Below are 57,671 nucleotides of genomic sequence, written 5' to 3'. Positions count from 1 at the left end.
GATGAAAGAATTCTATAATTCTTTCCCTTTTTATTTTTAAAAAACGGAGGAGATTATCCTCTCAACTTAGCATAATCATTTATAAAAAACCAGCAATTATACTGAATACAATTATTATTGCCATAACGCCGGACAATGCATTTACAAATTTTTTTACTAACTGTTCTTTAAATTTATAAGACAAGAGTGTTTCAAGCATATGCCCGCCATCTAATGGTTTAAGTGGAAGTAGATTAAACAATCCGATTCCAAGATTTAAGATAAACACCCAATTAAATAATTCAAATAGCTCAAATAATATCCAAGGTATCGGTCCTAAACTATCATTTAATAACACATAATGCTTAGCTGCTTGAATTCCAAAAAATCCAACAGAATCGTTATTTGGATTTTTACTTAACACTACAGAATAACTGCCTTGATTCGTTTGAACCGTTACATTATCCCCGGGTTTAAAAGATTTAACAATATTGACATATGATTCAGAATCATTAATTTTATGATTATCAATAGCTTGTAAAATCATACCCTCTTTTAGTATTCCCTCAGAAGGAGAATCAGAAACAATCCTATCGATAGAAATCCCATCTTCTGCAAAGTAATGTGGAATACCAATTGATATTAAAGATATTAACATCAAAGCAACTACTGCTAAAGTAATATTAGCAACTGAGCCTGCAGCATATATTCTTAATTTTGAGGCATTTTTAGAATTTTTTAAACTTTTTTCATCAGGTTCGACAAATGCCCCTGGAAGAATAAAAAACAACAATAAACCCATAGACTTGATTGGGATTTTTTCACAAACAGACTGGATACCATGAGAAAATTCATGAATTATAACAACAGTTGCCAGACCAATCAAACCATAAATAAATGGAACATAAATCTGAGAACCTGGAATGTCAACACCAGGAATTAAAATCGAAACAGAAGGAGTTTCAAAAATAGATGGTATGGACGAGATTATAGATCCGGTAACAAGAATCATAGCACCAAATGCTACAACAATCCCAACATTCATATACCATTTCCAAAATGTTGGTGAAAAATTAGAAATTTTGGATATTAATCCCTTAAGTTTTTGAGTCTTCCACATTATAATAGGAAAATTTAACTCAAACCCATGGTTTGATAATTTATCATGAAATATTGTGACTAACATCCAGATGATAACAAAAGCTATCAAATAATAGTAAATACCATTCATTAAAAGCACCTTTGGATTACCAAAGCAGTGAATCAAAGAAAACTACATCAACTATATCATCCTTTTGATATCCTTCATCATTTTCATCAATTATGATATAGCTATTCGCCTCAACCATTGACCTAATAATACCCGAACCCCTATTCAAGACATGTTTTGCACATTCATCATCTGCAACTGCACGTATAAAATCTGTTCTACCAAGCTGAGAAGGTACTTTCAGCTCAGATACTCTTTTTTGAAGATGGAATTCAAAAGGTCTGCCCTGCATTTCAAATAAGTATTTTCTCACAACCATATCAAATTGACTCATGGATGCTACTGGTTGTCCGGAAAGTGTAAATATCATTTTTCCATTAACAATACCCGCACCTACAGGTTTACCCGGCCTTACAGCTACACCATGGAATAATATTTCCCCTAAGTCAGCTAATGCATCTAAAACAACATCTCCTTTACTGATTGCTGTTCCACCAGTAGTTATAATTACATCAAACTCCAAAGAAGCTTCCAAAATAGCTTCCCTTACTTCGCCAAAAGTATCTCCAGCATGAGTAATTTCAGCAATAGCACCTGAATCTTCAACCATTGCTTTTGTAGTGAATTGGTTTGAATTAATAATTTTAGCTTTATCAATCTCTTCTTTTGTAGGTTCTACCAATTCATTACCAGTGATAATAATTTTAACCCTAGGTTTTTTAAATACTTTAACTGTATCATATCCTGCAGAAGCTATTAAACCCATTTCCTGATATCTTATAAAAGTATTTTTACACAATACTTTTTGACCTTTTTCGATATCTTCAGATTTTGGACTTATATTTTCACCAGGAGTTACTTGAGAATAAATTGTTAAATCATCCTCATCAGAAGTAGTATATTCCTTCATTAAAACAGCATTAGCTCCGTCAGGAATTGGAGCACCAGTAGCAATAATAATAGCTTCATTACTATTAACTATTTTAGATGAAAAATCCCCAGCGCCTATTGCATCAATGATTTTAAATTTTTTAGGGGCAGATTGTGATGCTCCAAACGTATTTTCAGCAATTACCGCATATCCATCCATTGAAGATTTATCAAAAGGTGGTGAATCATGAAATGCCATAATATCTTCAGCTAAAACCCTTTTATGTGCTTCAGAAATTGGTACCTCTTCAACTTCAGTGAACTTTTGATTATCCTTGACAAGTTTTATAGCATTTGCTAGAGAATCTAATTTAGATAAAAACATTATAACACCTCAGAATCAGTTAAGCCATATATTGTTCAATAACACCATGATATGCATCATCTAAATCTTCAAACTTAAATTCATGACCATTAATGAATAATGAAGTCCCTTTTACTTCACCAATGACATTTGCTTCAACATCAATTTTAGATAAAATATCATCAACTGCATCAGCTTTTACAGTTAAAAGATATCTAGCATGACTTTCAGAGTAAAGCAATTGAATTTTATCTAACTCATCATCTCTTAAAGTCACTTCACAGCCAAGTCCGGATTTAATAACCATTTCAGATAAAGCTACTGCAAGTCCTCCAGCAGACACATCGTGTACTGCAGTAATGTTTTTATCTTTATCCTTACCTATCAAATCTAAAACAGTTTTACCATTTGCAACTTCTTCTTCAATTCTGATTTTTGGAGCAGTTCCTTTTTCAATATTATGAACAGTTCTATGATATTCAGAACCAGATAATTCATCATAGGTTTTGCCTATTAAAATGATTTTATCTCCTTCATTTTTGAAGTCCAATGTTCTTATATTTTCAATATCCTCAACACCAATTACACCCACAGCAGGTGTTGGATTAATTTTAACACCTTCAGTTTCATTGTAGAAGCTTACGTTTCCACTAATAACTGGAGCATCAAATTTTTCAGCAACCAAACTCATTCCTTCAATAGCTGTTTTAAATTGCCATAAAATTTCTGGAGTTTCAGGATTTCCGAAATTTAAACAGTCAACAACAGCGTATGGAGTTGCACCCATTGAAATTACATTTCTAATAGCTTCTGCAACACAACCTGCCGCCCCATCAAATGGAGATAATTTAGTATGAATTGTATTTGAATCGGTAGTGAGTGCAATTGCAGTGTTTTCATCAATTCTTAAAACTGCTGCATCATCACCAGGTTTTACAACAGTTCTTACCTGAACCTCATGATCATACTGTTTGTAAACCCATTCCTTTGAAGCAATGTTTGAACTGGATAATAATGCCGGGAGTGATTTAAGTATTGAAGGCTCTTTAACATCAATTTTTTCAGTATCTGCAGATATTTCTACAATAGGTCTATTGATTGAAGGTGGATCTGCTAAAAGAATAGTTGGTAAGTTAGCAATTTCGTTCCCTTCATCCGAAATAATCATGTTGTTTCCTTCAATTACTTCTCCAACAATGGAAGATGAAATTTCATGTTTATCACAGATTTGACAAGCAAGTTCTACATCATTAGGACCAATAACAAATACCATCCTCTCTTGTGATTCAGAAAGCATGATTTCATATGGAGTCATTCCTGTTTCCCTTAATGGAATTGAACGTAAATCTACTAATGCACCATTACTGGATGAATCTACAAGTTCAGAAATACAGCAGGTAAGACCACCACCACCTAAATCTTTCACACCACTAACATTGATTTTTTCCAAGATTTCTAATGATGCCTCTAAAACTCTTTTTTTAGTAAACGGATCTGCCACCTGTACAGCAGGCCTATCTTCTGTTTCAGAATCCGAAGTTAATTCTTCAGATGCAAATGTAACCCCGTGAATTCCATCACGACCAGTTGTTCCTCCCATTAAAAGAAATACATCACCAATATTCGGTGCTTGAGCACGAACAATCTTATCTTTTTCAACAAGTCCTACACACATTACATTTACAAGAGGATTTGTCCTAAATGATTCATCGAATTCGATTTCACCGGCAACAGTTGGAATTCCTACACGATTCCCATAATCAGAAATTCCTTTAACAACATGTTCAAATAAATATCTTGATTTATCATCTTCCAATGGTCCAAATCTAAGTGAATCCAAAAGTGCTATTGGCATTGCACCCATAGATATTATATCTCTTAGAATACCTCCAATTCCAGTTCCTGCACCCCCATAAGGTTCAATAGCTGAAGGGTGATTGTGAGATTCCATTCCTACAGCCAGGGCATATTTATCAGTAATAGATACAAGTCCCGCATCATCTCCGGGACCTAAAATAATATTTTTTCCTTCGGTCGGAAAAGCTCTTAAAAATGGTCTGCTACTTTTGTAAGAACAGTGTTCTGAAAACATTACATCAAGCATTCCCTCTTCCAATTCATTCATTTTCCTACCAAGGATTCCTTCAATATATTCAATTTCAGAATCAGCTAAAGTCATGTTAAAACACCTTAATTTTTAATTGAAATAATTACTTTTTCTCCTTCAATATCCCATTCTTTGGTATAGTCTTTAGAATATTTACTACATTCTTCACTAGTGGATATGATTAAACTTTTAGCTCTAACTTCATGAGAAATAACTTCAGATTGAGGTACAATTAATTCTTTAAATTCATCTGAAGTTTCAACATCAACATTAATATTTGCCTCAACATCCAAATCTAAATCTTTTCTCATGTCCTGAATTCTTCTTATTAATTCACGGGCCATAGCTTCTTGTTTAATTTCTAAAGTAACATTAGTATTTACAAAGACATTTCCACCTTCAAATTCTGACGAAACAAAATCATCTGGAAGTTCTGAATCGAATAATACATCTCCATTTGATAATTCATGACCTTCTACAGTAATACTTCCATTTGCTTCAATATCCTCTTTTATTTGATTTCCATCACTCTCTTTTAATGCTTTCATTACTTTACCCATGTCTCCTTTAAGTCTTGGACCTAAAGTTTTGAGGTTAGGTTTAGCATTAAATGATAATTTTTCGAATTCACTAGCACAAAGTACATCTTTTGTATTTGACTGGTCTTTAATAATATCAGTTAATTCTTCAATAGCTTTTAAGATATTTTCATCTTGAGATACAACAGTAATATCTGAAACCGGCCATCTGAGTTTGTATTGTGCAATATCACGAGCTCTAATAGATGCATCAATTACATTACGGACAACATCCATTTTTGATTCGAGTTCTGTGTCAATTGCATCATCATCGTATCCCCAATCATTCATGTGAATACTTTCAAGTGCATCAGGATTAACACCTTTTACTAGGTTTTCATAAATCTCTTCAGATACATGAGGAGCTATTGGACATAATACTGAAATTAATTTGACAAGTGCTGTGTATAAACTATAATAAGCACCTAATTTATCAGGATCATCACTCTCAACCCAAGTTCTTCCACGAATAAGTCTTACATACCAACGGCTTAAATCTTCCAGAATAAAGTTATTGATTTTTCTTGTTGCCTTATGGAAGAATAATTTATCCAAATCCTCAGTTACTTCTTTGACTAAAGTATTCGCTTTAGAGATAATCCATTTATCTTCAGCTCTTAGAATCATGTCTTTTTCAGTTAATCCAATAGGGTTAAAGTTATCTAATGACATGTAAGTAGTTGAAAATACATAAACATTCCATAAGATGTTAAACATTTTATTAATGTTTAAAAGTTCATCCCAAACAAATTTTAAATCATCCCATGGTTTTGAAGCCCATAACAGGTAAAATCTTAAAACATCAGCCCCATATTTTTCAATTACTTCTTCAGGAGATACTACATTACCTAATGATTTAGACATTTTATTTCCGTGTTCATCCAATACAAATCCATGCATTAATACTTTTTTATATGGGCTTTTACCCATGGAAATTACTCCAGTACCTAATTGGGAGTAGAACCATCCTCTGGTTTGATCATGTCCTTCAGTTATAAAGTCATAAGGATACCATTCTTCGAATTTTTCTTTTTCTTCTGGATAGTAAAGTGAAGCCCAGCCAGCTACACCTGAATCAATCCATACATCCAACACATCAGGAATTCTCTTAATAACTTTTCCACATTTATCACATTTTACTTCAACTTCATCGACATACGGCCTATGTATAAGTTCAGCATCAGAAACATTAATATCATTTAATGATTCTTCTTTTAATTCATTAAGAGAACCAATTACTTTTAATTCCCCACAGTCAGGACATTCCCATATAGGAATTGGAATACCCCAGTACCTTTGTCTTGAAATTGTCCAGTCCCGAGCATTATCTACCCAATCGTAGAATCGACCTTCACCAGCCCATTTTGGTACCCATTCAACACGACCAATTTCATCTAACATTTTTTGTTTGATATCAGTTACTTTTAAAAACCATTGTTTAGTAGCACGATAGATAATAGGAGTTTTACATCTCCAACATACACCATATCTGTGTTCAATTGTTTCTGATTTGTACATTAATCCTTTATCTTCCAAATCTTTGATGATTTGTGAATTTTCATCCTTAGTAAATTTAGCATTATATTTTCCTGCTTCTTCAGTGAAACATCCATCTTCACCTACCGGACAAAAAATAGGAATATTATTAGCTTGACCTACTTCAAAATCATCTGGACCATGCCCAGGTGCAGTATGTACTAATCCAGTACCTTCACCTAGTTCAACATGATTGCCTTCCAGAACAGTGTGAACAGCATCAATTTCGTCAAATTTATCATGTATAGGAACTTCATCAGCTAAAATATAGTCATAACTCATGCCAATCAAGTCTTCACCCTTAACTGTTTTAATAATTTCATACATGATTTCTTTTTCTTCGATAATTTGATTTTCACCATCTTCAGAATCATCAGAAATTTCAGTTCTATGAATTTTAACTTGTTTACCTAATACTTCCTCAATTAGGTTTTCAGCTAAAATGTAAGTTTCACCATCTTTTGAAACATAAACATAATCAAATTCCGGATTTGCACAAATTGCCATATTTGCAGGTAAAGTCCATGGAGTAGTTGTCCAAACGAGAAAATAAGTATTTTCTTCTCCCCTTACAGGGAATTTAATATAAATAGAAGGATCAGCTTTTTCTTCATATTCAATTTCAGCAGCTGCAAGTGCAGTTCCGCAATGAGGACACCAACTGATTACTCTTTGGTCATTTACAAGTAAATCTTGTTCATTTGCCCTTTTAAGTGTCCACCAAGAAGATTCCATATATTTAGGATCAAGTGTCATGTATGGATTATCCCAATCCATCCAAACACCTAATTGATCGAATTCTTGTTCCATTGCTATTTTATTTTCAATTGCAAATTCCCTACATTTGTCAACAAAAGCAGCTATTCCAATATCCTCTTCAATTTCTTGTTTGCTTTGAATGCCCATTAAATGTTCTACTTTATTTTCAATAGGAAGACCATGCATATCCCATCCTGCTTGGCGTCTTAAGCCAAATCCATTCATTGATTTGAATCTAAGGTACGAATCTTTAATAACTTTGTTCCAGGCTGTACCTAAGTGGATTTTACCACTACAGTAAGGTGGTCCATCTAAAAATGAGTACTTAGGACCTTTTTCTCTAAGTTCATTAACTTTTTTAAAAGTATCTTCTTCTTTCCAGAATTTTTGTACTTTCTTTTCTATTTTATCATGCTCATATGATTTTTCTGCCTCATGTATTGGCATTGTAACTCCTCAAAAATAATAGTTTATAATATATGTCTTTTTGTTTTAGCTAATAAATAAATGTTATTGCAATTTTTAAATATTTTAAAAATTGAAAAGGTTTTAAAGAAAATCAAATAAAAAAAAGCAAAAAAGATTTTCAAAATATTATTGAAGTAAATATAATGAGTTATTATCTAACACTAACAGCAGCAAAATATAAAATCAAAAAAGGTATTTGATTTTTAAAAAAATAACTTGATATAAAATAAAAACCAAATCAAATATATGGGATTTTATAGAAAATACAATACAATTATTAGAACTATAGATAATTTTGTAAAATTATACAAAGTTGCTAAGAAAGATTCTGAAAAATCTAAAGATGATAAAAAATGATAATTGAATACTTAAGTGATTTTAACTGTCCATATTCCTATATTGGATTAAATCGTATCATGAGTGTTTGTAATCATCTTAATTTAGATGTTATATGGGAAATGAAATCTTTCGAACTTGAACCTGAACTAAACAATATCCCTACATGTAGCATCGATAGATATGCAATTAGAAATAGATTATCAATTAAAGATGCAGAAAATGAAATTGAAGAAATAGAAAAAATAGCTCAAGATGAAGGATTAAATATAAATTACAAAAACATGCAACTTTCAAGTTCAAAAGATGCCCATAGACTTGTTAAATATGTAGAACGTAATTATCCTACATTAACTCAAGAGATTGTTTTAAAAATATTTGAATCCAATTTTATTAAAAATGAGAATATTTCAGATTACAATGTTCTGATAAAAATTGCTATTTCCTGTAAATTAAATGAAAAAGAGATATATGAATTTCTAAAAAAAGAAACTTATTCAATTGAAGTTGATCTTGATATGGATGAAGCTATTTCAAATGGAATAAACACAATTCCATATTATTTCATAAATTACAACGATGAAAGATTAATAATACCCGGAGTTTTTGAAAAAGAGGATTTTAAAACTGCACTAGAAGATTTAGTTAATGGTGAAATGAAAAATAAAACATTTATCTAAATAAATATTGATTTAAATTTGTTAAAAACTTAAATAATTGATTAAATTAAAATTAATTAATGATATACAATAATGAACAAATTAATATAAAAATAACATATGCTAATAACTTTTACAAACGTTTTAAAGGATTAATGCTGAAAAAAGATTTTGATGACGGATTATTATTTACAAATCTTAAAGATTCAAGCATCCACACATTTTTTATGAGATTTGAAATTGATGTTTATTTTTTAAATGAAAAGAAATATATTTTTGAAAAGACAAGTTTAAAACCTTGGAAATTCTATAAACCTAAAAAACAAGCAAAATATATCCTAGAAACAAGAAAAAATAAGTTAAAATTAAAAATAGGGGATCGTTTAGATTTTATCTAAGATTTCGTGTGGATTTTCAAATATTTGAATATTATCAATACTTGATAACTTACAGGTATTTTCAATATCAATATCCCTCATATAGATTGTTATGATTTTGCCTTCAGAAATTGCATCATACGGACATGTGTTCCTGCACAAACCGCAACCAATACATTTTGTTAAATCTATTTCTTCATGTGGAAGAATTGCACCTTGTTCACAGGCAATAGATGCAAAACAATCATCACAACTTTGACATTTAGATAATTCCATTTTAGATGGAAGAACTGTATCAATCGGACCTGGGTGAATATCAACAGGCACCATATATACTGGAACAGCACCTTTACCAGATTGAGCAACAGCATTTGTTACTAAAGTATCTGCTATCCCATAAACGATTTTTGAAACCGTATTTGCTGTAGCCGGTGAAACAATTAATAAATCATACTTTCCAAGAGAAAGACGACCAGTTATTGGATATGAAAATTTTTGATCAGAATCAGTTGCAAGTTCACGGTATTTTCCACCAGTTAAGCTTTTAACTCTTTCATAAAGCCCATACATTTTAAGAACTTCTTCCGCAGCACCAGATAAAAATATGGTAACCTCATGATCATTTGCAAGTTTTTCAGCCACTTGTACTGATTCTTTAAGTAAATGACCGGCCCCAGTAAATGCAAATCCTATTCTCATTTTAATCTCTATAATCTGTGATATTGGTAAGCATCTCTATCAGAGAATGCATAGTCGAGTTTAGTGTATTGATTCATGAATTCAGCTACTTCATCAGCAATATTTTCTTTATCAACAGCAACACGTTTTATAAACTCAGCAACTTCATCCATTTCTTTTTCTTTTAATCCCCTCCTAGTAATTTCTTGAGTACCTATCCTGATACCAGATGGATCATCAGAATTATCCCTATTATCTCCAGGTAAAAGATTTTTGTTTAAGATAACATTATTATCAGCTAATTCACGTGCAATATCAGATGCTGATCTAATATTAGTTAAATTTACTGCAATTTGATGGGATTGGGTGAACCCTTGTTCTTCACATAATACATCAAATCCTCTTTCATACATTGCTTGACCTAATGCTTGAGCATTTTTGATGATTTGTTTTGCATAATCTTCACCAAATTCCAACATTTCAGCAGTAGCAATACCTAAACCAAGTAAGTGGTGTAAATGGTGGTTGCTTACTACACCAGGGAAAACTGCATTATCAATAATTTCTGCATTTTCTTCATGTGAGAGAATAATTCCTCCTTGAGGACCAGGGAATGTTTTGTGAGTACTTCCCATCATTAAATCAGCTCCTTCTTTAAGAGGTTGTTGGAATTGCCCTCCTGCAATTAAGCCTAATACATGAGCTCCATCATACATGATTTTTGCTCCAACTTCATCAGCAGCTTCACGTGCCTCTTTAATTGGATGAGGGAACAAGAATAAACTTCCACCGAATAAAATAATTTTTGGTTTCTCTTCAATGATTTTTTTGTTCATTGCATCAATATCAATATTCATGATATCTTTATCTAATGGGTGGAATACAGTTTTTAATCCACGAATACCCGCAGCACTTACATCTGCATGAGAGATATGGCCTCCAGACGGTACTTCTAAAGCCATAACTTTTTCACCAGGATTTGAAAATCCAAAAAATGCTGCAAGATTTGCAGTTACACCAGAAACAGGTTGAACATTAGCATAATCACAGTCATATACTTTACATGAAAGTTTTTTGGTTCTGTCTTCAATTAAATCTACGTACTGGCATCCTTCATAAAATCTTTCAAAAGCTTGTCCTTCAGCATATCTGTGAGCAAAATCAGTAGCTAATGCTTCAGTTACTTCCACACTAGTAACGTTTTCAGAAGCAATGAGATTTACACTATTTCTCATGTATTCAGTATGTTCTTTTGCAATTTTTTCAAAATTTAAAATTTCATCATGATAATTAGTCATTTACTACACCTAATATCCAATTAAATAATTATAATTTAATTTTTGTAAATCATTTAATATAATATTTATGAAAATTAATCTTAAAACAATGATATTATATTAATTAACAAAAAATCAAACAAAAAAGAATAAAAATAACTTAAAAAAATGCATTAACAGAAAAAAATAAAAAAACTTAACCTCAGGAGAGGTTTAAATTTTCATTTAATTTTTAATATATTTTCTCAACTCATCAATTTTATCAGTTTTTTCCCATGGAAGACCATCAATACCAAAATGGCCATATTTAGCAGTTTGTTTATAAGTAATGTCTCTTAAACCTAATGTTTCAATAATTCCATCTGGAGTTAATTTGAAGTTTTCACGTACTATTTTCTCAAAAGTTAAATCTCCAATATTTGCTCCAGTTCCAAAGGTATCCACCATTACGGAAGTTGGTTCTGCAACTCCAATTGCATAAGATAATTGAATTTCACATTTAGAAGCAAGTCCGCTTGCTACGATATTTTTGGCAATATATCTCGCCATGTAACATGCACTTCTATCAACTTTAGTGCAGTCTTTACCTGAAAATGCTCCTCCACCATGACGAGCATATCCTCCATAAGTATCAACAATGATTTTACGACCTGTTAATCCTGCATCTCCATGAGGACCACCAATTTCAAATTTTCCAGTTGGATTGATATGTTCTTTAGTATTTTCAGTCATTAATTCCTCTGGAATAACTGCTTTAAATAGCTTTTCACGAATATCCTCTTTTAATTGTTCTTGATTATCAGACATTGATTCATCATGCTGAGTTGACAATACCACTGCATCGAGTGAAACAACATTCCCCTCTTTATCATAATTTACAGATACTTGGGCTTTACCGTCAGGTCTTAAATATGGAATTTCTCCAGTTTCTCTAAGTTCTGTTAATTTATTAGTTAATTTACGAGCAAGATCAATTGGATACGGCATTAATGATTCAGTTTCATTAGTTGCAAAACCAAACATCATACCCTGATCACCTGCTCCGGTTTCATCATCTCCACGATCAACTCCCTGATTAATATCTGCAGATTGTTCATGAAGTTTGTTTAAAATCTCACAACTATGCCCATCAAATTTTAAATCAGAATTATCATAACCGATTTCAATAATTGTATTCCTTATAATATCTTCAATTTCATTCTCAGATAAATGACCTGCAGATGTTATTTCTCCAAATACCATACAAAAATCAGTTGTTAAACAGGTTTCACATGCAACATGGGAATTTTTATCTTTTGCCATATATGCATCCAATATTGCATCAGAAACAATGTCTGCAATTTTATCAGGATGTCCCTGAGTTACAGATTCAGATGTAAAAGTCCTAAATATCTCATTCATAGTATCACCAATAATCCATGATAAATTCTCATTATAATAATTAAATTTTTGCGAATGTATCAATATTTTAAACTAGTCTATATTAAATATATCTTAAATATTATATATAAATTGTTAAAAATTATGATAAAATGAGAAATTTTTAAATTAATAGAATTTATTAATTTATGAAAAAAAGTTAAATTATGAATCAGACAAAAAATAAAAAAGAAATAGAGATATAATCTCTAAATCTATTTACCTATGTCTTCAAGAGCAGCACTGATTTGTGCCATAATTTGCTCTGTTTTGAAGTGTTGTTGGTTCATTGCACCAGATGGACATGCACCTACACAAGTACCACATCCTTTACATAATGCGGAGTTAATTTGTGCAAATTCTTTTCCACCTACACCAGTTGCGATAGCAATAGCGCCGTATGGACATAATTCAACACATACTTGGCAAGCACCACAAATAGCTTCATCGTTAGATGCAATAATAGGTTCGATTTCTACTTCTCCTTGTGCCATTGGAATTGCTGCTCTTGATGCTGCAGCAGAACCTTGTGCTACGGAGTCAGGAATATCTTTAGGACCTTGTGCTACACCAGCAATGTAAACACCATCAGTTAATGTGTCAACTGGCCTGAGTTTTGGGTGAGCTTCCATGTAAAATCCATCTGCAGATTTGGAAACACCTAATGTTTGTCTGAGTTCATCAGATCCTTCAGCATGTTCGAGACCTACACTTAATACAACTAAATCATAAGTGTATTCAGTTACTTTACCAAGTAAAGTATCTTCTGCTCTGATAGTTAATGTTAAATCATCATTTTCGAAGATTTGTGCTGGTTTACCTCTGATAAATTCAATTCCATATTTTTCTTGAGAAGTTTTGTAGAACTCTTCGTATCCTTTACCGAATGCACGAATATCCATGTAGTAACAAGTTACTTCAGTATCAGGTTCGTGGTCAATACATAATTGAGCATTTTTCATAGAGTACATACAACATACTCTGGAACAGTAAGGTTTACCAATTGTTTCATCTCTTGAACCAACACAGTGGATAAATGCTACACGTTTAGGTTCAATACCATCGGAAGGTTTGATTACATGTCCACCAGTAGGACCGGATGCATTAATCATCCTTTCGATTTCCATAGCAGTAATTACGTTAGTGTAACGACCGTAACCGTATTGGTAAATTCCAGATGGATCAAATGGATCGTAACCGATAGCTGCTACAATAGTACCAACTTCTAATTCGATTTCAGTAGCTTCTTGATTGTGATCTATTGCATCAGGTCCACAAGCTTGAGTACATAACATACATTCAATACAGTAATCTTTATCAATAGTTGCACATAATGGTACAGCTTGAGGGAATGGGATGTATGCAGCTTTTACCATACCTACACCTTCATCGTAGTAGTTAGGTATTTCGATAGGACAAGCTTCAACACAAGCTCCACATCCGGTACAGAGATCTTCATCTACGTATCTTGCTTTTTTCTCTACTTTTACAGTAAAGTTTCCAATGTATCCATCAACTTCTTTAACTTCTGCGTATGAAATTAATTCTATGTTTTCGTGTTTTGCACAGTCTACCATTTTAGGTGCTAAAATACACATTGAACAGTCAAGAGTAGGGAAAGTTTTATCTAATTGTCCCATTCTTCCACCAATGGTTGGGTTTCTTTCTACCATGTATGTTTTGAATCCCATATCACCTAAATCTAATGCAGTTTGAATACCACATACTCCTCCACCGATAACTAACGCTTTGTTATCTACAGCTACTTTAGTAGCTTCTAATGGTTCGAGCAATCTTGCTTTTGCAACAGCCATACGTACTAAATCTTTAGCTTTTTCAGTAGCTGCTTCAGGTTCGTTCATGTGTACCCAAGAGTCTTGTTCTCTTAAATTAGCAAATTCAAATAAAAATTTGTTTAATCCAGCTTCTTCAACACATCTACGGAAGGTAGGTTCGTGAAGACGAGGAGAACATGCTGCAACAACAACTCTGTTTAAGTTTTTCTCTTTAATGTCTTCTTGAATCATAGCTTGACCTGGGTCAGAACACATGTATTTGTAGTCAGTTGAATGAACTACATTTGGTAATGTTTTAGCGTATTCTGCAACATTAGGACAGTCTACAACTCCACCAACGTTTACACCACAGTGACAGACGTAAACACCAATCCTTAATTCTTCATTATTATCTCTTTTTTCTTCTGCCATATAATTCACCTTGTACAAGTCGTGAAAAATATCTAATATATATAAAAAATTGCAATTTTTTAAAAATAGACTATAAAAATTTTACATAGTATTAGATATACTTATGTAGTAAATACACACTTATAAACATTTCTATAAAATACTTTGAGTAAACTTTATATAGTATTAAATAAAATAAATGAAAAAATAATATCAAATTAGAATTAACAAGCAAATAAGAATATTTAGTTGAAAAAAAGATAAAATATAACTTATTTTAAAAAATAAAATAGAATGAGTTAAAAAAAAATTCAATTTTTAGCTATAATAATGATATGATAACCGGTAGTGTAATCAAAGAGATTACAGTATTGATCAGTATACAATCTGACGTCAATTCATAATCTAATTTATATGTAATCGCAAGCAATAATGACATCATTCCAGAAGGCATTGCCGCTTCAATAATTGAAACATTATACTGTAAATCAACTAGTCCTAATTTTGTTGCAAGTAAAAATGCAACTAATGGGAAAAACGCTAACTTCATAATTGAAGTAAAAATAATCATGGATTTACTTCTAGCTAATGCTGAAAAATCAATAGATAAACCTAAAGTAATCATGATTAAAGGAATAGCACCCTGACCTAAATAATTAACAGTATATTCACAAACATCACCAATTGGAATATTCAATAAATTGAAAATCAAACCTAAAATAACTGCCCATAATGGTGGAAAAATAGCAATTTTCCTAATAGCTGTCTTAACTGTTCCTCCGAATCTTAAAATTAAAACAAAAGACAATAATAAAAACATGGATAATGTTGCAATATCACAAAATATTGCTCTTAAAAACCCAGTTTGACCATAAATTCCTAAAGTAACTGGATAACCCATAAAAGCAGTATTAGCAATCATTACAGTAACTAATACACTCCATACCTGTTTATCATCAAGATTTAATCTTTTTAAAATAAAATATGAGATAACTCCTGTGACAATTGATGAAGCCAAAATAACAAAAGGCAATAGGCTTAATTTTGGAAGTGATGATAAATCTGCATTGTAAATTGCATGAAATATCATACATGGCATTAAAATATACATTACTATTTTATTAAATGGATCCATATCTTTCTTAGATAAAAAATCAATTCTTTTAAGAAAATAACCTAATCCAATCATTATTATAATTGAAAAAATAGTAATAGCTATAGCATCCATAAAAATAATTAAATTTTATAGTATTTAAAAGTAGTTAATGAAATAAAAAAATAGAAAAAAATGAAAAAAATTTAAAAAAAATGAAGTATATTAATTACTTATTAATAATTAACTAACAATACCTTCACTAGTAATTTTAAATACACATTCACCTTCAGGCAAGTGAGGTGAATCAACTAAACGTGCAATTCTTTTACCAGCCAATCCTTTTTTAAGCCAAATTCTATAAGTAGAAGCATGTCCTAAAACATGACCACCAATAGCTTTTGTAGGACTTCCAAAGAATGAATCAGGTTTAGCTTGAACTTGATTAGTAATAAATACAGCAACATTATAAGTATTAGCAATTTGTTGAAGTGAATGTAAATGTTGATTTAATTTTTGCTGTCTTACTGCTAAAGACTCTCTTCCAACATATTCTGCTCTGAAATGGGCCATTAATGAATCAACAATGACTAATTTAACATTTTTACCACTTTGAATTAAATCATTAATTTTATCAACCATTAAAATTTGGTGAGAAGAGTTGAATGCACGAGCAACATGAATTCTTCCTAAAACCTCTTCAACATCTAATTCAAAACCTTCAGCTATTTGTCTAATCCTTTCTGGACGGAAAGTATTTTCAGTATCAACAAATACACATTCACCATCAAGACCACCTAATTCTTCAGGTAATTGAACAGTTACAGCTAATTCATGAGAAATTTGACTTTTACCAGATCCAAATTCACCAAATACTTCAGTAATAGATTGAGTTTCAATCCCTCCACCAATTAAATCGTTGAATTCTTGGCTACCTACAGTAATATGACCAACATCTTTTCTTCTTTCATCAACTTCTAATGCAGTTTCAAAATCTATATTTTCAGACCTACGAGCAGCTTCAATAACTTTTTCAGCAACACCTTCACCAATTTCTGCTTTTACGGATAGTTCTTTTGCAGTAGCAGTTGCTAATCTCATCATGTCAGCAAATCCTGCATCTCTTAATTTTTCTGCTGTTTTTTCTCCAACACCTGGTAAATCACTTAATTCAACCATAATTCTCATTCCTTTTCTTTATTTAAATATACTTTGATAAAATTTTCTTAGGATTTAACCTATTCTCTTCGCTGTACTCATCAAAACTAACATTAGCTATAATTTCAATAGTTTGACCATTTAAGTCTTCAAGTTTATCTTCAATTCCATAACCATCTTCAATAATATTGATAATTTCTTCTTTATTCATTCCAATTAATTCTTCAGCTAACTTATCAAAGAAAGTGACTTTAATTGAACCGGTATCATCTTCAATTCTTAAAGGAACCATGAGAAGATATCTAGGTTCATCAAATACATGACCACAATTGTCACAAATATATTCATCTTCACTTTCTTCTATATTATTTCCACAAGAAGGACATTTTTTACGAATAACTCTATCTGATTCAATATCACTAATAGTACCAGTTACACAAACATTAACATCATCTTCTGTTAATGCTTCAATAGGTTTAGGAACATAAATTGCTTCCATTAATTCATCTTGAGTAGGTAATTTTTCTATTTCACTTTCACTAGGTTCTAAAATGGCAGTACTTCGATTTACAATAGCTTCAATACGATTATCCCTATCTAAGTCAAAACGTGGATTTTGCAATTTAATTGGTTGACCAATTTCAAACTCTCTTTTTGCATCATCATCCCATAAAACAACCCTCATAGAACCGGTTTCATCTGCAAGCTCAATATTTCTAACAGAACCAGTATCACCATTGTCTCTTTCAAAGTTACGAATATCATTTAATTCAATTACTCTACCGATTATAATAATGTCTTGATCATCTTCATCGATTTCTTCGATTTTTTTGTAGTCATATAATGCTTTTTCTAATGTGGATAATTCTGGAATAAACATTGATGAAGCCTGTTCTTCTGATAATTTAATAAGACGAGCCCCACTACCAATATTTAAATCAACGCTATACATACCAAGTCTAGTTCTTGCATTTTCAATTTGATATGCATCACCTACTATATATTCTTCTTCAGCACGTTCATTCCATAAAGACAATCTGACTTTACCAGATTCATCAGCAAAAATTATTGAACGTACAATACCAACACTTCCATCATCTCTTTGGAATTCATTGACATCATCTACTGAAAGAATTCTACCGCGTACATCAATTTCAATACCATCATCATCAATGGTGTAAATTTCTCCAATTGGGGTTGGTCTTAATTCTTCTCTTAATGTATTTAATTCATCCAGTTCTTCAGTAGATAAATTTTCAGGATTAATAGTAATTTGAGTGTTAAAATTAGTATTCATTGAATATTGACTTTGTGTATATTCATCATATCTTACATTACCACCAATTATTTTAATAATGTCTCCCTTATTAATTGGTAGAGTTGTGTCATCACCCCATAAAGTTACTCTTATCTCACCTGTGATATCTCTAACATCAAAATTTCTTAGTCTTCCTTCACTACCATCACTTTTTCTTAAAAATGTTTTAATATCTTGGAGTCTTGAAACAATGCCTTTAATAGAAACATCTTGCGCTTCAAATACATCACCAATAGGAGTGAACTCCTGCTTAACTTCAGGAACATCAAATTCCCCTTTAATGATTCTTCCATCCCAATGAGTTAAGGACAGTTCACTTCCACCATCCCTGTTAATTCTCTCACGAGCTTGAGCTTGGATGATTTTAACTGAATCACCATCTTCAAGACCTAAATCATTAATAAGTTCAACATTTTTATTCCATAGAGTATAAGTAATTTTACCAGAATAATCTTGTAATTCAATAGATGCAACCTTACCTTCTTTACCATTCTTTTCATAAGTTCTAATTGTTGGAATTCTAATAATTCTTGCAATTATGTTAACTTTAGTGTCTGGTTTAATATCTGCAATATCAGTAATGTCTTCTTTATATTCTGGGAATTTTGAAGTATCCTCCTCTAAATGAACAAGAATAGATCTTGGTCTTAAATTAGCTTCAAGGCCCGAATAACCTTCTTTAATATCCACACCTTTAATTTGAATAATATCCCCTTCATTAACATTTTTAAGAAGTTTAATATTTTGAGTCCAAAAAACAGCCCTAAGTGAACCGGAATTATCCTTTAACTCAACATTGCAAACTTCTCCACTTTGTCCTTTACGTGTTTTAAAAGATCTTGGGTTTGAAATAGATATTACTCTACCAGACACAGTTACATCTTTACTGTTTTCTTCAAGATCACTAATAGCTTTATCAGAAAATTCTGGTGATTGGGAGACTGATTCTACTTCCTCAGTTATAAATTCACCAACTACCATATCAGCAAATGTAACATCATTCATGAATGAGGCATGCTCATTTTTTTCTGCATGAACTTTCATTTTAGCTAAAAATTCTTCTTCAGAAATTTTATCTTTAACCTTATTATATTTTTCCAAAATTTCTTCAGTCATTGTGAATCCAGTCCCATCACTAGATTCAAAAGATAATTGGTTAGTATCTTCTTCTTTTTGAGCAATTGTATTTTCAATTCCATGATTCTGTAAAACCATATGTGCAATATCCAAATCATCAAAAAATGTTACATCTGCATTATTTTCACGAATTTCTGCCATTTCAGCTTGAAATTCATCTTCAGAAAGCTGATCTTTGATTTTTTCATATAATTTTAAAATTTTTTCTTGCATACCAAACCCCTCATTGAAAGTTAATTATTAGTTTGTAATTAGAATGTATATAAATTATTAGAGAGAGCATTTGAAAAGTAATCTATATACTAAAATTAAAAAAAATTTAATATAAATATTTCTTAAGTATGATTATGTTAAAATATGAAAAATAATTAATATGCATTAGGGTTTTTCTTTAATGCGGTTTTAATCATTATTGCTAAATCTAAACCCATGTGCCAATTTTCTACATATTCAATATCATATTCAATACGTTTTTTAATAGAAGTGTCTCCACGACAACCATGAATTTGAGCCCAGCCAGTTAATCCAGGTTTAACTTGATGTTTAACCATATATTTTGGAACAGTTTCTTTAAATTGATCAACAAAATATGGTCTTTCAGGTCTAGGACCTACAACACTCATATCCCCTTTCAACACATTGAAAAATTGAGGTAATTCATCAATACTAGTTTTTCTTATAAATTGTCCTACTTTAGTTTTTCTAGGGTCATCTTTTGTTGTCCATTCAGCTTTTTCTTCACTGGGATCCTGAACTTTCATACTACGGAATTTATACATCATGAAGGGTTTACTGTTGTAACCTATTCTTTCCTGTTTAAATATAATTGGACCATTAGAAGATAATTTGATTGCAATTGCAGTAACTACCATTATAGGAGATGTAATAATAATTGCAATTATGGAAATAATATAATCAGAAAGATATTTTAAGAACTTATTAAAATCATCATCTAAAGGAACATATCTTATGTTAATAATAGGTATGTCCTCAATCATGTCCACAGAAGGTTGAGCTGGGAAGTACCTAATATAATCAGGAATAATTTCCGCTTTAATTCCAACCCTTTCACAACTCTCCACAAGGTCATTGATTTTATAATAATATTTTAAAGGAATAGCCAAAACAACCCTATCAAATCTGTTTTTATCAAGAATTTTATCAATATCTTCAAATGATCCGATGACACTGCACCCATCTATTTCACGACCTATATGCTCTGAACGCCCTAAAAAGCCACTTACAACAAATCCCAAATATGGGTTTTCACGAATTTTACGAGCAAAGCTAAAAGCTAATTCATTATCCCCAACAATAAGAATATGCTTAATATTACGATTATTAATACGCATTTTCCTTAAAATAGTTCTAATTGTAAATCTTTCAATTATTCCAAAAAATGAAGCAATAATGGCTAATAAAATTAACATTATTCTTGAAAAATCAGGTTGGTTTATAATAAATAAAATAGAAACTAATGTAATAAATGCCAATATATTTACTTTAATAAGTTGTGTTGCTTCTGAAAAAATGTTTTTATAAGTTCTACGCGGTTTATAAAGACCAAATGCAAAATATAAAATTAAATAAACAGGTATAACGGCAAATGTAAAGAATAAAAGATAGTTAAAAAAGCCTAAATGTCCTCCAATTGGACCAAATAGAGTAGTTTTAAATCTTAACCATAAAGAGCATAAAAGAGCCAGTCCAATGACAATAACATCAATCAATACCAATGAAAAATTTAATAATTTTTGATTCTCTTTAATCATATAACTACTCCAAAACCAGTTTCTATTATTTATTTGAAATTAATAATTATTTAATCTTTCTTTTTAAATAAATTTAAAAATAATTTCAAAACACAAAGAATAGCTATTCCAAAATAAACAATCCAGTTTAATAAAAATAAAGAGTCATCAGCATGATGTTTTTTATAATAAATATACATTGCACGATAAAATTCATAAATCAACTTAGATTTTTGTTTTTTACTACTAGCTCCTTTTAAGTGAGTAATTTTTGACTTACCATAATAAGTAATCTTCCAACCAGTTTTTTTAACTCTAAAACAAAAATCAATATCTTCACCATACATGAAGAATGTTTCATCCAATAGACCCGCATCTTTTAGTGCATCAGCCCGCATGAACATGAATGCTCCAGTAAGACAATCAATTTCATAAATTCCATCATCTGGAAGATTATCCAAGTTATAATCATTATCTTTACTGCTGGTTGGAATATGAAATAATCTAAAAAATGAATTTTTCACATTAGGAAAACTCCTTTTACAAGCCTTATCAAGTTCACCGTTTTCTAAAAGAACCCTGCAACCACTGACACCAACATCATTATGTTTTTCCATGTAGTTATAAATATTTTCTAATGTATCTTCCCAAACTATAGTGTCTGAATTTAAAAGAAGAATATATTTGCCATTTGCAATTTTTAAAGCTTGATTGTTACCGGCTGCAAAACCATTATTCTCTTTTGATGCGATGAAATTGACTTTATCACCGAAATATTCTTTTAAGCGAACTAAACTATCATCACCTGATGCATTATCAACCACTAAGATCTCATAGTCAAAGGAATATTCATATTCAAATATAGAATTAATAGTATTTTTTGTTAGCTCAAAGGTTTGATAATTTAAAATTACAATTGAAAGATCCATATAATCATCTTTTTAAAAATTTAATAGTATTTATTATTAATCTAAATTCCAATTTAAAATAATTTTTTGTATTCTTTGATTCAAATTTAACTTTGCTAATTTTACTTTTTGCAGATAATCCTTCACGAATCCCTGACAAATAAGTGGATCCGAATCCTTTTTTATAAAAAAATAAGTATTTAATTAAAAATCCTAAAAATATAAAAATAAAATTTACAATTTTTAAAGGAACTGGTAAATTTTTATAAATTACCCATACATTATTACGTGCAGCTAATTTAACTTTAAATTCATTATATCTGCTTCCTGATGTTGCACTACCAATATGATAAACAATTGCATCAGGACATGACAAATTCCTATAACCATTAATATGGGATCTGATTGCTAAATCCACATCTTCCATATATGCAAAAAAGTTATCATCAAATAGTCCAATTTCATCTAAAATGGACTTATTATACATCGCCGCTCCTGCACAACTAGAAAATATCCTTTTTACTTTATTATATTCATTAGAGTGATGATTTTCACCTATTTTTTTAGTCCAACCAAGCAAATTATATTCATCTCCAACATCATCAATTAGATTTTTATTATTATACTGGAGCATTTTAGCTTGAACAGAAAAAATATCATCACTGGAATTAATTAAATCCACTAATGATTTAATTGAACCTTTTTTAATTTCAGTATCATTATTAATTGAAAAAATAAGATTATTTTGAGATATTTTAATTCCCTGATTAACAGCTGGAGAAAATCCAATATTTTCCTTATTTTCTATTAATACTAAAGGGAAACTAAAGCTATTATTTTTAAGATAGTCCAAACTACCATCATCAGATCCATTATCCACAATAATAACTTCTCCGATATATTGACTATCTTCATTAAGGGATTTTAAAAATGTTTTTAGAAATTTTTCACCATTATAATTTGGTGTTACAACTGAAACTTTCATATTAATCAATCGAATTTTTAACTTTTCTCCATATTTTATAATAAATTTTTGGATTTAATAAAAATAATCTTATTTTAAATTTGAATTTAAAATCACCTTCAAATTTAGACAATTTGGTAAATAAATTTAGTTGGTGCATTTTAGCAATTACATCATCAAAATCATAATTATTATAGAAAAAATAATTCATATTTCCAAATATTGCTTTTGGAATTCTAGAAGTAATTATCAGATTAGCTAAATCAGTTTTTCCCTGATTTTTATAGTATTGAGCTAGGTTTTCAAAAATACCTACAATCTCAAAACGCTTAAATTCAGATGTTCTAATTGCAGATTGCTCGTGTTGAATATAATAATAAGTTACTTCATTACTTATAGATATTCTATCACCAAAACTCAATGCTTTAAGTGCGAATTCTGTATCTTCCCCGTAAATAATATTAGGAGTGAATTTAATATTATTTTTCTTTACAATGTCTGTTTTATACATTAATTGGCAGAAATTAAATGGAATTTCCATATTTAACTCCATTTTAATAAAATCATTGCATGAAATTGAACTTTCTGAAAAATGATAAGGGATAGATAAATCATTCCCTTCTCTTTTAACCAGCTGAATTAAACTAAAATCAGTTTCACCATTATACAATTCTGATAAATGATTTTGAGAAATATAATCATCAGCATCAACAAAAACTAAATAATCACCACAAGCAACTTCAATTCCACGATTTCTCGCACAACTTACACCTGCATTTTCCTGATGAATAATCAGATAAGAAATATCTGAAGCAGATAATTTTTCTTTAACAATTTCTAAACTATTATCTGTTGATCCATCGTCAATAACAATTATTTCAAAATTATCGAAATTTTGATTAATAATTGAACTGAGTGTACTCTCTATATATTCACAGTTATTATATACTGGAACTATGACACTTACATTAATATTGTCCATTTTATCAGCCTTATTTTAATAGAAAATCAACAATTCTTTTAGATGAATCACCATCTATTAAATCAAATTGGGTGTTAAGAAATTCAGAAATCTTACTTTTATCAAATTCATTTTTTTTAATTACATCGATTAATTCTTGTGAAGTATGAACAATTGGACCGGGGACAGTTTTTTTAAAATCATAATAAAAACCACGTTCATTAGACAAATAACTATCTAAATCGTATGTAAAAAAGATTATAGGTTTATTTAAAGTGGCAAATTCAATCATTATAGAGGAATAATCAGTTATTAATATATCACTAATTAACATTAATTCCTGCTCACTTTCATAATCACTTACATCAATGTAGTTACCATTATCCGAAATATCATTTTTATAAAAATTCTCAATTTTTGGATGAAGTCTTAAAGCCAAAATATATTCATCACCTAAATTTTCATTAAATTCCTCCAAATTCAAGTAATTGAATACGTTATTGTATTTTTCTTCATCCCTAAATGTTGGAGCATAGAGAAGTATTTTTTTATTTGATGAAATATTATATTTATTAAGAAAATTTGATTTTAAAGTATTGACATCATGATTTTCAAAATAATAATCAATACGAGGAATACCTAGTGATTTAATCTTATTTAAAGGCATTTGAAAAGCTTCAGAATAATAATCTTTAATATTGACTGAAGTAGTAATCAAATAGTCAGTATTTTTAGAAATTTTCTCAAGGATTTCCCTGTTTTGAATATCAACAGACCCCCCAAATTTTTTAGAAGCCCCTGGAGCATGCCATAATTGAACAATTGTGGTTTCGGGATGAAATTCCATGAAAGCTAATGGAAAAAAGTTATCATTTAAAAATATAAATTTAGAACTTGATAATTTCCTAAAACTACCTATAGAAAGTTTATTCTTGTAAAAATAATGAAATTCAAAGTTCCCTCTATTTTCAAATTCTTTTTGAATATAATCCAAATTACCTTTAAATGATTCCTTTGAATCGACAATAAATGAAACTCTGTTTTTTTTAATAATGGTGTCTTTGAATAATTTAAATAAAGCACCATAAATTCTATGTTTAAAATATCTCATATTAAACTTTAATTTTAATTAATGGAAAAATGTTAACATTCCCGGTAATGACTCAATCATAGCTTGAATACCTAATATAAAAATAGCAAAACCGCCAATGAAATTAATATAACGTGAATATTTCATTGCTAATTTTGTACCAAATGTTCCAATTAAAAGCCAGCAAACAACTGCAATTAAACTTAAGATACTTAAAATAATAGGATCTACATGAGCAGCAACACCCTGAGCTGCTAAAATTAAGTTTTCAATGTTTCCAAAAACTAATAATGCTAAAAATGGTTTTAGTTCTTTCATTTAAACACCTCTAATAGATTCTACCATTGCTTGTAAACCCAAAATAAAAATAGCTAAACCACCAATAAAATCAATGAAATCGACATATTGCATTAACATTGAAGTACCAACTGTACCTATGAATAACCATCCCATAACAAATAAGATACTTACAATCCCTAATTTAACCGGATTGACGCCTGCAACTACACCTTGTGAAGATAATACTAAGTTTTCAATGTTTCCAAAAATTATTAACCCAACAAAAGGCAAATATTGTTCTAACATTTCCATTCCTCCCAATAAATATATTGAATATTTACCGTATACAATAATCATTTTAATTAGATTATAATATATAAAATTATCTTAATTAAACTAAAAATCTTATTTTAAAAATTAAAAATAAATCAATATTATACACTTAAAATATTAATAAATATGAACAGTATTATAAAAAAAATAAAAAATATATGAATGATTATGTAAAAAAACAGAGGTTGATTTCAAGTGTAAAAAATTATCTGCCAGAATACATTTTATTATAATAATCTTTGTATTGACCACTTTTAACCTTACTAGTCCATTCTTGATTGTCCAGATACCATTGAATTGTTTCTTTAATCCCAATTTCAAATGTATATTTAGGAGACCATCCTAATTCCTCTTGAATTTTATTTGAATCAATTGCATAACGCCTATCATGACCCAACCTATCTTTCACAAATTTAATTAAAGATTCATCCTTATTTAATTGATTTAATATTAATTTAACGATTTCAAGGTTCTGTTTTTCGTTATTTCCACCAATATTATAAACTTCACCAAGTTTACCTTCATGCAACACCAAATCAATAGCTCGGCAGTGATCATAAACATGCAGCCAATCCCTAATGTTTTTACCGTCACCATAAACCGGTAATTTTTTATCTTCCAAAGCATTTGAGATCATCAAGGGAATTAATTTCTCAGGGAATTGATAAGGACCATAATTATTAGAACAACGAGTAATATTTATCGGCAAATCAAATGTTTCACTATAAGCACGAGTAATTAAATCTCCACCAGCCTTTGAAGCCGAATAAGGACTATTAGGTTGTAAAGGAGTATTTTCTTTAAAATATCCTGTTTTTCCAAGAGTACCATAAACTTCATCAGTTGAAATTTGTATGTATTTATCAACACCATATTTTTTAGCAGCATTTAATAGAACTTGTGTTCCTAAAACATTTGACTTAATAAATATTTCAGGGTCGGTTATACTCCTATCTACATGACTTTCAGCTGCAAAATTAATAACATAATCACATTGTTGAACTAAATCATCAACGATGTTCTTATCCCTAATATCGCCTTTAACAAATGAATAATTATCATTTTTTTCGATATCTTTTAAATTTTCAAGGTTTCCGCAGTATGTTAAAGCATCCAAGTTAACAATTTCATATTCAGAGTATTTATTAACCATATACCTAACAAAATTACTTCCAATAAATCCTGCTCCACCAGTAACAAGTATTTTTGACATATAATCACTTATATTTAATTTGAGATTCTTTAAAGCCTAACCATTTCTTATCCTTATCAGATAAAATTATCTCATCAATATCATTCAATGGCCAATCAATAGCTATATCTTCATCATCCCATTTAATTCCACTTTCATCTTCACCATGGTAAAATTCTGTACATTTATATACAAATTCGGCTTCATCGGATAATACTAAAAATCCATGAGCAAATTTTGGTGGGATGAATAACTGCTTTTTATTTTTATCAGATAGGATAGTTCCAAACCATTTACCATAAGTGGGGGAATTAGCTCTTAAATCTACTCCAACATCAAATACTTCACCATTGATAACACGAACTAATTTTCCTTGAGGATATTTAACTTGTAGGTGCAAGCCTCTTAAAACTCCTTTTCTTGATTTTGATTGATTATCCTGAACAAAGGTCAAATCATGTCCCGCATCCTTAAAATCTTTTTCATTGTATGTTTCCATAAAATATCCTCTATTATCTTCAAAGATTGCAGGTTCTACTACAAACATTTCCTCAATACCAGTTTCTATAAAATTAAACTTTCCCATAAAATCACATTTTAGCTAAATTAAATAAATATTGACCATAATCTGTTTTTTTAAGTTCCTCAGCTGTCTTTAACAATTGTTTTTTATTAATATATCCTTTGAGATAGGCAATTTCTTCAAGACAAGCAATATATAATCCCTGCCTTTTTTGAATTGTTTCAATAAAATTTGCTGCTTCTAAAAGTCCTTCATGAGTTCCGGTATCAAGCCAAGCCATACCTCTTCCTAAAAGTTCAACTTTAAGTTTTCCACGTTTTAAATACTCCCCATTAACAGAAGTAATCTCAACTTCTCCTCTGTCAGAAGGTTTAACATTTTTTGCTATTTCTATAACATCATTATCATAAAAATAAAGACCCGGAACAATATAATTTGATTTAGGATTTTTTGGTTTTTCCTCAACAGAAAGTACATTCCAATTATCATCAAATTCAACAACACCAAAAGCTTCTGGATTATTTGTGTAATAACCGAATATTATTGCACCTTCATCCAGTTTAGTTGCTCTTTCAAGAATTTCTGTAAATCTATGACCATGAAATATATTGTCTCCTAAAATTAAAGCAACATTATCATTTCCAATGAAATCTTCACCTATTATAAACGCTTCTGCAAGGCCATTAGGATTTTCTTGAATAGCATAAGATAATTTAATTCCAAAACTTGCTCCACTACCTAAAAGGTCTTTATACATTGGTAAATCCCGAGGAGTTGAAATAATCAATATTTCCTTAATTCCTGCAAGCATCAGTACAGATATAGGATAATAAATCATTGGTTTGTCATATAACGGCAATAATTGTTTTGAAACTGCTTTTGTGATAGGATAAAGACGAGTTCCAGAACCACCTGCAAGCACTATACCTTTCATAATAATCACTACTTAATTATATTTTTTATAATTAATATAATATTTCAAATTTTAGAAATTCGTTTTCGATAGATGCATCCAAAAAAGTATCAATAATATCCTTATTAACATATTTTGGATTAATTAATTGAATTTCACAATCCATTTCACACAAACAATCATAAAGTGCATCTAAATTTTTACCATAATAGTCCGGCAGATTTAATATTTTTATTAAATAATCATGCCCCTCTGTTTTAATCAATTTACCATCAATTAGCATATTATACCTCTGTAAATGTGTTGTAATGATCATCAGTATAGTATACTTTATAGTTGCCAGTATTGTAAACAATCCTTTCAGCACCACGAAATGTTCCATTAGCATTTATATCACATTCAATGTATTTATAATCACTATCTGGAAGTATATGCTGCCTATTAGTAAATGTATCTCCACCTATACTTTTTCCTGGAGCGTATTTTTTAAGTGGCCCGCCATGCCAACCTAAACTTTGAGCCTCTTTTTTAGTTATATAATTACTTGGAAGTTTATGAAATTCTTTAATATAAGCTGAAACCTGATTCACTGTGCAATATTGGCCATCCTCAACTACATTAATATTATCTGAATCGTCATCCCAATGTAAGAAATCAAAAAATCCCGCACTTACAGAGGCGATACTAAACAATGCGACAATAGATGCAATTATTAAAATTAATTTTTTATTCATATGATTAACTCAATATATTCTTTAATAGCTTCTTTATAATTTCTAAGTGGATTAAATCCATTTTTAATCCAGTTTTTATTTTTCAATACTGAATAATTTGGACGTGAAGCAGAACGAGCAAATTCAGATGCGGTAACTGGAATCACTTTGACATCAACATTGGCCACTTCAAATATATATCTTGCAAACTCACACCAAGAGCAACTTCCGGAATTAGTTAAATGATAAATACCATAAAAATCAGTTTTTATTAATTCAGAAATAGCTTTAGCTAAATCTTGAGTATATGTAGGTGTTCCTATTTCATCATAAACAACAGTAATTTCAGAATGATTTTTTGCAAGTTCAAGTATTGTTTTAGGAAAATTTCGGCCATTAATACCATATAACCATGCAGTCCTTACAATAAAGAATTTATCAAGGATTTCAAGAATATATTTTTCTCCCCTAAGTTTACTTTTACCATAAACACTTATTGGATCAACATTATCCTCCTCAATCCATGGTTTATCACTTTTACCATTGAAAACATAATCAGTACTTATATGAACAAGAGGACAATCAATCTCCTTACATGCAATAGCAAGATTCTTAACTCCTTCACTATTTACAGTATAAGCAATATCTTGATTTTCCTCACAACCATCAACATCAGTATATGCTGCTGAATTTATAACAATGTCCGGCTTTTTATTTGAAATAAACTCCATTGTATGTTTTTTATCAGTGATATCTAATGTTTCAGAAGTTGTAAGTATTAATTCATGAGTCCTCCTTAAAACTTCCTGCAAATCATAACCCAGCATCCCATTAGAACCAGTTATTAAAATCTTCATATTACCACTTAAACTTTTTAATATTAGTTTTAACAAATATTATATTTATATTTAAAAGAGACGGAGTTAACATTATGAAAGTGTGTATAATAGGTCAAGGTTATATTGGACTTCCAACTGCAGCACTTTTTTCAAAAAATCATTGCAAAGTTGTTGGAGTAGATATTTCTGAAAAAATAATTAATAATTTAAACAAAGGAATTGTTCACATTGAAGAACCGGGAATAGGTGACCTAATTAAAAATGCAGTGGAAAAAAAATCATATTCAGCCAGTTTAACTCCGCAAAAAGCTGATGCATTTATTATTACTGTGCCAACACCATACATTGCTGAAAATTATAGTTGCGATTTAAGTTATGTTATTGATGCATGTCACTCAATATTACCATACTTAGAAAAAGGAAATATAGTTATTATTGAATCCACAGTTGCACCAATGTCAACTGACGAACAAATAAAACCAATATTTGAAGAAGCAGGTTTTAGTATTGGAAAAGATTTATATCTTGCACATTGTCCTGAAAGAGTTCTTCCAGGAAAAATAATGTATGAATTAGTCAACAATAACCGTATTATTGGTGGAGTTACAGAAGAATGTGCTAAAAAAGCTAGTGAAGTTTATGGAGAATTCGTAGAAGGTGAATTAATACTTACTGAAGCAAAGACAGCTGAATTATCAAAATGTATGGAAAATACTTTTAGAGATGTAAATATTGCACTTGCTAATGAACTTACAAAAATTTGTGCTGAAATTGGAGTAAATGCACTTGATGTAATTGAAATGGCAAATAAACATCCAAGAGTTAACCTTCATTCCCCAGGACCAGGTGTTGGAGGACATTGCCTTGCAATTGATCCTTACTTTATTTATGCAAAAGCTCCTGAAACTGCAAAAATTATTAAATTAGCAAGGGATACAAATAACTCCATGCCAGATTTTGTTTGCGATAATATTAGAAAAATCATTAAAAAAGGTAAAATAGCTGTTTTAGGTGTTTCTTATAAAGGAAATACTGATGATGATAGGGAAAGTCCGGCTTATGAAATTATAGATAAATTAAGTAATGATTATGAGATTCAAATTCATGACCCTCATGTTGAAAATCCTAATTATGTAAACTTTGATATAGCAGTGAAAGATAGTGATTTAATTTTAGTGCTCTGTGACCATAACGAATTTAAAGATTTAGATTATAATTTAATAAAAAAAAGTATGAAAAATCCAGTAATATTCGATACAAAAAATATAATAAAAGAAGTTCCATCTGAAATTAAATTATATAATTATGGGAACTTATATGAATTAAACTAAAAATTAATAGGCTGATCCCTTTGAATTGGATGCCCATTCCATGCTTTAAGACTACTCCATTCTGCAGAAGGTGCTTTCCAGAACATATCATTCCTATCTAAACCTAATGGTAAAAATATTGAACAACATGAGTAAAGAGTACCTGTATTAGTAGTTTCATCAGAAATATCAGTTTGTGATCCCTCCAAGCCAATAATTAACCATCCATTTGAATTAAAGTTATTGTAAGATTCAAATTGAGTTTTTAAAACTTTTGTAAGAGCGGACCTAACTTGAGCCGGATGAATATTTTTTGGCAATATTTTAAGTAAAGAGGCTTGAGACATCAAATGGAAAACACCACACCTATAAGATAAGAATTTTCCAAGTAATGGATAAGTTCCTTCAGGTGAAATAACTCTTTCAAGTTGAGATGCTAATCTTGAAGACCTCATTAATTGAACATCTAAGAATTCACCATCTTCCAAACCATATTTTCTCATTACACCTAAAATATCATTAAGCATAGGATGAATAAATAAGCTATTATAGTAACCTAACTCAAAATCTTCGCCATCAGAATACATTGCATCTCCGATATATAATTCATCCCTAAATTTACGGACACCATAAACTAAACGTTCTTTATCACATTCCCCAGTGAATTCTAAAAGAGCAGCTTCAATCATAGAAGTGTATAACAACCAATGATTTTCATAAGGGGCAATGATTCTTGTACTTTTAAGGTCTCTGATTATTCTAGCTTGAACCTTAATAGGTAAATTAAGCCAAATTTGATTTTTAGCTCTGAGTAATCCTTCAGCAAATAAAGCAACATCAACCAAAGATTGTTTAGGTTCAACAACAAAAATATAATCATTGCTTTTTGGATTAATAGCATTAGAAATAGCTTTTAATGTTAAATAAATATATTTCTCACGAATTTTACCTTCTTCAGAATTATCCGCACCAAGTTCCAACCAAGATGCAATTCCATTGAATATTCTTACAAAAGCATCAAAATAAGCAGACGAATGACCTTCAGCAGAAATTGATTCAACGGGCATGTTTTTACTAAGAGAATCTCTTGCTAAATTATTCAATACCGGAAAAGCAATTTTTTGTAAAGTTGAAACCCAAAAAATCCTATCCTCCAAAATAGGAAGTTTTTCTTCAATTATAGGAGTTTCTTTTTTTTTAAATCTTTTAAAAATTGAGTTACTCATATTGTATATTTTTGATAAACATATTATATAAATATATAAAAATTAAATTTTTAAAAATAAAGCAATCATTATATATTTTATAATCAATATATATCTATCACTAATAAAGAGGTTTTATAATATGCCAACAATGTCAGAGAAAATATTAGCTAAAGCTTCCGGAAAAGAAAAGGTAGAAGCAGGAGATATAGTTATTGCAAATATCGATGTAGCGATGACACATGATTTGACTGGGCCTCTTTCAGTGGAATCTTTTGAAAAAATTGGAGCTGAAAATGTTTGGGATGCATCAAAAATTGTTATTCCTTTCGATCACCAAGTTCCCGCAGATTCTATTGACTCCGCCAATAATCATATAATAATGAGAGAATTTGTTAAAAAATACAATATTGAAAATTTTTATGATGTTAATGCTGGAGTGTGTCACCAGATTCTACCAGAAAAAGGTCATGTAGTACCCGGAGAAGTTATTGTAGGTGCAGACTCACATACATGTACTCATGGAGCATTAGGAGCATTTTCAACAGGTATCGGATCGACTGATATGGCAATGGTATTTGCTGAAGGTAATTTATGGTTAAAAGTACCTGAAACAAATAGATTTAATATCACAGGAGATTTAAAAGAAAATGTTTATGCAAAAGATGTAATTTTGCACATTATCGGTGAAATGGGTGCTGATGGTTCAACTTACAAAGCCTGTGAATTTGCTGGTGAAACTATATCAAATATGAGTATTTCAGATAGAATGGTATTATGCAATATGGCAATTGAAATGGGTGGAAAAACCGGGTTAGTAGAACCTGACAAAAAAACAATTGATTATGTTGAAAAACATTCTAACAAACCTTATGAAATATTTAAAACTGATTTAGATTCCTCTTCGCTTAACATGATTGACATTGATGTGAGCAACTTAGAACCTCAAATAGCATGTCCCCATAATGTAGATAATGTAAAGCCAATTAGTGAAGTAGACCAAGAAATCGACCAAGTATTTTTAGGTTCTTGTACTAATGGTAGGTTAAGTGATTTAAGGGATGCTGCTAAAATATTAAAAGGCAAAAAAGTAGCTAAAGACACCAGAATGCTAGTTATCCCAGCATCACAAGAAATTTATTTAAAAGCATTAGATGAAGGGTTACTTAAAATATTTGTTGAAGCTGGTGCACTTGTATCAGCTCCATGTTGTGGTCCATGCCTCGGAGGACACACAGGAATAATTGGACCTGATGAAGTAAGTCTCTCAACTTCCAATAGAAACTTTAGAGGAAGACAGGGTAGTCCTGATGGAAAAGTATTTTTATCTTCTGCTGCTGTTGCCGCTGCTTCAGCAATTGAAGGAAAAATTGTAAGTCCAGAGTGATTAATATGAAAGGAACAGCATGGAAATTCGGAAATGATATTGATACAGACATTATCGTTCCAGGAAGATATTTAATTTATACTAATGAAGAAAGATTATCACAACATTGTATGGAAGGTTTAGATCCTGATTTTAACAAAAAATGTAAAAAAGGAGATTTTATTGTTGCAGGAACTAACTTTGGATGCGGATCTTCAAGAGAGCATGCACCAATAGCACTTAAAGGTGCTGGAGTATCTGCAGTAATTGCTGAATCTTTTGCTAGAATTTTTTATAGAAATGCTACAAATATTGGAATTCCCCTATTAGAAGCTCCAGGAATTAATAAACTTATAGAAGATGGGGAAGAAATTGAAATTGACATGAACAAAGCAACTATAAAATCTCAAAATGGAGAAATAATCTCATTTAAAAAATTACCTCCATTCATGTTAGAAATATTAGAACAAGGTGGTTTAATTGAATACCTCAAAAACAAAAGATAAATATAAAATTGCTGTTATTCCAGGTGATGGTATAGGTAATGAAGTAATGGAAGCGGCAATATATGTTTTAAATGCTTTAAATATCAATTTTGATTATGTTTATGGTGAAGCTGGTGATGAATGCCTTGAAAAAAACGGTACTGCATTGCCTGATGAAACATTAGACATTATTAGAAATTCTGATGCTTGCTTATTTGGTGCAGCAGGGGAAACTGCAGCAGATGTAATTGTTAAAATACGTCAAGAAATGAAAATGTTTGCTAACTTAAGACCTGTGAAATCATACCCCAACACCAATTCATTGTCAGATAATATAGATTTCATGATAGTGCGTGAAAACACAGAAGGATTATACATTGCAGGTGAAGAAAGTTATACTGACGAAGGTGCAGTAGCTAGACGCATTATTACACGTGAAGCAGAAAAACGCATTATTGAATATGCATTTAAATATGCAAAAGAAAATAATAAAAGTAAAGTAACTGGTGTTCACAAAGCCAATGTATTAAAAAAAAGTGATGGTTTATTCAAAGATGTATTCTATGAAGTTGCTAAAAGATATCCTGAAATTGCAACAGAGGATTATTATGTAGATGCAACAGCAATGTATCTTATTACAAAACCTGAAAGCTTTGATGTGATTGTAACCACAAATCTTTTTGGAGACATTCTCTCCGATGAAGGTGCAGGTCTTGTCGGGGGACTTGGTTTAATACCATCCGCCAATATTGGTGAAGATGCTGCATTATTTGAACCGGTTCATGGTTCAGCACCAGATATTGCAGGTCAAGGAAAAGCAAATCCAATAGCTATGATGCTTTCAGCTATCATGATGCTTAGATATCTTGGTGAAAATGAAGCGGCTAATAGATTTGATGGTGCAATATTAAAAGTACTTAATGAAGCTGATATTTTAACTGGTGATTTAGGTGGTTCTGCAACCACTATGGAACTAGCTGAGGAAGTTAAAAATAATTTATAAAAAATGGAGATAAATTTGTATGGATTTTAAAAAATTAACAAAAATACAATTTGCAGCACTTTTTATCATATTTATTATGGTACTGAGTGGGGTTGCAGGATTCCTTCTCTATATTATTTAGTGGAAGTATGTAAAAGAAATTATAGAGGTTAGATAAAATGGCAAAATATGAAATTGCAGCAGTAGTTGCAGAATTTAATTATGATATTACACAAATGATGTTAGAACTCGCAAAAGCAGAAGCAAAAAATAGAGGATGTGAAATCACAAAAGTAATCGCCGTTCCTGGTGTATTTGATATGCCTCTTATAATTAAAAAATTATTAAAATCAGAAAAATATGATGCAATTGTCACCTTGGGTGCTGTAATAGAAGGCGCAACTGATCACGACCAAATTGTAGCACAACATGCTTCTCGTAAAATTGCTGATTTAGCATTGGAATATGATACACCAGTAGCACTTGGTATTACTGGTCCTGGAATGACTAGATTAGATGCTCACAGACGTGTTAAAAATGCAAAAAGTGCAGTTGAAGCAGCTATTAAAATGTGTGACAGATTAAGTGAATTAGACGAATAGATGATTACATGGAAATCTTAAAACCTAATGAATTAAGAGAAAGATTTAACGACCCATGGATTGCACCATATAAAAAAGTATTGACTATGGTGGACGGAAATAAAGTAGAAATCGTTGAATATCATCCATGCATATCCGGTTCGCACTGGTTGTTAAATCAATACCTGAATAATTCTGAGTTGATTGATTCAGCTTATCGTGACGGTAACAAACATGTTTATAAATGTCATGTTGGTAAAGCACCACTAGACCTTAAAGCAAGCTTTAATGCAGCAGGAATTGATGAGATTGTTGTTGCTGATGATGAGGTTAAAGTAACTCACAGCGGACTTGCCGGTGCAGGTGTTGGAGCTGGAATGTGTAGAGGAATGGGTGAAGGTGTTAAATATATTGAACTTATTCAAGTTGGAGGCGGTTCAAAAGCAGGAAAAGCTACCGTTGTTACTCCAAAACTTAATAAAATAGTAATTGGTGTTGATGACACTGATGTTAAAGATGCTGGAGCTACTTGGACTATGGCACATAATTTAGGTGTTGAACTTGCAAATGAAGGTTTTGAATACTTAGATCATATTATTGTCCAATTATATCCTCATAATCCACATAAAACTCAAAATTGTGTATCAATTGCTTTAACATTCGCTGTTGAAGAATCTAAAAAAGAAAAATTAATAGACAGAGTTATTGAAATTCTTAAAAGAGACACATTATCTGATAAAACTGCAATTGCTATCTTAGAAGGTTTAGATATTCCTGAAAAATTAAGAAAATATTCAATAGCTACAAAATCAGGAATGATGGATATTGAAACTGCAGAATCACTTGCAAAAGAATTAAACATACCATTAATTGCTGTTACTGGTGAACAAGGAAAAGTTGGTGCTCTTGCTGCTTTAGGTCTTTACGATGATGTGGAAGAAGCAGTGAAAGCATATGATAAATAAATCTAAAAGAAATTATTTTTTTAGATTTATGCTATTTTTTAAAAATTAAAATTTAAGAAAACACCTTGATTTCCACTAGAAAATTGTTTAATTGAAGTGGAATTTGTATCCCTAAATACAATTTCTAAATCATGACCGTCAAATTTAAATGATTTAGTCAAATTATTTTTATAACTAAAAGAAGTTAGATAATTCCCATCTACAGAAATATCATAAGTTCCGTTATCCTTAAAAGTACCATATGAATTCACAATAGATTCATTATCCAAAAATATTTCATATGTAGATGATTGTTTTTCATTTGATGTAATAAAATATTTTTCTTTAATTGTTGTATTATTATATTCATAAGCATGAGTAATTAAAGAACCATCAAAAACATCTTTTAAACGACTGTTTTGAATAACTTCACCATTTTCAACTTGCAATAGCTTTTTAACTTCAATAGGTAACCTTAAAATATCAGGCTCCCCTAATCTGGTTTCATTGACTTTATAAGTATTCGCACCTAATTTAATCGTATCATTAATATTGACTCCTAATGTCATCATAGCATCAGAAGGCATACGTATTTGACCAGATTCATTTTCAATTGCAGTATCAATAGTATATGGTCCTCTAACAGAGATAGTATCCCTTGGAGAATCATCAGCATAAATAATTAGATTTCTAGAATTGGGTTCAATTGATAAAACTCCATGATCAAAATGTGCTGCACCGAGAAATGTTGAAATCATAAGAAGCAATATAATAATTGAAATAATCATTGGAAAATGAATTTTAACAAATGATTTTAATAAATTGCGGCCTGGTGTCTTTTTAAACATTACTATTGATTTAATAATAACTTTAAAAATATAAAAAATTGCAATTAAAAGTCCTATAATTGAAATTATAACTCCAATAGCTAATGGAACAAATTTTACAAAGAATATTGTAAATAAACCAAGAATTACTAAAGACAAACCAACGATAGACATTCTAATGTAATACCCAATATCATCAATCATTGTAACTCTTCCGTACTTATTTGCACGACCTATAATAGTTCTTACAACTTCATTAGCCATTAAATTTAAATCAGAAAGTGGAGACATGTCATGTTCAATAGCTCCAATATCAACTTCCATAATTGAAATTCCTAAAACATCAGCATCAATAACAATACCAACATCTACACCATAATCGCTTTCAAAATTAATTTTCTTTAATACTTCCTTACGTGCTGCAAATTGACCGCTTAAAGGTTGTTCAAATGAAATTTCTGGGAAGAAAAAGTTAAGTAATGGTTTAGCAGTAAGTTCAGTAACACGTCCGCTTGCTCTAGAGAATTTAGTTTTAGTAATATCAGCTCCACCATCCAAAATAGGTTTAATCATTGATTCAACTTTACTTGATGTCAAATTATAAATATCTGCATCAATAAATGCAATAATATCACATTCTGCTTCCCTATATCCGGTTTGTAAAGCTTCTCCTTTTCCTTTATTAACCTCATGATTAATTACAATAGCTCCAGCTTTTAAAGCTTCCATTTCAGTATTATCAGATGAACCATCATTAACAACTATAATCTCATCAACAAAGGATACTTTTTTAACTACATTTACAACCTTGGCCACAGTCTCTTCCTCATTATATGCTGGAATGATAACTGAAACTTTTTTATATTTATTAGGTTTTTGAGTTTTTATACCTGCAAGCAAAAAAGAAAGGATTACAAAAAACCAATACATTAAAATTCTCCATTACAAGTTAATAATGTAACTAATTTTGTTTTTTATAACATATAAATAATTAATAGAAAAATTAAATTAGTCTTGAAAATAACATTAATATACTTAATTAAATTACGTGAAAAAATGATAGCAAAAACACTCGAAAAAGAATTGAATCTATCAAATTGGCAAGTTAAAAAAGTAATAAAATTAATTGATGATGGAAATACCATTCCATTCATTGCAAGATATAGGAAAGATGTTACTGGTTCTTTAAATGATGCAACATTAAGAAAATTTGATGAAAGATTAAAATACCTTAGAAATTTAGAAGAAAAAAAAGAAAAAATCATCAAAAGAATAAATGAACTTGGAAAATTAGATGATAACCTAAAAAATAAAATTCAAAATTCTAAAACTTTAGTTGAACTTGAGGATTTATACCGTCCATATAAAAGTAAAAAACAAACAAGAGCAACAAAAGCTCGTGAAAAAGGTCTTGAATCTTTAGCATCCATAATTTTAAAACAAGAAATTAAAGAAAATGTTAAAAATATTGCTAAAAACTACATAACCGATGAAGTTAAAACACTAGAAGAAGCAATTCAGGGTGCGCAAGACATTATTGCAGAGGAAATTTCTAATAATTCTGAATTTAGAAAAAAAATTAGAAAAAACAATTTCTATACTGGGCAAATTGAAACAAAAACTAAAAATAAAGATGAATCGACTGAATATGATCTTTATTATGATTACGCCGAAAACATTAAAAAAATACCTCCCCATAGAATTTTAGCAATTAACAGAGCTGAAAAAGAGGGAATAATTAAAGTAAAAATCAATTGTGACAATGAGGAAATAATTAAATATCTAAATAGACACGTTTTGAAAAATATATCTGGAATTCCTGAAAAGATTGAATATAATCCCTATACAACCCAAATTATAAAAGAATCTGTTGAAGATGCATATACAAGATTAATTTCACCGGCAATTGAAAGAGAAATTAGAAATTACCTTACTAAAAAAGCAGAAGAAAAATCAATTGAAGTGTTTGCTAAAAACTTAAATCAACTATTAATGGAAAGCCCATTAGTTGGAAAAACAATACTCGGATGGGATCCTGCTTTTAGAACTGGTTGTAAACTAGCCATCATAGATAAAACTGGTAAAGTTCTTGATACCGAATTAATTTATCCAACACAACCTCAAAATAAAGTTACAGAATCAATTAAAACTGTTAAAGATTTGATTGATAAATACAGCATTGATGTAATAGCTATTGGAAATGGAACTGCTTCAAGAGAATCAGAAGAGATTGTTGCTAAAATAATTAAAAACACTAATGTAGAATACATTATAGTAAATGAAGCTGGTGCATCAGTTTATTCAGCTTCAAAATATGCCGATGAAGAATTTCCTGATTTTTCAGAAGGTGAAAGAAGCGCAATTTCAATTGCAAGAAGACTTCAAGATCCATTAGCAGAACTTGTAAAAATTGACCCAAAATCAATTGGTGTTGGCCAATATCAACATGACATGAATCAAAAACAATTAAATGAAACATTAACTGGCGTTGTTGAAAAAGTAGTGAATGAAGTAGGAGTAGATTTAAACACTGCATCTGTAAGTTTACTTAATTATGTATCTGGAATTGGAAATACGACTGCTAAAAATATCATAAACTATAGAGAAGAAAATGGAAGTTTTGACTCTAGAAAAGAATTATTAAAAGTTAAAAAACTTGGTAAAAAAACATATGAACAATGCGCAGGATTTATTAAAGTCAATAACCCTAAATATCCTCTTGATAATACGACCATACATCCAGAATCATATGATGCTGCTTACAAGCTACTTGAAAAACTCAATTATAGCATTGATGATATTGGAAGTTCAAATTTAAAATTAGACAATATTAATCTTGAAGAAATTTCAGTAGAATTGGATATTGGTCAAGAAACACTTAAAGATATTATTAAAGAGCTTAGAAAACCTGGTCGTGATCCTCGTGATGATATGCCAAAACCAATGCTTAGAAAAAATGTATTGTCAATTGAAGATTTAGAAATAGGAATGATAATGCAAGGAACCATTAGAAATATTGTGGATTTTGGAGCATTTGTTGATATTGGAGTTCATCAAGATGGATTAGTGCATATTTCACAGTTAGTTGAAAATAAATTTGTAAAACATCCGCTTGATATCGTTAGTGTTGGGAATATAGTTGATGTAAAAGTTTTAGATGTTGATTTGAAAAGAAATAGAATTAATCTTTCAATGATACTTTAATATTATATATTTTAAAATCAATAGTTAATAATTAATAAATTAATTGATAAAAAGGAGGATTTTAAAATGACACCAAAAATAATGATTATTCTTGGAAGTGGATCGGATATTGCTATAGCTGAAAAAAGTATGAAAATATTGGAAAAATTAGAAATTCCATATAGTTTAAAAATAGCATCTGCTCACAGAACACCTGATTTAGTACGTGAAATTGTTATTCAGGGCACTAATGCAGGAATTGAAGTGTTTATTGGTATTGCAGGACTTGCTGCACACTTACCAGGTGCAATTGCTGCTTATACACCAAGACCAGTTATTGGTGTACCAGTAGATGTTAAAACAGGAGGTGTTGATGCATTAGAATCCATTGTCCAAATGCCTTATCCTTCCCCAATTGCTACTGTAGGAATTGATAGAGGAGACAATGCTGCAATATTAGCTGCACAATTTATTGGACTTCATGATGATGAAATACGTCAAAAAATAATTAATTTAAGAAAAAATTACGCTTTAAAAGTTAAAAATAGTAATGAGGAAATCATACAAAAAATTGAAGATAAAAAATTCCTCCAAAATGATTTTTTAAGAATTAAAGACCTAAATATTAATGATATTGAAGCGGATGAAAGTGACCCATGCTGTAAAAATAAGAATGCTGATGTTGCAATAATTGTTGGAAGACAAACAGATGTTGTAACTGCTAAAAAAGTAGCAGTGATTTTAGACAGACTTAAAATTTCTCATGACACAAAAGTTGTTTGTCCCATTAGGTCCACTAAAAAATTCACAAATTATGTAAAAGCAATGAAAAATGCAAAAATATTCATTGGAATTAGCTCCAATTCTTCTCAAGTAACTGGTGGAATTGTAGGACTAACTGATAGACCGGTAATTGGCGTTCCTTGTACTAATGAAAATGGCGATGATTATATGCTTACCACAGTTAGTATGCCACCTGGAGTTCCTGTTGCAACCGTAGGAATAAACAACGGAAAAAATGCGGCAGTCCTTGCAGGAGAAATTTTATCAATTAATAATCCTTCTATTACAGAACTTCTCGGAAAAATAAAAAACAAAAAAATTAATTTATAGGGATACTATGATATTAAAAGATAAAAACATTATAGAAATTACCGAAGAACTTTCAAGTGAGTTTGAAGTAGCAAAAGTTTTAAGAAAATATCCAAAAGACACTGTTCTCATTAAAAATGTAAAAGGTTTCGATATTCCAGTTATCTCAGGAATATGTAACACAAGGGATAAAATCGCAAAATCAATTAACTGTGAAGTATCTGAAATTACTGAAAAAATTATCGAAGCTATGGAAAACCCAATTAAAGTAGACAAATTTACTGATTTTTCAGATTATGATAGTTTAGATATTGATTTAAATAAAATTCCTATTTTAACTCATTATACAAGAGATGGTGGAGCTTACATTACTGCAGGTGTTGTATTTGCACGTGATCCGGTAACTGGAATTCAAAATGCATCAATACACAGAATGATGGTCCTTGACAATAAACGATTAGTTATTAGGATTGTTCCAAGAAATCTCTATACTTACTTCCAAAATGCTCAGAAAGCAGGTGAAGATTTGCAAATTGCAATAGCTATCGGAATGGATCCTGCTATTTTACTTGCAAGTACTACTTCAATACCTATTGATTATAATGAAATGGATGTTGCAAATGCATTTAAAAATGGTGAATTAGAATTAATTAAATGCGGAGAACTAGAAGTTCCACAAGCGGACATTATATTGGAAGGTAAAATTTCAGTGACAGAAACTATTGCTGAAGGTCCATTTGTCGATTTAACTGACACTTATGATATTATTCGTGACCAGCCAATAATTAACTTAGAAAAAATGCACATTAAAAAAGATGCCGCATATCATGCAATTTTACCAGCTGGATTTGAACATAAATTATTACAAGGTCTTCCTCAAGAACCTAGAATATTCAAAGCTGTTAAAAATGCAGTTCCAACAGTTGAAAATGTTGTTTTAACTGAAGGTGGTTGTTGTTGGTTACATTCAGTTGTTTCAATTGATAAACAGACAGAAGGTGACGGTAAAAATGCTATTATGGCAGCATTATCTGCACATCCCTCACTGAAACATTGTGTTGTAGTTGACACTGATGTTAATGTCTTCGATGCTGAAGATGTTGAATATGCAATAGCCACACGTGTAAAAGGTGATAGAGACATTATGATTGTTCCTAATGTGCGCGGTTCTTCTCTTGATCCAGTAGCTAAGAGTGATGGTACAACTACTAAAATTGGAGTAGATGCAACAAAATCAATTAAAACACTTGAAAAATTTGAAAGAGTTAGTTTTTCTGAATAAACTAACTTTTGATTATATTTTTAAATATTGCCCAAATAAACATTCTGAATTCCTTTTTTTAAAGCTATTTCTTTTGCCTTAAACAATGTTTCTGTATTAGTTGGTGAAATATCATTCATTTTATAATAAGGAAACGCTCTTGAAAAATGTAGTGGAACTTCCGGACCTAATTCATTTACAACAAAATCACACAATTGTGTAATTTCGTCAATAGAATCATTAAATTCATTAATTATAAGATTTGTAATTTCTAAATGTTTATTTTCGAAATAAATCCTTTTTAAATTATCCAAAACAATGTCTAAATCAGCACCACAGACTTTTTTATAGAAATTGCTAGACATGGATTTCAAATCTATATTGAAGGCATCGACAAAACATAAAACTTCTTCTAAAGATTTTTCTGAAAAATATCCATTACTTACATATATCACTTTCAAATTTTTTTGTTTTGCAAGTAAAGAAGTTTTCCTGTTGAAGAGTAAGTGGATAGTAGGTTCATTATATGTCCAAGCAATTGACTTGCAATTGTAATTGATTGCATTTTCCACAATCTCCTCTGGTGTTATTTTAATACCTCTTGAATAGTTACCATATTCATGAGAGATTATATAGTTCTGACAGTGCAAACAACTCATATTGCACCCAAAACCTCCAATTGAATATGTTGACGTGTGAGGTAAAAATTTATTCAATGGTTTTTTTTCAATTGGATCTGGACTTAAAGATGAAACAATACCATATGATTCATCAAATAGCTCACCATTAATGTTTTTATGCTGATGACAAATACCAACATTACCCTCATCTATTTTACAATAATTAGCACAGATCTCACACCTGATTTTTTGTGTTTTAGAACTTTTTTTATACAAGTCATTACTCACCAACATAGTGCTCATAACCTTTATTTTTAATTTGTTCAACAAACCCATTTTCTAAAGTAAGTTCAATAACATCAGAATCAGATACAATACCAATAACCTTATACTCTATTGGTAATTTTTCTAAATTCTCTTTTGATATAGTAAATAACAATTCAAAATCCTCACCAATATGAAAGACTAAATCCAAATAATCTAAATTAAGATTACTGGCTAAATTTTTATATTCATCTGTAATTCCCAATAACTCTTCATGAATCATGAATCCAAAGCCATCTTTTTTAATTTCATATAATTCACTTGCAAGTCCATCAGTAATATCCGTAGCAGAAGTTGCACCATATTTTTTTAAAATTTGCCCCTCATTAATTCTAGCTTTTGGCCTTAGAGCATGCTTAACATAAATACTATCCAAATCATCTATTTCAAAACCTAATGCTGCAAGACCAATATCTCCAGTAATAGCTATTAAATCATCTTTTTTATAATTATTTTTCATTAATGGATTATCACATAACCCTAATGCTGTTCCAGATATTATTATTTCAGATGCTTCATTAGTATCACCACCAATTAATGGAATTGAATAATAATCACAAGCTTTTAAAACTCCACCAACAATTTCCTTAAAATTATCCACCTCCAAATTTTTTGGTATTGCCATTGATAAAAGAAATCCTAATGGTTTTGCACCCATAGCTGCTAAGTCACTCACATTAACTGTTACTGATTTAAATCCCATATCATAATAAGACATGTTTTTCGGAAAATGTCTTGATTGAATAAGCATGTCACAAGTTGAAATTAAATTAGAATTGTAAAATGGAGTAATTGCAGCATCATCCGGAGTAATTTTCTTTGAATTAGCAATAATATACCTAACTAATTCTTTTTCGCCAATATCAGAGACTTTTAGACTCATAAATATTAGTATAACTTTTAAAATAAATAAATTTTGTCTTTGTATAAATTTTAATTGTCTTAAAAATAATATCATATAATCTAACAATATAAATAACATATATGCATGAAAACAAGATACTGAATTAATTAATCCTGACTAAATACATGATGGTGGAAATGTGATTGGAAGACAAACAATAAACATCAATAAAAGTAGAGAGCTTGAAGAATTATATCAAATTATGGAGAAAAAATGGGATAAAGAAAAATATAATACTTTCTTTTTAGGAAAACCAAATCCGTTATCCATAGAAAAATACATCTGTTTACCGGCAACTCAAAGATATATGATAATTGCTTATCCTAGAAAAGGAGGAAAATTCTTTTCTAGAAATGATAAAGTTGTTTTAACTATTTGTGATACTCCAGATAGTATGAAAAATCAAATAGTTACTTCATTAGCTAGAGACAATATTTTTAAATTAACATATCAGATTAGTGAATCCAAATCTAGAAATGAAGAACGTAAAGGTCCAACTGAAGAAACGTTACAAGGATATACTGCATACATGAAACAAATACTTGAAGAAGAAGATTTGCTTTAAACAAAAATTTTAATTAATAATTTTAAATTTCAAACTAAAATCTCTAATATGTAAATGTTTTAAAATAAACCAAATAAATAATGAATATCATCTTGTTTGATATTAATTATTCATTACCTTATAATATAAGTCTAATTTCAAGTGTAAAATTAAAAAGTAGATTTCATTGATTTAAAGTGAAATGAAAATAAAAAATTTTAAAGTTATTAAAAAAAATCAAATTGATCTACTCAAAATCTAAATTTTAGACTGTTCGCCAAAAGTAATTTTTTCGATGCAAATTTTTCTTTGTTTTTGAATTGAAGTATTTTTAATCAGTTTCAAAAATTAATTTTAGATTTTTGGTGGACACCCTTTAGTAAAAAAATGTTTCAGAATCATAAATGTTCTGAAACTCTGTCTTTAATAATTTCATACATACGTTTATCAACACCAAGAGGATCTGTTAAGATTATTTCACCATCAAATTCAAATTCCTCTTCCTCTTCCTCATGACTGTGTTCATGATGATGGTGATGATGTCCATGACTATGGCCATGATCATGATGATGACAAGATACTTCTTCAATATCAAAGTCACTTTCAATACCCAGCAAATCCGGAATATCTCTTTTAGTATGTAATCCATGAGCAACAAATACCGGTACAACAATTATTTTTTCTAAATCATTTTCAGTGGTTAATTTTTTGATTGTTTCTGGAATACCTGGTTTTCTGATTTCCATAAAAGCATAATCTACAATAGCCTCTGGAAATTCTTCTAAATACATATTTTTATAAGCTTCAATTACTTTTTTACCTTCTTCTAACCTAGAACCATGGCTTAAAAGTAAAATTCCTGTTTTTTTATCAGACATAATATACTCTCCCTATAATTATTTGTAATTAATTTAAAATTAAATTTTATTAAGTTATCTTGAAAAAATAATTTTTCAAAAAAAATATTGAAGCTATAAAGCCTCATTTACCATTGCAACTAACATATCAATCAATATATCATCAGATTTAATAGGTTCAGGATAAAGAATCTCACCATCAAACTCAACAGGAGTTAAATCATGAGTATGGTCATGCCCATGATCTTCATGATTATGATCATGATCATCTAAAAATCCTAATATATGTGGAATATCATGAGTTGTATGCATTCCTGGAGCAATAAATACAGGAACAACAACTAATCGTTCTAATCTATTTTCATCTGCTAATTTATTAATAGATTCTGGTATGCTTGGACCGCATAATTCCATAAATCCAAAGCTAGATGGTAAATCACATGTTTTTTTGAATTTATCATATAATTCGGTGGCAAATTCTTTGTTGTAATGTAATCTAGAACCATGAGTAACAAGTAAAATACCTGTTTTAGCACTATCATCTAATTTAGATTCAGATAATGCTTCATTAATCCTTTTATCAATAATATCTAAAAGTTCATCACGAGGTCCAATTGAAGTTAATAATCTAATTTCACCATCAAAATCAACATCATCAGCTATTGATAAATAGTGTTCAGCAGGATACTTTCCATCAGGACATCTTGGATCAACTTCCAAAGGTTCTAAACCTAATAACTGTGGAATATCAATATTAGTATGAATTCCTGGAGCTAAAAATACAGGAAGTGCAATAATTTTATCTAAATCATCCACTTGTTCTTTTAATATCTCAACAGCACCGGCAATAGTAGGTTCAGATACTTTCATGTATCCAATTTCAGTAGCTAAACCACTTTTTTTTATGAATTTTTCTTTAATTTCTGTGAAAACTTCTTCTGCAAAAGGTAAAGTACTACCATGACTTACTAAAATCACACCAGCATTATTTGATAACTTTGAATTTGTATCCATAAGAGATAACTCCGTCTTTTCCATCTTCTCTTATTTTTCTAAATACCATTTCAACATCGTCACCGATTTCAAGGTCATCAACATCACAGTCTACAAGTTGTGAAGTTAATTTTGCTCCTTCCTCAAGCTCAATTACAGCTACTGCATATGGTGCTGATTTCTTGAAATCATCAGGTGCAGATCTAATTACTGAATATGTATAAATTTTACCTTTTCCTGAAAATTGGAAAGGTTCAAGATCTCCTTTTCTTCTACAATTAGGACAAACTACACGAGATGGGAAAAATAATTCACCACAGGTGTTACATTTAGTACCAATGAGATTATATCTTTGTTGAATATGACGCCATGTTCTTACAGTATCAGACATATGAATCCTCCATATATTTTTAATAAGTATAGTTTATACTAAATAATATAAATAAGTATTTTTTTTATTACTAATTTTAAACTTTTTTAGAAAAAGTAATAATTTTTGTGCAAAATCACCTAGTCACACTTACAAAATAAATTTATAAATTTCATCATAAATTTTTAAAAATGAAAATCAACTCTAAAGGAAATTTAATCGTAGGAACGACAGCTATTTTAATTATAGCATTATTATTTATTTGTATTTTTGTTGTAACATCTATAAATTATATTCAAAATAAAAATATCGGCATTGAAAGTAACGATAATTTCAAATATATTATTGATGATTATACACAAAACTTAGAACTTAATTGCAGAGACGCAATTGATGAAGCAACCCAAAAAGTTTTTAACGGACTTCCTGTGACAAACAGTGAAAACCAAATTAAAAAGAACTTAAATAAAATTTTAGATAAAAAAAATAAAGAATATGAAGAAAAATACGACGTAAAAATTAATTCTGAAACATTGTCTGTTGAAAATACCAAATCACCATGGAAAATACTTTTTAAAATTAAATTAAACATCAAAAAGGGTGATGAAAAATATTCTAAAATAGTTGAAAAAAATGCATCTGTTGAAGGTTTAAGAGACCCCTTACCAATAGCTAAACTAACCATTATGTCTGGAATTCTAACTTATGATAATCAAATTCATTATAAAACTGCATTATCTACATATATGTTATTACATCATTTAGATTCGCCAGAATCATATATTGAAGCAACAGCACCATTATACATTAAAAAATGCCCATATGATCCATATATCCATCATGGAGACCCTGGAGTAATTGAAGACTGTCTTAAACATGGATATTTTCATGAAAGTGCAGATGGAAGTTGTTATTTATGTAGATTAGAAGGAAAGGGAAAATGTCCTCATTATGGTTTAGAAGTATTCATACAAACTCATACACCTCTAAAAAATGAGTCTTTATCTTGCCCAGATCACGTTGTATTTGCAGACCATTATAACGGTGAAAAAATAAATCCAGATGATTGGAATAGCCTGATTTTAGATTCATCTCATAGAAAGAAATACGGGTTGATAAATGATGGATAATACTGGAAATATGACCATAGAAATAACAGTAGTTTTATTAATAGTTTTATTGATTATTAGTGTTACTATTACCTCCTATGAGAATATAACAGATAAACTAATTAAAACACAAGAAAAAGAAAATATGGAAATATTAACCTCTGAGATTGTTGATAACTTAATCAACAATCCTGGAGTACCAGAAAAATGGTTTGAATATGGTAAAGGAACACCTGGACTTGCAATTATAAATGAGGGTGGTGAAATTATTCCAAATAGCGTTTCATATTCAAAGTTAATCTCGCTTAAAGAAAATTATAAAAAACTTGTTGATGATCAGTTATTCAAATCTAAATTTCATTCATCAATGGAATTAATCCCTCAAAAGAGAACTATTTCAAGTGTAAAAATTGGTTCTAATAGTGAATCAAATAATATATTTTCAGTTAATAGATTGGTAAAATGTGATTTTTACAAAAAATATGTTTTAAAAGACTTTAAAAATGATGGAAAATGTAATCACAATCATGACCAAAAATATCATAGTTGTAATTATTTTAAAATTTTTAAAGGAAATCTAAAAAATTCAGATTACTATTTATTAATCGAGGATAGTGAAAAGTATGATTTAAAATATATTGTTGATACAACAAGAGTTGTTAAAGAAAAATATTGGGAAAATGCAATATCAAATAAAATTTATTTAAATGATAAAATTAATTTTTATGATGATACAAGTGCAATCGTATTTATTCATTTTAACAAACCACAATCTAAGGTTGTTTTAGTAAGTGTTCCTAAAAATTTTGATAAAAATAAATTAAATTATGATTATTTTATAACAAACGAATGTCAATTTGTTCTAAAAGTATGGTATTAAATTAAAGTACCTAATATCAATAAAGACATGGAAATTAAAATTAAACTAGAAATTGAATCTGTAACACTTGTTGAAATCGGAATTACAATATTATCCGGATCTAAATTATTATTATATGAACTTGTTGATATATAATAAACAAGAAATACCATGACTGTAACTAAAATAATACCTGATAATCCACTAATTAGAATTATTTTATCAAAACCAACACCAATTGTTCCAAATGAAATTGATGATGTCTCTGCAAGGATTCCGATTAATGGAAATATAACAATAGCTAATATATAACAAATTCCAAAATTATGGATTGTTTCCCCTTCTGGTTTAGATAAAGGCTCAATTAAACCAGAATGAAGACCAGATGATATTCTTGCACCTAAAATACTAATTAAACTTCCACTTTCACCTGAAAATAACGGAATTAATGTAAGTAAACTAGGATTACTAAGTAATGTTTCAACAGAACTATTTAAAATTCCTCCTGCAGATCCTCCTAAAAAAGAACATAAAAGTAATATTGGTGTAGATTGTCTTAAAATAGTTTTAGTTTCATAAGATAATTTATAACAATGAATAAAACTCATTAAAACTGCAATTAAAATAATTGCTAAAATTACATCCTTAACAATGAGATTGAAATTTAAAGATTTCAAAATAAAAATTGATACAATGATTGCAGGTAAAGTAAATAAATCACCGAATGCTGCAATAATCGGACTTGTAATATTGTCTGGATCCCAACCATGTTCAAAACTTTTAAAAGAAATAAACATAGTTATTGGTAGCATTATTAAGTTTGAAATTAAGCCAGCAATTGTACAAATTAATATAAAATCAATTAAATCCATTGAATGATAATGTAGTAAAATACAAAAAATCTTTGCTACAATACCTAAAAATATAGATAAAACTAATGTTAAAACAAATGAGGAAAATATATTATTGTTTAAATCATCTGAAAATTCAAAATGTGGAGATATTAAACCAATGTGTAAACTAGTAGATAATCTTGAAGCAAATGATCCAAAAATATTTCCCCTCATTCCAATAGCTCCAGGAATAACAACCAACAAACCTGGAAAAGACTCAAGGAAAAAAGTCATCTTACCTAATACAATACCTGCTATTAAATCTCCAACAGCACAGATTAAAAGAGCAATTAATCCTTCTTTTATAACATAGTCATGTTCACTGAAAAATTCAGAAAATGTTCGAGTAGATAGTGAACTGCGTATCTTCTTCTGTTGCTTTTTCACATATATCACTACCTATACTCATTTAAATCACTCTAATTCTTCTTCTAATTCTTCTGGAATATCTTCAAGAGAACAAGCTCCAGAAGCAAGTTTTTCTAATAATTCAGCACCTTCATAAGTACCTTTTAAAATTAATACATCATTAGCTAAAAGCATTGTATTTTTATCTGGACCATAAATCCAAGACACACCTCTTCTAATAGCAATTACTCTCATACCAGTACGATTAACTAAAAGTAAATCACCTAATGTATTATTTGCTAATTCTGATGATTCATCAATTGTTACTCTAACAATACTTTTATCAGATTCTTCCATTACCATTTTAAATACCGGATGTGGTTTAAAACCAGTGATTACTAAATCAGCTAAATCTTTTGCAGCATTAGCCATACTTTCAGCAGCTTCAGCAATTTCAAGTAATGCGGTTAATTTTTCAGCATCTTCATATGAACGTGCTGCAACTAATGATTCTTTCTTAATTTCATAATTCATTGAATTAACTTCATTTTCTAATGTAATCACTTCTTCTGCTGCATCTTTACTGTTAAATAAAACAGCCGAGTAAGCTAAATCCACCATAAGTTCCGACATATTTTTCATTTCTATTAAAAGATTTTTAATTGACAATTACATACACCTAAAGATTATTTGGATTATTTTTCAATAAACATGCTCTTCTAAGCTTTAATAAAGTTTTTTTCTTTGATTTTAAATCTTCAATATCTTCTAAAATATTTTCAAAAGGTGGGCGTAAACATTCAATACTTTCTTTATTATGCAACCATATACAATTTTTACAATTCCAAACATTTTTACCTTTAATCCACTCCCCACCAGTTGAAGAATCCCCACATGGATAAAATGGACAATAACAGAAATCACAATATTGACCTTCATAATGACATGGATAAAATTCACATTCACTATTTGGACCATTGGCAATTTCTCCATTTAAGAACTTTTCATAATGATTACGTGATAATTCATGAATTTTGGATCTAATTACATATCCTCTTGGTGTTACAAGTTTTCCATCTTGAACATAAGTTAAATCATTTCCAACAATTAAAGTACAAGACATATTAACCATGTCTTCAGTTAATTCTTTAATTTTAACAATGCTTGCTTTTGGAGGTTCATATGTACTATCAACAATACCAATTAAGGCATCTTCACCTTTAATATTAAAAACGCATTGTTTAAATCTTTTAAATGGTTCTTTACAAGTTTTACTAATCGGATTATAAATTGCAACAACTAAATTAGCTTTAAGAGCATATTCTAATTTTTTTTCAATTTCAGATAAAGGAGTTAAAATATTACTTAAACTAATTGCTGCAAAATCGTTTAAAGGTGCTCCTAAATGACTAGAAGCATAATTTAATGCAGAAACACCAGGATAAACCTTTATTTCAACACCTTCATATTTACTAACAATTTGATATAATACATTTGCCATTCCAAATACGCCAGGATCTCCAGAACTAATCAATGAAACATTTTGACCATTTAAACTTCTTTGAATAGCGAATTCAGCTCTAGCTATCTCATCACCCATACCTTTTTTAATGACCTCTTTATCTTGAACTAAATCTTCAATTTGATCAATATATTTTTTATAACCGATTATTACATCAGACTCTTCAATAGCTTTTAAAGCACCTAATGTCATGTTTTCTCTATTTTGACCAATACCTATTACATAAATCATTTTACCACTAATATAATTTTAAAACTGAAGTTATTGTCATTGAATTTGTATCAGCCATTATTCCTTCACCTCTATAAGATGCAGGTGCAGAAGCTATAATCTTATAAGATGGTTCTTGACTAATAATAATTTGTCCTGAAGTTGAATTAGGGGAAGCATAGCCTAAAGCTTCAATAATTACAGTAAAATTTTTATCATTACTTGGATTATCACGTGTAGATATATTCATTGAATCAACATTAACACCATCAACCTTAGACAAGTCTTGCATTTTGAGTGCAACATCTTTTTTATTAGTAATATTGATTGGAGTTGGATCTTTTATTAAAGCTTCATTAACAGTTTCAGGATTTAAAATAGAAGATATTTTTTGTATTTGCATGTCAATTAATCCTTGAATATTAGGAGCTTCAGCAGTGACAATAGTATATGAACTAAAGAGGCCTACTTCAAAAAATATAACAAATAAAACAACTATTAAAATAATTCTAACAAATTTATTCGCCATTTTATCACAATCATTATTTTAACTTATAATACATTAATTTCTATTTTTAATATATAATAAAGATAACTAATTAATGAAAATTTAACAACAAAAAATAAAAATTTGATAATAAAATTCTCAAAGTTTATTAATATAAAAAATAAAAATTTTAAATAACATGTCAACTAATAAAATTCTATTAAAATTTGCAAAAAAAGGAATCAACCTATCACCTGAAGCATATAATAAGGTTATAAATGCTAAAGATCCTATAAATTATGCATCATCATTAATAGTTAAATTAAAAAGTGATAAATTTTCACCAAAAGATTTAATATCTGTTAGTGGAGAAATGGTTGATGAAATTAATGGTATTAAAAAAGAAGAGTCAAATAACCAAAAATCATTAACAGAAGATATAACACATAATGAAGAAATAAAAATTAAAAAAGAAAGTATAAAAGAAACACCTTCTGAAATACAGCCACAAATAAAAGTTGACACAAAAGCAGAAAATAAACAAGATTTAAGTATTATCAAAAAAGAAGATACTATAGATAACTTAAAAAAAGAAAGTGATACTCCTGAAAAATATATAAATAAAGAAATTTTAGAAGCATCTGAAACAATTAAAGATGAAAAAATTAAATTTAAAAGAAATGAACAAAAAACTAATGTTAAATACGATTTTAAAATAATACAAGATACTTCTAAAAAATCATATACAAGTGGTGAAATTGAAAACTTAATTTCTTATTTTAAAAGTAGATACGAAAAATTATCTAATATCTTATCCAAAAGACCAGAACTTAGGAATTATACTAAAATAGCTGATATTGATGATTCACAAGAGAATTTAAGTTTAATATTAATGGTTCGTGAAATAAGAACCAGTAAAAATGGTCATAAAATTATCGAATTTGAAGATGATACTGGAACAATTTCAATTTTGTTCTCACATAATAATGAAGAGCTATTTGCTGAAGCTGAAAAACTTGTAAAAGATGAAGTTATTGGCGTTATTGCAAATAAAAGTGATGATCCGGGATTTGCATTTGGCCAACAAATCATTGATCCGGGTGTTTTAAGAGTTCCAGATAAAGAAATGGATTTTGGAATTGTATTTTTATCAGATGTTCACATTGGTAGTTTAACATTTCTTGAAGATGCTTTCCAAAGATTTATTGATTGGATAAATTGTGAATATGGATCAGAAGAGCAAAGAAGAATTGCTGAAGATGTCAAATATCTTGTTATTGGTGGAGACATTGTAGATGGTATTGGTGTTTATCCAAATCAAGATAAGGAATTAGCAATTAAAGATATTACTGAACAATATAACGAAGCAGCTAGATTTTTAGGAAATATTAGAAGTGATATTAAGATTATTATTGCACCTGGAAATCACGATGCATCAAGAGTAGCAGAACCACAACCTGCTGTTCCAGAAGAATATGCAAAAGCACTTTATGAACTTGATAATGTGGAATTCATATCAAATCCTGGTGTCGTGTCTCTTGATGGAATTAATGTTTTAATATATCATGGCCGAAGTTTTGATGATTTGGTAATGGCTGTTAAACAATTTACTCATGAAAGAAATGATTTATTAATGGAGGAATTGTTGAAAAAAAGACATTTAGCACCAATTTATGGAGAAAGAACTCCTCTTGCATCAGAACTTGAAGATTATTTAGTAATAGATGAATTACCAGATATATTCCATACAGGTCATGTTCACATTAATACATATAAAAAATTCAAAGGAATTCACTTAATTAATTCTGGTACTTTCCAGACTCAAACTGAATTTCAGAAAATTTACAATATTGAACCAACGCCTGCTCAAGTTCCAGTAATTCACAAAGGAAAATATAAACATTTAAAATTTATTGAATGAGGTTATTTAATGAAAAAACATATAAATGAAATTATAAATGTTTCTAATGAAATTTATAACAAAGGATTAGTTTCTGGAAAAGCCGGAAATATTAGTAAAAGAATTAAAGGAAGTACTGGAGATATTGTTGCTATTACTCCAACATTAAAATCATTATCTTATTTAAAAGAAGAAGATATTGTATTAGTTGATATGGATGGGAATTTGTTAACTAGAGGAAAACCTTCTTCAGAATTAAATATGCATTTAGAAATTTATAAAAAAAGATCTGATGTAAATGCTATTGTTCACACTCACTCAACATATGCTACTGGATTTGCTTTTTCATCAAAAAAACTTAAAAGATTAGAAGGTTTTGGAGAAATAAAAAATCCTTATTTAAATTCAATTGAATATTTTAAACCAGGTACTAGCGAATTAGCTAAAAATGCTAGTGAGGGAATAAAAAATGAAGATGTTTTAATTTTAAAAAATCATGGTGTGATTTGTGTTAGTGATAAGTTAAAAGAAGCAAAATTACTCTCAATTTTTGTTGAAGAGAGTGCTAAAACACAATTTGTAACATGTATGTTAAATTCAGTTGAAGACTAACTATTATCTTCATCTGAATAAGAAATATTACTATTTTTTCTATTTTCCATTCCTTCATTAATCATTTTAATTATTAATCCAGATAATGAAGTATCTTCATCAATAGCAAGTTTTTTTAATTCTTTTTTTAAATCAACGGGAAGATTTATAGTTGTTCTACTTATATCTGACATGATTATAATTATTTTTTAATTAATTATTATATTTTTCTACAAATGAAATGGGATGATTACCACAAAATATTTAAAGAGATTACAAACAAATATAGATATTAATAATTTTATTAACTGTTTTTAATAACACGTTTTGGAGGGAGTATTATGAGTAGTCAAATTGACGAAGTTTGTGAAATACTTGAATATATCGCAGATAACAACACTGTACCTCGTAACATTAGAGAGGCTGCAGGAAAATCCAGTACTTTATTAAAAGATGAAGAACAAGATCAATCTGTAAAAATAAGTACTGTTTTAGGAAAATTAGATGAAATTAGTAATGATCCAAACATCCCTGTTCATGCAAGAACATTAATTTGGGAAGTTTTGTCTAAATTAGAATCAATCTAATTCCTTTTTTATTTTTTATTACTTATTTTGAAAGTGCAATAGATATTGTAACACCATCATAGGATGTTTTTTTATATATTAATTTTGAATCAAAACCTGCCGTGATTAATGCTGAAGGTTCACATACACCATAAATACCAAATTTTGAATATACAAATTCCGATTTTTGAATATCATTTGATTCAAAAAGTTTTAATTTATCTAATTCAACAAAATTAACAGGTATATTTAATTTATCTGAAAGTTCTAATATCCCTTGTTCATTTTTTTTTATTTCAGCTGATGAAAACATGTTAATTCGTGATTTATCAATGTTTAACTCGTTTATTGATTTTATTAAACTTTTATATATATCAGAACATTCTTTTCCACGTCTACAACCAATTCCAACAACAATTTTTCTTTCTTTTAAGATTATTTTATGATTATCTAATTTAACATGTATTTCATCTGTATTAATATTATTTGAATAAGAAAAAGAGACATCTATTTCAAGTGTAATATTTTTCAAATAATTAAATAAATAATCAAAATTTTTATTTGGATTAATTGTAAAATTAAGTTGTTCGCCCTCAAGAATTGATTTGTTAAAAAACAATATTTCCTTTGTATTATTAATTGACAAATAAAGATCTTTTGCTAAAATATCTATTCCTAATTTTTTATTAACATCAGTAGATGTTGTAATAACAGGTATTGCATCGATTAAATTAGCAATTTTATCTGTTAATTTATTAGCACCCCCAAGATGACCTGACAAAGTAGAAATAACAAAATTACCATTATCATCAATATTTAAAATAGCCGGATCAGTAACTTTAGATTCTATTAAAGGGGCAATTGTTCTAATTAAAATTCCAGAAGCCATTATTGCTATTATTGCATCATATTCATAAAATAATATTTGAAAATATTTTTTAACATTTTTATGATATAAATCTACTTTCAATATAGTTGAATCCTCATTTAATTTTTCTTTTAATTTAAAAGCTAATTTTTGACCTTTATTTGAAACAGATATAATCGCTAATTTCATAATATCACATAAATTAATATAAATAAACAAATAATTGTTAATGTAAATAAAATAATTGATAATTTAGATAATTTAACAGCACTTGAAATGTCATTAGCAGTGATTATTTTATTATTATCTCCTAAAATGTATGTATCTTTTTTTATCAATTGAATATTTAATGCTCCTGCTGTTGATGCCATTGTATAACCTGAATTTGGAGATGGGCATTTTCTAGCATCTCTCATCATTATTTTAAAACTATTTTTCCCATCTAAATTAAGTAAATATGCAGACATAACAATAAATAAACCTGCGATTCTTGAA

The 57,671-nt window shown here is 29.4% G+C and carries 55 protein-coding genes (1 of these 55 only partly in view); 17 read left to right on the top strand and 38 right to left on the bottom strand.

Annotation, left to right across the window (positions count from 1 at the left end):
- Positions 1–79 precede the first annotated feature (79 nt).
- The 4 genes from EDC42_RS02330 to ileS are packed head-to-tail and all read right to left on the bottom strand — an operon-like array spanning position 80 to position 7,850.
- Positions 80–1,210: a site-2 protease family protein gene (locus tag EDC42_RS02330; protein WP_069574929.1), complete on the bottom strand. Its 1,131-nt coding sequence runs from the start codon at positions 1,208–1,210 to the stop codon at positions 80–82.
- A gap of 16 nt (positions 1,211–1,226) precedes the next feature.
- Complete coding sequence (locus EDC42_RS02325; protein ID WP_069574928.1) at positions 1,227–2,444, bottom strand: molybdopterin molybdotransferase MoeA; 1,218 nt, start codon at positions 2,442–2,444, stop codon at positions 1,227–1,229.
- A 19-nt stretch (positions 2,445–2,463) separates the two neighbouring features.
- Positions 2,464–4,602: a phosphoribosylformylglycinamidine synthase subunit PurL gene (gene purL / locus EDC42_RS02320; RefSeq protein ID WP_069574927.1), complete on the bottom strand. Its 2,139-nt coding sequence runs from the start codon at positions 4,600–4,602 to the stop codon at positions 2,464–2,466.
- Positions 4,603–4,613: 11 nt separating this feature from the next.
- Positions 4,614–7,850, bottom strand: a complete 3,237-nt coding sequence (gene ileS, locus EDC42_RS02315; protein ID WP_069574926.1) for an isoleucine--tRNA ligase — start codon at positions 7,848–7,850, stop codon at positions 4,614–4,616.
- Positions 7,851–8,224: 374 nt separating this feature from the next.
- Between ileS and EDC42_RS02310 the strand changes: the two genes are divergently transcribed.
- Complete coding sequence (locus EDC42_RS02310; RefSeq protein ID WP_069574925.1) at positions 8,225–8,887, top strand: DsbA family oxidoreductase; 663 nt, start codon at positions 8,225–8,227, stop codon at positions 8,885–8,887.
- Between the two features lie 59 nt (positions 8,888–8,946).
- Complete coding sequence (locus tag EDC42_RS02305; RefSeq protein ID WP_069574924.1) at positions 8,947–9,264, top strand: DUF192 domain-containing protein; 318 nt, start codon at positions 8,947–8,949, stop codon at positions 9,262–9,264.
- On the opposite strand, the gene EDC42_RS02300 is transcribed toward EDC42_RS02305, so the two are convergent.
- The 20 genes from EDC42_RS02300 to rfbD all read right to left on the bottom strand — a co-directional run bounded on the left by EDC42_RS02300 (position 9,250) and on the right by rfbD (position 29,993).
- A complete protein-coding gene (locus EDC42_RS02300; RefSeq protein ID WP_069574923.1) occupies positions 9,250–9,942 on the bottom strand; it encodes a dihydromethanopterin reductase (acceptor) in 693 nt (230 codons plus the stop codon). The two genes, EDC42_RS02305 and EDC42_RS02300, sit on opposite strands and share 15 nt — an antisense overlap.
- An 8-nt stretch (positions 9,943–9,950) precedes the next feature.
- Positions 9,951–11,219: a serine hydroxymethyltransferase gene (gene glyA, locus EDC42_RS02295; RefSeq protein ID WP_069574922.1), complete on the bottom strand. Its 1,269-nt coding sequence runs from the start codon at positions 11,217–11,219 to the stop codon at positions 9,951–9,953.
- Positions 11,220–11,423: 204 nt separating this feature from the next.
- Positions 11,424–12,599, bottom strand: coding sequence for a methionine adenosyltransferase (metK, locus tag EDC42_RS02290; protein ID WP_069574921.1), 1,176 nt, complete (start codon positions 12,597–12,599; stop codon positions 11,424–11,426).
- A gap of 233 nt (positions 12,600–12,832) precedes the next feature.
- A complete protein-coding gene (locus tag EDC42_RS02285; RefSeq protein WP_069574920.1) occupies positions 12,833–14,824 on the bottom strand; it encodes a CoB--CoM heterodisulfide reductase iron-sulfur subunit A family protein in 1,992 nt (663 codons plus the stop codon).
- A 301-nt stretch (positions 14,825–15,125) separates the two neighbouring features.
- On the bottom strand, positions 15,126–16,031 hold the full coding sequence (locus tag EDC42_RS02280; protein ID WP_069574919.1) for an AEC family transporter: 906 nt from the start codon (positions 16,029–16,031) through the stop codon (positions 15,126–15,128).
- A 108-nt stretch (positions 16,032–16,139) separates the two neighbouring features.
- On the bottom strand, positions 16,140–17,075 hold the full coding sequence (gene radA / locus EDC42_RS02275) for a DNA repair and recombination protein RadA (protein WP_069574918.1): 936 nt from the start codon (positions 17,073–17,075) through the stop codon (positions 16,140–16,142).
- 22 nt (positions 17,076–17,097) lie between these two features.
- Entirely contained in the window at positions 17,098–19,722 is a 2,625-nt protein-coding gene (locus tag EDC42_RS02270; RefSeq protein WP_233144889.1) for an OB-fold nucleic acid binding domain-containing protein, read from the bottom strand.
- A 155-nt stretch (positions 19,723–19,877) separates the two neighbouring features.
- The gene (locus EDC42_RS02265; protein ID WP_069574917.1) at positions 19,878–21,281 is read right to left on the bottom strand and encodes an undecaprenyl-phosphate glucose phosphotransferase; all 1,404 of its coding nucleotides are present in this window, start codon (positions 21,279–21,281) and stop codon (positions 19,878–19,880) included.
- Positions 21,282–21,331: 50 nt separating this feature from the next.
- Positions 21,332–22,189, bottom strand: coding sequence for a glycosyltransferase family 2 protein (locus tag EDC42_RS02260; RefSeq protein WP_069574916.1), 858 nt, complete (start codon positions 22,187–22,189; stop codon positions 21,332–21,334).
- 4 nt (positions 22,190–22,193) lie between these two features.
- On the bottom strand, positions 22,194–23,153 hold the full coding sequence (locus EDC42_RS02255; protein ID WP_123833373.1) for a glycosyltransferase family 2 protein: 960 nt from the start codon (positions 23,151–23,153) through the stop codon (positions 22,194–22,196).
- A 1-nt stretch (position 23,154) separates the two neighbouring features.
- Positions 23,155–24,114, bottom strand: coding sequence for a glycosyltransferase family 2 protein (locus EDC42_RS02250; RefSeq protein ID WP_069573530.1), 960 nt, complete (start codon positions 24,112–24,114; stop codon positions 23,155–23,157).
- Between the two features lie 10 nt (positions 24,115–24,124).
- A complete protein-coding gene (locus tag EDC42_RS02245) occupies positions 24,125–25,204 on the bottom strand; it encodes a CDP-glycerol glycerophosphotransferase family protein (protein WP_069573532.1) in 1,080 nt (359 codons plus the stop codon).
- A gap of 18 nt (positions 25,205–25,222) precedes the next feature.
- Positions 25,223–25,501 (bottom strand): hypothetical protein, encoded by a 279-nt coding sequence (locus EDC42_RS02240; RefSeq protein ID WP_069573534.1) that lies wholly within the window; start codon positions 25,499–25,501, stop codon positions 25,223–25,225.
- Positions 25,502–25,768 carry a hypothetical protein gene (locus EDC42_RS02235; RefSeq protein ID WP_069573537.1) on the bottom strand — a complete coding sequence of 89 codons (267 nt, stop codon included), beginning with the start codon at positions 25,766–25,768 and terminating at the stop codon, positions 25,502–25,504. It lies immediately after the preceding gene.
- 232 nt (positions 25,769–26,000) lie between these two features.
- Positions 26,001–27,008 (bottom strand): dTDP-glucose 4,6-dehydratase, encoded by a 1,008-nt coding sequence (rfbB, locus tag EDC42_RS02230; RefSeq protein ID WP_069573539.1) that lies wholly within the window; start codon positions 27,006–27,008, stop codon positions 26,001–26,003.
- A 4-nt stretch (positions 27,009–27,012) separates the two neighbouring features.
- Positions 27,013–27,573: a dTDP-4-dehydrorhamnose 3,5-epimerase gene (gene rfbC / locus EDC42_RS02225; RefSeq protein WP_069573544.1), complete on the bottom strand. Its 561-nt coding sequence runs from the start codon at positions 27,571–27,573 to the stop codon at positions 27,013–27,015.
- 4 nt (positions 27,574–27,577) lie between these two features.
- Positions 27,578–28,444, bottom strand: coding sequence for a glucose-1-phosphate thymidylyltransferase RfbA (gene rfbA, locus EDC42_RS02220; protein ID WP_069573549.1), 867 nt, complete (start codon positions 28,442–28,444; stop codon positions 27,578–27,580).
- A 31-nt stretch (positions 28,445–28,475) separates the two neighbouring features.
- The gene (locus EDC42_RS02215; RefSeq protein ID WP_123833372.1) at positions 28,476–28,706 is read right to left on the bottom strand and encodes a barstar family protein; all 231 of its coding nucleotides are present in this window, start codon (positions 28,704–28,706) and stop codon (positions 28,476–28,478) included.
- Between the two features lies 1 nt (position 28,707).
- A complete protein-coding gene (locus EDC42_RS02210) occupies positions 28,708–29,157 on the bottom strand; it encodes a ribonuclease domain-containing protein (RefSeq protein WP_069573556.1) in 450 nt (149 codons plus the stop codon).
- A complete protein-coding gene (rfbD, locus tag EDC42_RS02205) occupies positions 29,154–29,993 on the bottom strand; it encodes a dTDP-4-dehydrorhamnose reductase (RefSeq protein WP_069573561.1) in 840 nt (279 codons plus the stop codon). The genes EDC42_RS02210 and rfbD overlap by 4 nt, the downstream gene beginning before the upstream one ends.
- 74 nt (positions 29,994–30,067) lie before the next feature.
- On the opposite strand from rfbD, the gene EDC42_RS02200 reads away from it, so the two are divergent.
- Positions 30,068–31,306, top strand: a complete 1,239-nt coding sequence (locus EDC42_RS02200) for a nucleotide sugar dehydrogenase (protein WP_069573565.1) — start codon at positions 30,068–30,070, stop codon at positions 31,304–31,306.
- Here EDC42_RS02200 and EDC42_RS02195 read toward each other — a convergent pair.
- A complete protein-coding gene (locus EDC42_RS02195; protein WP_069573569.1) occupies positions 31,303–32,511 on the bottom strand; it encodes a DUF2264 domain-containing protein in 1,209 nt (402 codons plus the stop codon). The genes EDC42_RS02200 and EDC42_RS02195 overlap by 4 nt on opposite strands.
- A gap of 121 nt (positions 32,512–32,632) precedes the next feature.
- On the opposite strand from EDC42_RS02195, the gene hacA reads away from it, so the two are divergent.
- The 5 genes from hacA to mmp11 all read left to right on the top strand — a co-directional run bounded on the left by hacA (position 32,633) and on the right by mmp11 (position 36,869).
- The gene (gene hacA, locus EDC42_RS02190; protein ID WP_069573574.1) at positions 32,633–33,877 is read left to right on the top strand and encodes a homoaconitase large subunit; all 1,245 of its coding nucleotides are present in this window, start codon (positions 32,633–32,635) and stop codon (positions 33,875–33,877) included.
- Between the two features lie 5 nt (positions 33,878–33,882).
- Positions 33,883–34,362 (top strand): 3-isopropylmalate dehydratase small subunit, encoded by a 480-nt coding sequence (locus tag EDC42_RS02185; protein ID WP_069573580.1) that lies wholly within the window; start codon positions 33,883–33,885, stop codon positions 34,360–34,362.
- Positions 34,337–35,344 (top strand): isocitrate/isopropylmalate family dehydrogenase, encoded by a 1,008-nt coding sequence (locus EDC42_RS02180; protein ID WP_069573584.1) that lies wholly within the window; start codon positions 34,337–34,339, stop codon positions 35,342–35,344. The genes EDC42_RS02185 and EDC42_RS02180 overlap by 26 nt, the downstream gene beginning before the upstream one ends.
- A 158-nt stretch (positions 35,345–35,502) precedes the next feature.
- Positions 35,503–35,925, top strand: a complete 423-nt coding sequence (gene ribH, locus EDC42_RS02175) for a 6,7-dimethyl-8-ribityllumazine synthase (RefSeq protein ID WP_069573587.1) — start codon at positions 35,503–35,505, stop codon at positions 35,923–35,925.
- Positions 35,926–35,933: 8 nt separating this feature from the next.
- Positions 35,934–36,869, top strand: a complete 936-nt coding sequence (mmp11, locus tag EDC42_RS02170) for a methanogenesis marker protein 11 (RefSeq protein ID WP_069573594.1) — start codon at positions 35,934–35,936, stop codon at positions 36,867–36,869.
- Between the two features lie 38 nt (positions 36,870–36,907).
- On the opposite strand, the gene EDC42_RS02165 is transcribed toward mmp11, so the two are convergent.
- Positions 36,908–38,605, bottom strand: a complete 1,698-nt coding sequence (locus EDC42_RS02165; protein WP_069573598.1) for a glycosyltransferase — start codon at positions 38,603–38,605, stop codon at positions 36,908–36,910.
- Positions 38,606–38,731: 126 nt separating this feature from the next.
- Here EDC42_RS02165 and EDC42_RS02160 point away from each other — a divergent pair, with 126 nt between their 5' ends.
- The 3 genes from EDC42_RS02160 to EDC42_RS02150 all read left to right on the top strand — a co-directional run bounded on the left by EDC42_RS02160 (position 38,732) and on the right by EDC42_RS02150 (position 43,232).
- Positions 38,732–40,879, top strand: coding sequence for a Tex family protein (locus EDC42_RS02160; protein ID WP_069573603.1), 2,148 nt, complete (start codon positions 38,732–38,734; stop codon positions 40,877–40,879).
- Positions 40,880–40,945: 66 nt separating this feature from the next.
- Positions 40,946–41,971, top strand: coding sequence for a 5-(carboxyamino)imidazole ribonucleotide mutase (gene purE, locus EDC42_RS02155; RefSeq protein ID WP_069573608.1), 1,026 nt, complete (start codon positions 40,946–40,948; stop codon positions 41,969–41,971).
- 7 nt (positions 41,972–41,978) lie between these two features.
- Entirely contained in the window at positions 41,979–43,232 is a 1,254-nt protein-coding gene (locus tag EDC42_RS02150; RefSeq protein ID WP_069573614.1) for a UbiD family decarboxylase, read from the top strand.
- 20 nt (positions 43,233–43,252) lie between these two features.
- Here the strand turns inward: EDC42_RS02150 and amrS are convergent, their stop codons facing one another.
- Positions 43,253–44,125 (bottom strand): AmmeMemoRadiSam system radical SAM enzyme, encoded by an 873-nt coding sequence (gene amrS, locus EDC42_RS02145; RefSeq protein WP_083234823.1) that lies wholly within the window; start codon positions 44,123–44,125, stop codon positions 43,253–43,255.
- Positions 44,112–45,038, bottom strand: a complete 927-nt coding sequence (gene thiL, locus EDC42_RS02140) for a thiamine-phosphate kinase (protein ID WP_069573619.1) — start codon at positions 45,036–45,038, stop codon at positions 44,112–44,114. The genes amrS and thiL overlap by 14 nt, the downstream gene beginning before the upstream one ends.
- 160 nt (positions 45,039–45,198) lie before the next feature.
- Here thiL and EDC42_RS02135 point away from each other — a divergent pair, with 160 nt between their 5' ends.
- Complete coding sequence (locus EDC42_RS02135; RefSeq protein WP_069573623.1) at positions 45,199–45,624, top strand: hypothetical protein; 426 nt, start codon at positions 45,199–45,201, stop codon at positions 45,622–45,624.
- A gap of 377 nt (positions 45,625–46,001) precedes the next feature.
- On the opposite strand, the gene cfbA (EDC42_RS02130) is transcribed toward EDC42_RS02135, so the two are convergent.
- The 3 genes from cfbA (EDC42_RS02130) to EDC42_RS02120 form a co-directional block, all read right to left on the bottom strand.
- Entirely contained in the window at positions 46,002–46,484 is a 483-nt protein-coding gene (gene cfbA / locus EDC42_RS02130) for a sirohydrochlorin nickelochelatase (protein ID WP_069573628.1), read from the bottom strand.
- 90 nt (positions 46,485–46,574) lie between these two features.
- A complete protein-coding gene (gene cfbA, locus EDC42_RS02125; RefSeq protein ID WP_069573632.1) occupies positions 46,575–47,474 on the bottom strand; it encodes a sirohydrochlorin nickelochelatase in 900 nt (299 codons plus the stop codon).
- Positions 47,446–47,844 carry a Zn-ribbon domain-containing OB-fold protein gene (locus EDC42_RS02120; protein ID WP_069573637.1) on the bottom strand — a complete coding sequence of 133 codons (399 nt, stop codon included), beginning with the start codon at positions 47,842–47,844 and terminating at the stop codon, positions 47,446–47,448. Before EDC42_RS02120 ends, cfbA (EDC42_RS02125) begins: the two co-directional genes overlap by 29 nt.
- 170 nt (positions 47,845–48,014) lie before the next feature.
- On the opposite strand from EDC42_RS02120, the gene EDC42_RS02115 reads away from it, so the two are divergent.
- Positions 48,015–48,953 carry a hypothetical protein gene (locus tag EDC42_RS02115; RefSeq protein WP_069573642.1) on the top strand — a complete coding sequence of 313 codons (939 nt, stop codon included), beginning with the start codon at positions 48,015–48,017 and terminating at the stop codon, positions 48,951–48,953.
- The gene (locus tag EDC42_RS02110) at positions 48,943–49,812 is read left to right on the top strand and encodes a hypothetical protein (protein WP_233144857.1); all 870 of its coding nucleotides are present in this window, start codon (positions 48,943–48,945) and stop codon (positions 49,810–49,812) included. The genes EDC42_RS02115 and EDC42_RS02110 overlap by 11 nt, the downstream gene beginning before the upstream one ends.
- Here the strand turns inward: EDC42_RS02110 and EDC42_RS02105 are convergent.
- From EDC42_RS02105 to EDC42_RS02090, 4 genes are read right to left on the bottom strand one after another with little or no spacing between them, the layout of a single operon-like run.
- Positions 49,809–51,071, bottom strand: coding sequence for a magnesium transporter (locus EDC42_RS02105; RefSeq protein WP_069573646.1), 1,263 nt, complete (start codon positions 51,069–51,071; stop codon positions 49,809–49,811). The two genes, EDC42_RS02110 and EDC42_RS02105, sit on opposite strands and share 4 nt — an antisense overlap.
- Before the next feature lie 27 nt (positions 51,072–51,098).
- The gene (locus EDC42_RS02100; protein WP_083234824.1) at positions 51,099–51,701 is read right to left on the bottom strand and encodes a potassium channel family protein; all 603 of its coding nucleotides are present in this window, start codon (positions 51,699–51,701) and stop codon (positions 51,099–51,101) included.
- Between the two features lie 10 nt (positions 51,702–51,711).
- Entirely contained in the window at positions 51,712–52,785 is a 1,074-nt protein-coding gene (cobJ, locus tag EDC42_RS02095) for a precorrin-3B C(17)-methyltransferase (protein ID WP_069573650.1), read from the bottom strand.
- 7 nt (positions 52,786–52,792) lie between these two features.
- On the bottom strand, positions 52,793–53,293 hold the full coding sequence (locus tag EDC42_RS02090; protein ID WP_069573653.1) for a hypothetical protein: 501 nt from the start codon (positions 53,291–53,293) through the stop codon (positions 52,793–52,795).
- Between the two features lie 157 nt (positions 53,294–53,450).
- On the opposite strand from EDC42_RS02090, the gene EDC42_RS02085 reads away from it, so the two are divergent.
- Together EDC42_RS02085 and EDC42_RS02080 are read left to right on the top strand one after the other, a co-directional pair.
- Positions 53,451–55,172, top strand: a complete 1,722-nt coding sequence (locus EDC42_RS02085) for a DNA-directed DNA polymerase II small subunit (RefSeq protein WP_069573655.1) — start codon at positions 53,451–53,453, stop codon at positions 55,170–55,172.
- Between the two features lie 9 nt (positions 55,173–55,181).
- Positions 55,182–55,763 (top strand): class II aldolase/adducin family protein, encoded by a 582-nt coding sequence (locus EDC42_RS02080; RefSeq protein WP_069573657.1) that lies wholly within the window; start codon positions 55,182–55,184, stop codon positions 55,761–55,763.
- Here EDC42_RS02080 and EDC42_RS02075 read toward each other — a convergent pair.
- Entirely contained in the window at positions 55,760–55,936 is a 177-nt protein-coding gene (locus EDC42_RS02075; RefSeq protein ID WP_069573659.1) for a ribbon-helix-helix domain-containing protein, read from the bottom strand. The two genes, EDC42_RS02080 and EDC42_RS02075, sit on opposite strands and share 4 nt — an antisense overlap.
- Before the next feature lie 147 nt (positions 55,937–56,083).
- Here EDC42_RS02075 and EDC42_RS02070 point away from each other — a divergent pair, with 147 nt between their 5' ends.
- Entirely contained in the window at positions 56,084–56,329 is a 246-nt protein-coding gene (locus EDC42_RS02070; RefSeq protein ID WP_069573661.1) for a UPF0147 family protein, read from the top strand.
- A 22-nt stretch (positions 56,330–56,351) separates the two neighbouring features.
- Here the strand turns inward: EDC42_RS02070 and EDC42_RS02065 are convergent, their stop codons facing one another.
- Together EDC42_RS02065 and EDC42_RS02060 are read right to left on the bottom strand one after the other, a co-directional pair.
- Positions 56,352–57,365 (bottom strand): cobalt-precorrin 5A hydrolase, encoded by a 1,014-nt coding sequence (locus EDC42_RS02065; protein ID WP_069573663.1) that lies wholly within the window; start codon positions 57,363–57,365, stop codon positions 56,352–56,354.
- On the bottom strand, positions 57,362–57,671 hold the 3' portion of the coding sequence (locus EDC42_RS02060; protein WP_091698521.1) for a cobalamin biosynthesis protein. 725 nt of this gene lie beyond the right edge of the window; 310 of the gene's 1,035 nt are visible here — the last part of the coding sequence; its start codon lies beyond the right edge, outside the window; the stop codon is at positions 57,362–57,364. Before EDC42_RS02060 ends, EDC42_RS02065 begins: the two co-directional genes overlap by 4 nt.

The sequence above is a fragment of the Methanobrevibacter gottschalkii DSM 11977 genome (genome assembly GCF_003814835.1).
Classification (GTDB): domain Archaea; phylum Methanobacteriota; class Methanobacteria; order Methanobacteriales; family Methanobacteriaceae; genus Methanocatella; species Methanocatella gottschalkii.
Note: the sequence above shows the minus strand (reverse complement) of the source record. Positions and strands in the feature narration are given on the sequence as shown.

Excerpts from the sequence above, each read along its gene's own strand:
- EDC42_RS02075 (WP_069573659.1), bottom strand. The coding sequence starts at position 55,936 with ATGTCAGATATAAGTAGAACAACTATAAATCTTCCCGTTGATTTAAAA.
- thiL (WP_069573619.1), bottom strand. The coding sequence starts at position 45,038 with ATGAGTCTAAAAGTCTCTGATATTGGCGAAAAAGAATTAGTTAGGTAT.
- EDC42_RS02245 (WP_069573532.1), bottom strand. The coding sequence starts at position 25,204 with ATGAGATATTTTAAACATAGAATTTATGGTGCTTTATTTAAATTATTC.
- amrS (WP_083234823.1), bottom strand. The coding sequence starts at position 44,125 with ATGTTGGTGAGTAATGACTTGTATAAAAAAAGTTCTAAAACACAAAAA.
- ileS (WP_069574926.1), bottom strand. The coding sequence starts at position 7,850 with ATGCCAATACATGAGGCAGAAAAATCATATGAGCATGATAAAATAGAA.
- EDC42_RS02165 (WP_069573598.1), bottom strand. The coding sequence starts at position 38,605 with ATGTATTGGTTTTTTGTAATCCTTTCTTTTTTGCTTGCAGGTATAAAA.
- EDC42_RS02300 (WP_069574923.1), bottom strand. The coding sequence starts at position 9,942 with ATGAGAATAGGATTTGCATTTACTGGGGCCGGTCATTTACTTAAAGAA.
- EDC42_RS02305 (WP_069574924.1), top strand. The coding sequence starts at position 8,947 with ATGATATACAATAATGAACAAATTAATATAAAAATAACATATGCTAAT.
- mmp11 (WP_069573594.1), top strand. The coding sequence starts at position 35,934 with ATGGAAATCTTAAAACCTAATGAATTAAGAGAAAGATTTAACGACCCA.
- EDC42_RS02210 (WP_069573556.1), bottom strand. The coding sequence starts at position 29,157 with ATGAATAAAAAATTAATTTTAATAATTGCATCTATTGTCGCATTGTTT.
- EDC42_RS02065 (WP_069573663.1), bottom strand. The coding sequence starts at position 57,365 with ATGAAATTAGCGATTATATCTGTTTCAAATAAAGGTCAAAAATTAGCT.
- purE (WP_069573608.1), top strand. The coding sequence starts at position 40,946 with ATGACACCAAAAATAATGATTATTCTTGGAAGTGGATCGGATATTGCT.
- EDC42_RS02310 (WP_069574925.1), top strand. The coding sequence starts at position 8,225 with ATGATAATTGAATACTTAAGTGATTTTAACTGTCCATATTCCTATATT.
- EDC42_RS02325 (WP_069574928.1), bottom strand. The coding sequence starts at position 2,444 with ATGTTTTTATCTAAATTAGATTCTCTAGCAAATGCTATAAAACTTGTC.
- EDC42_RS02090 (WP_069573653.1), bottom strand. The coding sequence starts at position 53,293 with ATGGCGAATAAATTTGTTAGAATTATTTTAATAGTTGTTTTATTTGTT.
- ribH (WP_069573587.1), top strand. The coding sequence starts at position 35,503 with ATGGCAAAATATGAAATTGCAGCAGTAGTTGCAGAATTTAATTATGAT.
- glyA (WP_069574922.1), bottom strand. The coding sequence starts at position 11,219 with ATGACTAATTATCATGATGAAATTTTAAATTTTGAAAAAATTGCAAAA.
- rfbD (WP_069573561.1), bottom strand. The coding sequence starts at position 29,993 with ATGAAGATTTTAATAACTGGTTCTAATGGGATGCTGGGTTATGATTTG.
- EDC42_RS02120 (WP_069573637.1), bottom strand. The coding sequence starts at position 47,844 with ATGTCTGATACTGTAAGAACATGGCGTCATATTCAACAAAGATATAAT.
- radA (WP_069574918.1), bottom strand. The coding sequence starts at position 17,075 with ATGGTTGAATTAAGTGATTTACCAGGTGTTGGAGAAAAAACAGCAGAA.
- EDC42_RS02200 (WP_069573565.1), top strand. The coding sequence starts at position 30,068 with ATGAAAGTGTGTATAATAGGTCAAGGTTATATTGGACTTCCAACTGCA.
- EDC42_RS02260 (WP_069574916.1), bottom strand. The coding sequence starts at position 22,189 with ATGGATCTTTCAATTGTAATTTTAAATTATCAAACCTTTGAGCTAACA.
- EDC42_RS02240 (WP_069573534.1), bottom strand. The coding sequence starts at position 25,501 with ATGAAAGAACTAAAACCATTTTTAGCATTATTAGTTTTTGGAAACATT.
- EDC42_RS02080 (WP_069573657.1), top strand. The coding sequence starts at position 55,182 with ATGAAAAAACATATAAATGAAATTATAAATGTTTCTAATGAAATTTAT.
- EDC42_RS02110 (WP_233144857.1), top strand. The coding sequence starts at position 48,943 with ATGATGGATAATACTGGAAATATGACCATAGAAATAACAGTAGTTTTA.
- EDC42_RS02285 (WP_069574920.1), bottom strand. The coding sequence starts at position 14,824 with ATGGCAGAAGAAAAAAGAGATAATAATGAAGAATTAAGGATTGGTGTT.
- rfbC (WP_069573544.1), bottom strand. The coding sequence starts at position 27,573 with ATGGGAAAGTTTAATTTTATAGAAACTGGTATTGAGGAAATGTTTGTA.
- EDC42_RS02265 (WP_069574917.1), bottom strand. The coding sequence starts at position 21,281 with ATGATTAAAGAGAATCAAAAATTATTAAATTTTTCATTGGTATTGATT.
- EDC42_RS02070 (WP_069573661.1), top strand. The coding sequence starts at position 56,084 with ATGAGTAGTCAAATTGACGAAGTTTGTGAAATACTTGAATATATCGCA.
- EDC42_RS02250 (WP_069573530.1), bottom strand. The coding sequence starts at position 24,114 with ATGGACAATATTAATGTAAGTGTCATAGTTCCAGTATATAATAACTGT.
- purL (WP_069574927.1), bottom strand. The coding sequence starts at position 4,602 with ATGACTTTAGCTGATTCTGAAATTGAATATATTGAAGGAATCCTTGGT.
- EDC42_RS02150 (WP_069573614.1), top strand. The coding sequence starts at position 41,979 with ATGATATTAAAAGATAAAAACATTATAGAAATTACCGAAGAACTTTCA.
- cobJ (WP_069573650.1), bottom strand. The coding sequence starts at position 52,785 with ATGATTTATGTAATAGGTATTGGTCAAAATAGAGAAAACATGACATTA.
- hacA (WP_069573574.1), top strand. The coding sequence starts at position 32,633 with ATGCCAACAATGTCAGAGAAAATATTAGCTAAAGCTTCCGGAAAAGAA.
- EDC42_RS02085 (WP_069573655.1), top strand. The coding sequence starts at position 53,451 with ATGTCAACTAATAAAATTCTATTAAAATTTGCAAAAAAAGGAATCAAC.
- EDC42_RS02330 (WP_069574929.1), bottom strand. The coding sequence starts at position 1,210 with ATGAATGGTATTTACTATTATTTGATAGCTTTTGTTATCATCTGGATG.
- EDC42_RS02215 (WP_123833372.1), bottom strand. The coding sequence starts at position 28,706 with ATGCTAATTGATGGTAAATTGATTAAAACAGAGGGGCATGATTATTTA.
- metK (WP_069574921.1), bottom strand. The coding sequence starts at position 12,599 with ATGAATGAGATATTTAGGACTTTTACATCTGAATCTGTAACTCAGGGA.
- EDC42_RS02255 (WP_123833373.1), bottom strand. The coding sequence starts at position 23,153 with ATGAAAGTTTCAGTTGTAACACCAAATTATAATGGTGAAAAATTTCTA.
- EDC42_RS02185 (WP_069573580.1), top strand. The coding sequence starts at position 33,883 with ATGAAAGGAACAGCATGGAAATTCGGAAATGATATTGATACAGACATT.
- EDC42_RS02280 (WP_069574919.1), bottom strand. The coding sequence starts at position 16,031 with ATGGATGCTATAGCTATTACTATTTTTTCAATTATAATAATGATTGGA.
- EDC42_RS02115 (WP_069573642.1), top strand. The coding sequence starts at position 48,015 with ATGAAAATCAACTCTAAAGGAAATTTAATCGTAGGAACGACAGCTATT.
- rfbB (WP_069573539.1), bottom strand. The coding sequence starts at position 27,008 with ATGTCAAAAATACTTGTTACTGGTGGAGCAGGATTTATTGGAAGTAAT.
- cfbA (WP_069573632.1), bottom strand. The coding sequence starts at position 47,474 with ATGGATACAAATTCAAAGTTATCAAATAATGCTGGTGTGATTTTAGTA.
- EDC42_RS02270 (WP_233144889.1), bottom strand. The coding sequence starts at position 19,722 with ATGCAAGAAAAAATTTTAAAATTATATGAAAAAATCAAAGATCAGCTT.
- EDC42_RS02195 (WP_069573569.1), bottom strand. The coding sequence starts at position 32,511 with ATGAGTAACTCAATTTTTAAAAGATTTAAAAAAAAAGAAACTCCTATA.
- rfbA (WP_069573549.1), bottom strand. The coding sequence starts at position 28,444 with ATGAAAGGTATAGTGCTTGCAGGTGGTTCTGGAACTCGTCTTTATCCT.
- EDC42_RS02235 (WP_069573537.1), bottom strand. The coding sequence starts at position 25,768 with ATGTTAGAACAATATTTGCCTTTTGTTGGGTTAATAATTTTTGGAAAC.
- EDC42_RS02160 (WP_069573603.1), top strand. The coding sequence starts at position 38,732 with ATGATAGCAAAAACACTCGAAAAAGAATTGAATCTATCAAATTGGCAA.